Below are 57,671 nucleotides of genomic sequence, written 5' to 3' on the forward strand. Positions count from 1 at the left end.
TTGGCCACGCTGTAACCGTTGCACGCGTAGGCCGGGTCGGAGGCCGGCATCAGGACGGCCTGGCCCTGGGCGTTGATCGTGTAGTACTCCGGCTTCAGCACGCCGTTCTTGACCCGCCCGTCCGCATACTCGGCCGGGGCGCTGCAGGTCACCGAACCGGCCGGCCCGGGGTACAGCCACTCCTGCACCGCGATCGGCGTCGCGGCGGCGGCCGTGGCGGCAGCAGCCGGTGCGGCGGGCGGGCCGGAGGCCTGTGCGGAGACGGCCAGCACCGAGGCGGCGAGCAGTGCGGCGGTTCCTCCCGCGACCAGCACCTTGTGGCGGGCCAGCGCGGGCCGCAGGCCGGGGCCTGAGTGCCTCGCGTGACCGGATCGATTTCCCATGCGGCAGTTCTCCGTTCGCGTGCCCTCGGGGCCCGTACGGACGGGGCCTCACCTGGGACGACGGCCGGGGCCACCGCGGGGGTTCACCGGTTTGCCCGGAAATGCCGGACGGCCGGCGGGGGTCGCCCCGCCGGCCGTCCAGCCCACCTGTCCTGCCGGTCAGTTGCCGTGCCGGCCCTTGCGCCGGGCCGCGACCAGGACACCGCCGCCGACCAGCACCGCGCCGCCGCCGACCGCGGCGATCAGGCCGCCGCTGCTGCCGCCGCCGGTCTCGGCCAGCTTCGGCTTCTCGGGCGTGGCCGAGCCGCTCGGGGTCGGCGTGCTCGGGGTCGGCGTGGTCGGGGTCGGCGTGGTCGGGGCCGGGGCGCTGGACGACGGCGGGACGGACGTGCTGGGCTTCGGCGAGCCGCTCGGCGGCGCCGACGAACTCGGGGACACCGACGAACTCGGCGTCGGGGACGGGGACGGGGTGGTGCAGAGCGGCATGTCGGCGATCTTCTTGTCGATGTGGGTGTCCGCCAGCGTGTAGCGCCAGGTGTCGCCCTTGCCGGTGTAGCCGACGGTGAGCTTGACGGTGCCGGGCCGCGCCCGACGCGGGCGCGGCGAGCCACGCCTGGCTGATCACCAACAATCTGGCCGACTACCTCCGCTACCACCGTCACACCGACGAGCCGGTCGCCGCCCACACCATCGCCATCGAGGCCGCGCGGCGCTCCGGCGACCGGGACGCCGAGACCGCGAACCTGACCAACCTGGGGGTGGCGTACTGGGGGGGACCGGCTCGCGCTCGCCGTCGACTGCGGCCGGCGCGCCCTGCGGCTCGCCCGGGCCACCGGCGACCGCCGGTGCGAGGCGGACGCCCGGATCCGGGTGGCGATGTTCGGCCTGCACCTGGGCGACCACCGGGACTCGCTCGACCACCTCGACCGGGCGCTGGCGGCGGTTCGGGAGAGCGGCCGTCGGCGGGAGGAGTCGATCGCGCTCTGGCTGCGCGGGCAGGTCCAGGTGATGGCGGGCGACTACGAGGGGGCGCTCCACTCGACCGCGCTCTCCCTGGAGATCGACCACGAACTCGGTGAGCGCTACGGCAGGATGGTCGGCCTGATCACCATGGGGGCGGCCGGCTCGACGACCGGGCCGGCCAGGCGCACTCGCTGATCGAACTGGCCGAGCTGGACCGGGCGCGCGGCCGGCCGCAGGAGGCGCTCGCCCGGGTGGGCCGGGCGCTGGAGGTCCTGCTGGACATCAGCCGCCCCTCGCTCACCTGCGCCGCACACCGGGTCGCGGGCGACATCCGGCTCGACCTGGGCGACCCGCGGGCCGCGGCCGAGCACCACCGCACGGCGCTCGACCTCGCGGTACGGATCGGCCACCGCTTCCACGAGGCCCACGCGGCGGAGGGCCTCGGCCGGGCGTCCGGCGCGCTCGGACGCCCGGCCGAGGCAGCGGAGCACCGGCGCCGGTCGCTGGCCCTGTTCGATGCGATGGGGCTCCCGGAGGCCGTGCGCCGTCGAACCTCCGGTGCGGCCGAAGGGTGTTTCTGACACCGGGTGAACCGGGCTCGGACAGCAACGCCCGAGCCAACCGTGATGATTGTGTGATGCTCAGTATGCAGGCTTGTTATTGAGGTACTGATCCCTCTAATCTCCCGATCAGTTCGCTGCTGCGAGCTCCCGAAGCACGGCACGCCCAACCCTGCCCACCGCGCGACCGGGACGACCGAAAGACCCTGGGCAGGGGCGGGGGACCCAGTTTCTGCGCCGATCCCCCTTCGGCTTGGGGTGAAGCCGCGCCCTGCGCGGCCGGGCCACCTCCCGGTCCGAACCCGACAGCTCACCTCGCAGGCGTGCGGAGAGGGATTATCTGATGGTCTTTTCGGGCTCCGGTCGTCACCGCCGTCCCACCCAGACCGATCGCGCCGTCGCGGCCGCCGGAGTGGCAGGGGTGGGCCTCGCGCTGCCGCTGCTGACCGCGACCGGGGCGCACGCCGCCACGCCGGAGACCTGGCAGGCGGTCGCGCAGTGCGAGACCGGCGGCAACTGGACGGTCGACCCGGGCACCGGGCGCTACGGCGGCCTCGGGCTGACCCTGCGGACCTGGGTCGCGTACGGCGGCGACGAGTTCGCGGCGCAGCCCGACCACGCCACCCAGGCGGAGCAGATCACCGTCGCCGAGCGGCTGCTCGCCGGCCACGGCCCGAGCCTGTGGCCCAGCTGCGGCCCGGCCGCCGGCCTGCCCGCCGCGCCCACCCCGGCGCCCACGGCCACGCCCGAGCCGACCCCCGCGCCCAGCTCCGGCACCCCGGTCCGCGGCGACGGCGGTGTGGTCCCGCAGTTCGTGCTGCCGTACCTCACCCCGCAGCCCGCCGCGCCGACCGACGGCACGGGCTCGAGCACCGTCGGCGAGGTGCCGCCGGCCACCACGGACCAGCCCACCACCCAGCCCGGCACCCAGCCGACCGGCCAGCCGAGCACGCAGCCGACCGGCCGGCCCACCGGCGACCCCACGGCCACCCCGCCGGTCACCACCCCCGACCCGACCGCGACCACCCCGGTCACCCCCTCGCCGACCGGCTCGCCGACCACCGGCGACCTGCCCGTCCCGGGCGCCTCGGGCACCGCCACCCCCGACCCGACCGCGGCGCCGACCACGACGGCCACCACGGACCCGGCCGCCACCGTCCCCGTCGCCGCGACGACCCCGGCCCAGCCGGCGCCCGCGACCACCTACACGGTCGCCCCCGGGGACACCCTCTCCACGATCTCGGACAGCCTGACCCTGGGCGGCTGGCAGCACCTGTACCGGAGCAACTCCCCCACGGTCGGCGTCAACCCCGACCTGATCCACCCCGGCCAGGTCCTCACCCTGCCGTAACCGCCCGTACGGCGGGGCCGGCCGGTCGCCGGCCCCGCCCGGGAGCGTCCCGGGCCGCCGTGGCAGACTGCTGCCGGCGGCCCGTACCGGACGATCACGACCCGAGGTTCCATGCAGCACCTGCTCTCCGGCTTCACGCCGATCTGGGTGCTCACCGCGGTCGGCTACCTGGTCGCCCGCGCCGGGCTGCTCGGTCCGCAGGCGGAGGCGGTGCTCGGCCGGTTCGTGTTCCACGTGGCGATGCCGGCCGCCCTGTTCACGATGCTCGCCAAGGCCCGGCTGGACTCCTTCGCCAACACCGCGATGCTCGCCTTCGCGGCCGGCACCGCACTCGCCACCGGCCTGGGCGTGCTGGCCGCGCGCCGGCTGTTCGACCGCCGGCCGGCCGACCAAGCGATCAGCGGCATGGCGGCCGGCTACGTCAACTCGGCCAACCTGGGCATCCCGGTGGCCCTTCAGGTGCTCGGTGACGCCTCGTTCGTCGCGCAGATCCTGCTGTTCCAGGTGCTGCTGGTCACCCCGGTGATCCTCGCCCTGCTGGACGCGGGCACCGAGCGCGGCGCCCGGCGCGGCCGGCTGTTGATGCTGCCGCTGCGCAACCCGATCATCCTGGCCTCCGCCCTGGGCGCACTGCTCTCCGCCACCGGCTGGACACTGCCACCCACCCTCGCCCGCCCCGGCGAACTGCTCGGCGCGGCCGCGGTGCCGACCGCCCTGGTCACCCTCGGCATGTCGCTGCACGGCCGCCGCGACCGCGCCACCGCCGGCCGCCGCGCCGAGGTCGGCGTCACGGTCCTGCTGAAGACCCTGGTCCAGCCCCTGGCCGCACTCGCCGTCGGGGCCCTCCTCCTGCACCTGCCCCGGCCCCAACTCCTCGCGGTGGTCCTCTGCTCGGCCCTGCCCACCGCCCAGAACGCCTTCGTCTACGCCCGCGAGTACGGCCTCAGCACCGCCTTGGCCCGCGACAGCGTGCTCTCCTCCACCCTGGTCTCGATGGCCACCCTCTCCCTCGTCTACTGGACCCTCGGCCCCACCTGAAAGAGATACCGGCGCGCGCGACGGAGCAACCGTTCCCGATGCGGGTCGAGGACGTCTTCGCCCGCCCCCGGGGGAAGCCGGCACGGTGACGGTCCCTCGCGAACGGCCCGTAGCGCCCTTGGGCGGACGGCCTCGGCGGTGGGCGCTCGGGGAGGTCTTGACGTAAGCATGACATTGACGGACCATCATGCTGGCGCGCGCCGCAGTTCCTCCCCCGTTCCGTCCCCTACGGACCCCCACAGGAGGACAGTCATGCGACTGCCCCGCCGAGGGAAGCCCGCCGCGGCCACCGCCGTGCTGCTGGCCCTCGCTCTCGCGTCCCCCCTCAGTTCACAGGCCTCCGCCAGGGCGGCCGGCCCCGAGCGCGCCGCCGTCGCCGCGGACGGCGCCCGGCAGTACGTCGTCCAGGGCCCCCGGACGGTCGCCGAGCGCACCGCGATCGCCGCCACCGGCGCCTCCGTGGACGCCGTGCGCACCGACTCGGTGGTGGTCACCGCCGACGCCGCCGAGACCGCCCGGCTGCGGGCGCTCGGCTGGGCGCCCACACCGCTGCCCGGCCCCCAGGACGACGCGCCGCAGGCGCAGGAGGCACCGGGCGCGGTGACGGACTTCCCGTCCGCCGACTCCGGGTACCACAACTACGCCGAGGCCACCGCCGACATCGACGCCGTGGTCGCCGCGCACCCCGACATCATGAGCAAGCGGGTGATCGGCACCTCGTACGAGGGCCGGGCGATCGTCGCGATCAAGATCAGCGACAACGTCGGTACCGACGAGAACGAGCCCGAGGTGCTGTTCACCGCCCACCAGCACGCCCGCGAGCACCTCACCGTCGAGATGGCGCTCTACCTGCTGCACGAGTTCGGCGACAAGTACGCCACCGACAGCCGGATCGCGGGCGCCGTCAACAGCCGCGAGATCTGGGTGGTCCCGGACCTCAACCCGGACGGCGGCGAGTACGACATCGCCACCGGCCGCTACCGCAGCTGGCGCAAGGACCGCCAGCCCAACTCCGGCAGCAGCAGCGCCGGTACCGACCTCAACCGGAACTGGAACTACAAGTGGGGCTGCTGCGGCGGCTCCTCCGGCTCCACCTCCAGCGAGACCTACCGGGGCAGCGCGCCGGAGTCCGCCAAGGAGACCAAGGTGGTCGCCGACTTCGTCCGCAGCCGGGTGGTCGGCGGGAAGCAGCAGATCACCGCCGCGATCGACTTCCACACCTACAGCCAGCTGGTGCTCTGGCCGTTCGGCTGGACCACCGCCAACACCGCCACCGGGATGACCGCCGACGAGTACAACACCTTCGCCACCCTCGGCCGCAGCATGGCGGGCACCAACGGCTACACCCCCGAGCAGTCCAGCGACCTCTACATCACCGACGGGGCGATCGACGACTGGCTGTGGGGCGTGCACCGGGTCTTCGCCTACACCTTCGAGATGTACCCCGGCCCGAACGGCAGCAGCGGCTTCTACCCGCCCGACGAGGTGATCGGCCGGGAGACCAGCCGCAACCGCGAGGCGGTGCTGCGGCTGGTGGAGACCGCCGACTGCGTCTACCGGGTGATCGGCAAGCAGCAGCAGTACTGCGGCATCGCCACCTGACGGCCACCGCCCGGCGCCGGGGGCCCGTTCAGGACGGCACCCGGCGCCGGGGGTCCGGTTCGCGGCCGCCGAACAGCCGGCGGTAGGCGGCCCGGTGGCGCGGGTCGTCGAGCAGGAACGGCAGGTCGGTGGACACCATGTGCCGGATCACCAGCATCGGCAGCGGGCTGCGCAGCGGCCGGAACTCCGGGTTCCACAGGCCGGGTTGGTCCGGCGGCAGGTCGTGGAACTGGCCGAGCATCAGGCCGGCCTCGACGAACTCGCCCTTCAGCTCCAGCTGGGTCCGGTCGATCAGCCCGGGCGCCTCGGCGGTCGGGAGGTCCGGGAAGACGATCAGGACGGTGGTGAACTGGGCCCGGGGTGCGCCCGGCGCGGCCAGCCGTAGGAACCAGTCCCGGTACACCGCGACCGCCTCCGCCACCTCCCCGCGGTCGGCGGGCCGGCCGGGCCGCAGGGCCAGGTGGAAGCGCCCGTCCCGCAGCGAGGCCCCGACGAACGGGCAGACCGGGCCGTCGCGGCCGAGTTCGGGGTGCGGCTCGGTGAGGTACGTCCGGGCCCAGTCGAGCACCCGGCGCAGCGCGTCGGCATGGCCGCGGGCCGCCGGCGGCAGGCCCGCCGCGGGCGGCTCCAGGTCGGCGGCGGTGAACAGGACGTGCTCGGGTCTGGTGGGGTGGGTGAGCATCAGGATTCCCGCGGGTCGGCCGGGTGGGCGGCGGTGGCCGGATGGGCGGCGGTCGGCGGCCCGGAGTCCGGGATCGAGTCGTCGGCCTCGCGCAGCGGCCGGTACCAGTAGCCCGCCAGCGTCCAGGCCAGCGCCACCAGTCCGGTGAGGACGACCACGGCGGCCATCCCCCGGCCGGGGCCGGTGCCGAGCAGGGCGCCGAGCAGGCGGCCGGGCGGCGAGAGCGGGGCGCGGAGCAGGGGTTCGAAGACCCGGTCGGTGAGCGGGCCGGTGACCAGGTAGCCGAGCGGCATCACCAGCCGGGCGAGCATCAGGCAGGTGGCGAGTACCCGGCCCTGGAGGTCCAGGCCGACCTTGACCTGGACCAGGGCCAGCCAGTGCGCGTTGATCAGGGCCGCGCAGACCCCGATGCCGAACATCCCGAGGGTCGGGAAGGCGGCGCTGGGGCGCAGCCCGATCAGTACGGCGGAGGCGGCGAACAGGCCGACGAAGGCGATCATGCCGGCGGCGCGGCGCCGGGTGCCGCCCCAGACCGCCATCAGCGCGCTGCCGGCCAGCAGCCCGGCGCCTTGGGCGGCCAGCACCACGCCGAGCGCGGCGGGCGAGGCGAAGGCCAGCACCAGCGGGGTGACCAGGACGGTCACCACGCCGCCGAGCGCGTTGGCGACGGCGAAGAACACGGCGAGCGCGACCAGCCCGCGGCGCCGGGCGAGGAACCGCCAGCCGTCGGCGATCTCGCGCAGCAGCGGGCCGTCCCGGCGGACGAAGCCCAGCTCGGGGAAGCGGACCGCGAGCAGGGTGGCCAGCGAGACGGTGAAGGAGAGCACGTCCAGCCACACCACGGTGGCGAGGCCGAAGGCCACCGCCAAGGCGCCGCCGAGGAGTTGGGCGAACAGTGCGCCGGTGGCGGTGCCCAGGCCGACCACGCCGTTGGCCTGGCCGAGGTAGCGCTTGGGGGTGAGCTGGGTGACGGCGGCCAGGTAGGCGGGCTGCCGGAAGGCGGTGGCGACCGCTCCGACGATCACCACCGCGTACAGCTGCCAGAGCCGCAGCGCGTCCGCGGTGAGCAGCCCGGCGGCGGCCAGGCCGGCGCCGAGCGCGGCCAGGTCGCAGCCGATCATCACCCGCCTGCGGTCGTACCGGTCGGCGACCGCGCCCGCGAACGGGGCGGCCAGGATGGCCGGGAGCAGCGCGAAGGCCGCGATCGCGGCGAAGGCGGTGACGGTGCCGGTGGTCCGGTACGCCCACAGGCCGAGCGCGAAGGTGGACAGGCCGGTGCCGACCAGCGAGACCAGTTGGCCGAGGGTGACGGTCAGGAAGGCCGGCAGCCGGGACGGCGGGGGTACGGCGGGCGGGGCGAGCGGTGGTTCGGCGCGCTGCCAGCGGGCCACCCGCTCCCGCAGGATGCCGGCCAGTTGGGGTTCGCGCTGGAAGAAGTGCCCGGCGCCGGCGACCACGGCGGTGTCCACCGCTCCGCCGTAGCCGGACCACTCGTGGGCGCGTTCCTGGTGGAACTCGGTCACCTTGTCCCGCTCGCCGACCACCACCAGGACGGGGGTGGGGCCGGGTTCGGCCGGGGCGCCGTAGAAGCGTTCCGCCTCGGTGGCGTCGTGCCGGACGGCGGCGGCCAGCAGGCGCCGTTCGGCCTCGGGGAGCTCGTCGGCCAGGCCACCGAGTGCCCGCAGGCCGTCCGTCAGGGCCCGGTCGGACTGCCGGCGGCCGGGCGCGAGGCGGGCCAACCTGCCGAGGAGTCCGGGAAGTTCGGCGGTCGGGAAGGCCGCGCCGACCACCAGGCCGAGCACCGGGTGGCCGGCCGCGCGCAGCCGGGCCTCGATCGCGGTGGCGAGCGCGGCGCCGACGCAGTGGCCGTAGAGCACCACCGGTCCGGGCCGCTGCGCGAGGATCCGTTCGGTGCAGCGCCGGGCCAGCTCCTCGACCGGTACGGGCGGCTCGCCGGGGTGGGCCGGGTCGCGGCCGGGCGGCTGGACGGCGTACAGCGCCCAGCTGCCGGGCAGCCGGTCGGCGAGGTCGCGGTAGACGATGGCGCCGGCGCCGCCGAACGGGACGGCGACCACGGTGACCTCGGCGGTGGCGGCGGCGCGGCCGGTCATCCGGTGCAGCAGCTCGGCCGCCCGGCCGGGCCCGCCGAGCAGGGCGGCGAGGCCGCGGACGGTGGGGTGGGTGAACAGGTCGAGGACGGAGAGCGCCGGGTCGATCCGGCGGACCGCGCGGACCGCGCGCATCGAGTCGCCACCGGCCGCGAAGAAGTCCTCGTCCGGGCCCACCGGGCGCTCCAGGATGTCCTCGAACACCTCCGCGACCCGCGCCTCGGCCGCGGTGGCGGGGGCCCCGGTGCGCGGCCCGGCCGGGGGTCGGGCGGCGGGCGGTGCGGGCAGGGCGGCGCGGTCGAGCTTGCCGGCGGGGCTGAGCGGGAGGGCGTCGACGGTGACCAGCCGGGCCGGTACCAGGTGGGCGGGCAGGCGCCGGCGCAGCCGGTCGGCGATCGCGCCGAGCGGGGCGCCGTCGGCCGGACCGGCGAGCACCAGGTAGCCGATCAGCTGCGGCTCGCCGGCCCGGTCCGGGCGCACCACCACCGCCGCACGGGCCACCAGCGGGTCCTCGGCGAGGGCGGCCTCGATCTCGCCGGGCTCGATCCGGTAGCCGCGCAGTTTGAGCTGGCCGTCCGCCCGTCCGAGCAGCAGGAGTTGGCCGTCGGCGCGGTGCCGGGCGAGGTCGCCGGTGCGGTACAGCCGACCGGGCCCGTACGGGTTGGGCAGGAACGCGGCCGCGGTGAGCCCGGGCCGGCCGTGGTAGCCGTCGGCGAGGCCCGCGCCGCCGAGGTACAGCTCGCCGACGGCGCCGAGCGGCACCGGCCGCAGCCGGTCGTCGAGCACGTACGCGGTGGTGTTGGCGAGCGGGCGGCCGACGGTGATCCCGTCGTCGTCGGTGATCCGGCGGGCGGTGCTCCAGATGGTGGCCTCGGTCGGACCGTAGAGGTTCCACAGCGCGCGGACCTTCGGCCGCAGCGCGGCGGCCAGGTCGGCGGGGAGCGGTTCGCCGCCGCACAGGGCGGTCAGGCCGGGGCCGCCGGTCCAGCCGGCCTCCAGCAGCAGCCGCCAGGTGGCGGGGGTGGCCTGGAGGAAGGTCGCGCCGCCGGCGGTGATCCGCCGGGCGAGTGCGGCGCCGTCACGGACGGTGGCGCGGTCCGCGAGGTCGACCCGGGCGCCGTGCACCAGCGGCAGCCAGAGCTCCAGGCCGGCGATGTCGAAGGAGAGGGTGGTGACGGCCAGCACGGTGTCGTCCGGGCCGGGGCCGGGCAGTTCGGCGCCGATCGCGGCCAGCAGGTTGGCCAGTGCCCCCTGCGACACGGCGACGCCCTTGGGCCGTCCGGTGGAGCCGGAGGTGTAGATCAGGTAGGCCGTCCGCTCCGGGGCCGGGGCCGGCAGCGGGCGGGGGTCCGCCGCGCCGGCGTCGAGGGCCAGCACCGGCCCGGCGAAGGGGAGTCCGGGCGGCGCGGCGCCGTCGTCGGTGAGCAGCACGGCCGCGCCGGAGTCGGCGAGCATGTACGCCAGCCGCTCGGCCGGGTAGTCGGGGTCCAGCGGCAGGTAGCAGCCGCCGGCCCTGAGCACGCCGAGCAGGGCGGCCACCAGGTACGCGGTGCGGGCGGCCGCGACCCCGACCACGGTGCCGGGACGGACCCCGGCCGCCCGCAGGGCGCGGGCCAGGTCGTCGGCGTGGCGGTCGAGTTCGGCGTAGCTCAGGGTGCGGATGCCGTCACCGACGGCCGGCGCGTCGGGGGTGCGGGCGGCGTGCGCCGCGATCCGCTCGGGCACGGTGGCGGTGGGCAGGTCGGCGGTGGTGTCGTTCCACCGCTCCAGCACCAGCCGCCGTTCGGCCTCGCCGGCCAGCGGGAGGTCGGCCAGGGCGGTGTCCGGGTCGGCGGCGATCGCCCGCAGCAGGGTGGTGAACCACTCGGCCAGCCGCCGCGCGGTGCTCTCCGCCAGCACGTCCGCGCTGTACTCGAGCGCGCCGCCCAGCCCGTCCCCCCGCTCGGTGAGGATCAGCGAGAGGTCGAACTTGGCGACGCCGGTGGGCCCGTCCACCGGGGTGGCGGTCGAACCCGGCAGGTGCCAGGCGGGCGCCGGGGTGTTCTGCAGGGCGAACATGGTGGAGAACAGCGGGGTACGGCCGGGGTCGCGGACCGGGGCGAGCTGCTCGACCAGCCACTCGAACGGGACGTCGGCGTGCCCGAAGGCCGCCACGCAGGTGTCCCGGACCCGGCGCAGGTGCTCGCGGAAGCCGAGCCCGGGCTCCGGCCGGCCGCGCAGCGGCAGCATGTTGACGAAGAAGCCGACCAGGTCGTCGGCGTCGGGGTGGACCCGCCCGGCGACCGGGACACCGACCACCAGGTCGGCCACCCCGGCGTAGCGGGCGAGCAGCACCTGGTAGGCGGCGAACAGCGTCATGAACGCGGTCGCGCCCTCGGCCCGGCCGAGCGCCAGCAGCGGCCCGGCGACCTCGCCGGGCACCGTGACGGGCACGGCGCCGCCGGTGTGGCTGGGCCGGGCGGGCCGGGGCCGGTCGGCGGGCAGCTCCAGCCAGGGCGGGGCGCCGGCCAGCAGCTCGCGCCAGTGGCCCAGGCCCTCGGCGTGGTCGGCGGAGCGCTGCCAGGCGGCGTGGTCGGCGTACTGGAGGCCGGCGGCGGGCAGCGGCGTCCCGGCGTAGGCGGCACTCACCTCGGCGGCGAACAGCGCGTGCGACCAGCCGTCGAAGACGATGTGGTGGAAGGTCAGCAGCAGCAGGTGGGCGCGGTCCTCCACGCGCAGCAACCGGGCCCGCAGCAGCGGGCCGGCGGCCAGGTCGAAGCCGTGCCGGAACTCGGCGTCGAGCTCGGCCCGGACCTGCTCGGGAGTGGCGGCGCGCAGGTCGGTGACCGGCAGCGGCACCGGCGCGGGCGGCCGGATCGCGGGCACCGGGGCGCCGTCGACGGCGGGGAAGACCGTGCGCAGGCTGTCGTGCCGGGCGGTCACCGCGCTCAGCGCGGCCGCGAGGGCCGGCACGTCCAGGTCGCCGTCCAGGCGCAGCGCGTACGGCAGGTTGTAGGCGGGGTTGCCGGGCGTCACCTGGTCCAGGAACCACAGGCGCTGCTGGGCGTAGGAGACCGTGACCGGCGTGCCGGGGCGCAGCGGCGGGTAGCCGCTCGCGCCCTCGCGCAGGGCGGCCAGCTGCCGGGCGAGGCCGGCCACGGTCGGGTGGGCGAACAGGGTGGGCAGCGGCAGGGTGACGCCGAGGTCGCGGCGCAGCCGGGAGACCGCGCGGGTGGCCAGCAGGGAGTGGCCGCCGAGGGCGAAGAAGTCGGCGTCGGCGCGGTCCACCGGCAGGCCGAGGAGGTCGGCGAAGACGGCCGCGACGGCCCGCTCCAACCGGGTCCGCGGGGCGCACCCGGTGCCGGCGGGGGGCGGGGCGGCCGGGAGCGCGGCGCGGTCGACCTTGCCGTTGGCGGTCAGCGGGAGGGCGTCCAGCGGGATCAGGGCGGCGGGCACCAGGTGCCCGGGCAGCAGCGCGCCCAGCCGCTCGGCCAGCCCGTCGAGGGCGTCCGGCCGGGTGGCCACCAGGTAGCCGACCAGCCGGCCGTCGGTGGCCAGCACCGCGGCGTCGGCGATGCCCGGCTGGGCCCGCAGTGCGGCCTCCACCTCGCCGGGTTCGACCCGGTAGCCGCGGATCTTCACCTGGCGGTCGGCGCGGCCGAGGAACTCCACGGTGCCGTCGGGCCGCCAGCGCGCGCGGTCGCCGGTGCGGTAGCGGCGGCCGCCGGTGTCCGGATCGGTCCGGAACCGCTCGGCGGTCCGTTCGGGGTCGCCGAGGTAGCCGCGGGCGACGGCGGGGCCGCCGATCCACAGCTCGCCGGGGACGCCGACCGGCACCGGCTGCCCGTGCCCGTCCAGGATCCGGGCCGAGACGTGCGGCAGCGGGCGGCCGAGCGGCGGTACGGGCGGCCGCCCGACGGCCGGAGCGGTGAGCTCGGCGGTGAGCACGCCGACGGTGGTCTCGGTCGGCCCGTAGTGGTTGAGCACCCGTAGCGCCGGGCTCAACTCGCGGATCCGGTCCACCAGTTCCCAGCTCACCGCCTCGCCGCCGAGCACCAGGCAGCGGCGCGGCAGCAGGTCGGCGGGGCGGTCGGCGGTGAGCAGCGCGGCGAGCTGGGAGGGCACCAGCTTGAGCAGGTCGACGGGGTGCTCGGCGAGGTGTCCGGCGAGCGCGTCGGCGTCCGCGACCAGGTCGGCGGCGAGCAGCCGGACGGTGCCGCCCGCCCAGAGCGCCCCGAACAGCATGGTGTGGCCGAGGTCGGCGGCCAGCGTGGAGCAGACGGCGTACTGCTCCACCGCGCCGGCCGGCGCCGCGCCGAGCACCTCGGTGACGCTCGCCAGGTAGGCGGCGAGGCTGTCGTGGCCGACCGCGACGCCCTTGGGGCGGCCGGTGGAGCCGGAGGTGAACAGCACATAGGCGAGCGTTTCGTCCGGCGTGGCGTCCGGCGTGCCGTCGGCGCCGACCCGGCGCAGCTCGGGCTCCCCGGCCGCCCCGGACACCAGCAGGGCGGCGCCGGCCGAGGCCAGCAGCTCCTGCTGCCGGGCGGGCGGCAGGGCGGGGTCGATCGGGACGTACGCCGCGCCCGCCCGCCAGCAGGCCAGCACCGCGGCGAGGAAGCCGGTACCGGGCGCGGCGTGCACTCCGACCACCGTGCTGCCGCCCAGCCGATCGGCCAACGCACGTGCGACGCGGTCGAGTTCGGCGTAGCTCAGGGCGCCGTCGGGGGCGACGACGGCCGGGCGGTCGGGGGCGGTGCGCACCCAGCGGTCGAAGCGGTCGAGCAGCGTACCGGGCGCGGGGGCGGTGGCGGTGGCCGCCTCGGCGGTCAGCCGCAGTTCCTCGGGGCCGAGGATCGGCAGCCGGTCGACGGGGGCGTCCGGCGCGGCGGCCATGGCGGCGATCAGCCTGCCGTACTGCGCGGTGAAGCGGCGGACGGTGTCCGGGTCGAACAGCGCGGTGCGGTAGACCGCGGTGATCTCGACGGTCGGCCCGCCGAGGTCCTCGGCGGACAGGCTGAGGTCGACCTTGGCGGTCCGGGCCGCCACGTCCAGCCACTCGACCTCGACGCCCTCCAGCCGCAGCGCCACCCTCGGCACGTGGGTGGCCACCAACTGCACCTGGTACACCGGGTGGTGGCCGGCCTGCCGGGCGGCCCGGCCGACCAGCCGGTCGAACGGCAGGGCGCTGTGCGCGGTGTCGGCGAGCACCGACTCGCGCACCTCGCCCAGCAGTTGGCGGGTGGTTCGGCCGGGTGCGAAGGTGCCGCGCAGCACGATGGTGTCCAGGAAGCAGCCGAACACCTCGGGCACCTCGTCCCGCCCGGCCACCGGGGTGCCGACCAGGATGTCGTCGACCCCCGCGTGCCGGGCGCACAGCGCCTGGAAGGCCGCGAGCAGCACCATGAAGGTGGTGCAGCGCAGTTCGGCGGCCAGCCGGCGCAGCCCGGCGGTGGTCGGTTCGTCCAGGGTGTACCGGACGGCCGCGCCGGCGTCGTCGGCGACGGCCTGCCGGGGGCGGTCGGCGGGCAGCTCCAGCACGGTCGGCGCGCCGGCCAACCGCTGCTGCCAGTAGAGGAGTTCCTTCTCGTACCGGCGGCCGAGCCGGGCGTGGGTGACATCGGCGTAGGAGACCGCGGGCGGCAGTACGGCGCCCTCCCCGGCCCGGTACGCGGCGGCCAGGTCGGCCGCCAGCAGGCCGACCGACCAGCCGTCCGCCGCGATGTGGTGCAGGCAGACCAGCAGGACGTGGTCGTCCGCCGCGCGGCGCAGCAGCACGGCGCGCAGCGGCGCCTGCACCGCGAGGTCGAACGGCTCGGCCACGGCCCGGCGGACGGCCGCGTCCAGGCCGTCCGCCCCCACCTCGGCCCCCTCGCCGGCCACCTCGCCGGCCACCTCGCGGACCGGCAGCGGCACCGGCCCGGGGGCGTCGACGACCGCGGTCGGCTCACCGCCCTCGGCCGGGTACCGGGTGCGCAGGATCTCGTGCCGGGCGGCGACCGCGGTCAGCGCCGCGGCGAGCCGCTCCCGGTCGAGCTCACCGCGCAGCCGCCAGGCCACCGGGATGGTGTACGCGGCGCTGTCCGGCGCCCAGCGGTGCAGGAACCACAGCCGCCGCTGGGCGTCGGAGAGCGGGGTGGGCCCGGCGGGCCGCGGCGCGAAGCCGGGGGCGGCGGGCCGGCGGGCCTTGGCCCGGGCCACCCGTTCGGCCAGGCGCTGTTCCAGGGTGCTCATCCGAGGTCCTCGACGATCGCCTTCTCGACGGCTCCGGCGAGCGCGGCGACGGTCGGTTCGTCGAACAGGATCCGGACCGGGAACGGGATCTCGAAGCGGTCCCGGATCCGGGCGGCGACCGCGGCCGCCAGCAGGGACTGGCCCCCGATGGCGAAGAAGTCGTCGTCAACGCCGGGCTCCGCGCCGAGCACCTCGGTCCAGATCTCCACCAGGATCTCCTCGATCGGGCCGGACGGCGCCCGCCGCCCGCCGCCCGGCCCGGCCGCCTCCTGCGGGGCGGGCAGCGCCCGCCGGTCGACCTTCCCGGTGCCGGTGCGCGGCAACGCGGGCAGCGTGACGTAGGCGGTGGGCACGGCGTGCCCGGGCAGCCGGTCGGTGAGGAAGACCCGCAGCGCGGCGGTGCCCGGGAGCGGACCGGCGCCGACACCGCCCGGCCCCCCGGCCGCCACCAGGTAGCCCACCAGCCGCTCGCCCGCCACCGGGTGGCGCCGGACGGCCGCGGCCGCGTCGGCCACCGCCGGGTGGGCCCGCAGCGCGGCCTCGACGTCGCCGATCTCCACCCGGGCGCCGCGGACGTTCACCTGGTCGTCGTTGCGGCCGAGCAGGGCGATCCGCCCGTCCGGCAGCCAGCGCGCCAGGTCGCCGGTGCGGTACATCCGCGCCCCGCCTTCGCCCGGGGGCTCCCCCGCACCGGTGGCGAACGGGTCCGGCAGGAACCGCTCCGCGGTCAGCTCCGGCTGCCCGAGGTAGCCGCGGCCGACCCCGGCGCCGCCGACGTACAGCTCGCCGGGCACCCCGACCGGGACAGGCCGCTGCCGCTCGTCCAGCAGGTAGACCCGGGCGCCGGGGATCGGACCGCCGACCGTCGGCCGGCCGCCGCCGGGCACGCACACCCCGACGGCCGTCGCCGTGGTGGCCTCGGTCGGGCCGTAGGCGTTGACGAAGTGCCGGCCGGGCGCCCAGCGGTCGACCAGGGCCGCGCTGCACGCCTCGCCCCCGGCCGTGATCGCGCGCACCGACGGCAGGTCGGTGTCGGGCAGCGCGGCCAGCACCGAGGCGGGCAGCACCAGGTTGGTGACGGCGTGCCGGCGGATCAGCTCGGCCAGGTCCGCGCCGGCCAGTTCGGCGTCGCCGCGCACCACCAGGGTGGCCCCGGTGGTGAGGGTCATGTAGACGTCCGAGATCGAGACGCTGAAGCCGAAGGCGACGAACTGGAGCACCGTGCTGTCGGGCCGGACGTCGAACAGCTCGACCTTGGCGGCGACCAGGTTGGCCAGGCCGCCGTGGGTGAGCAGCACACCCTTGGGGCGGCCGGTGGAGCCGGAGGTGAACATGATGTCGGCGACCTGGTCCTCGCCGACCACCACCGCGGGCCGGTCGGCCCGGCCGGGCTGCCCGGGGTCGACCGGAGTGACCGGGGCGGCGCTCAACCCGGCCAGCCGGCGGCCGAGTTCGCCGGTGCAGACGGCCAGCGGCGGCGCGGTGTCCGTGAGCATCCCGCGCAGCCGCTCGTCCGGGAGGGCCGGGTCCATCGGCACGTACACCCCGCCCGCGCGGTGCACGGCGATCATCGCGACCACCGAGCCGACGGATCTCGGCAGGCAGACCGCGACCGGGGTGCCGGGTCTCAGGCCGCGCTCCAGCAGCGCGTGGGCCAGGCCGTTGACGGCCCGGTCGAGTTCGGCGTAGTCGAGCGACTCGCCCTCGCAGAGCACGGCGGGCCGCCCGGGCGGGCCGGCGATCCGGTCGTGCACGGGGCCCGGGCGGCGGGCGGGGGCGCCGCGGCCGAAGGCCAGTACCTGCCGCTCCTCGCCCGGGGCGAGCAGGTCGAGCGCGGCGAGCGCGGGCGCCGGCTCGGTGTCGGCCCGCTCCAGCACCCGCACCAGTTGCTCGGAGAGCCGGTGGGCGAAGGCCTCGTCGAACAGGTCGGTGGCGTACTCCACCGCCAGGGTGTCCCGGTCGACCACCACCGTGAGGTCGAACCGCCCTCGCTCGGCGGGGAGTTCGCCGTCGAACCGGACGGTGGCACCGGGCAGCCGGATTTCGGTCAGCTCCGGCTGCTGGAGCACCAGCATGACCTGGAACACCGGGTGGTGGGCCCGCCGCCCGGCCGGGGTCAGGGCCTCCACCAGCCGCTCGAAGGGCAGTTCCCGGTGGGCGAAGGCATCCGCGGCCACCGCGCCGACCCGGCCGACCAGTTCGGCGAAGTCCGGCCGGCCGGCCAGGTCCACCCGCAGCGGCAGGGTGTTGACGAAGCAGCCGACCGTGGACTCGAAGGCCGCCCGGGGCCGGTCGCCGACCGGCGTGCCGACCACCAGGTCGGTCCGTCCGGTGCGGCGGTGCAGGACGGTCAGCAGGCCGGCCAGCAGCACCGTGTACGGGGTGGCGCCGAGCCGGCGGGCGGCCCGGTCCAGGGTGGCGCGCAGCCCGGCCGGGAGCCGGCGGGTCACCGTGCCGCCCCGGAAGCTCGGCTGCGCCGGGCGGGTGTCGCCGGGCGACAGGTCGAGCAGCGGAGGGGCGTCCGCCAGCGTGCGGGTCCAGTACTCCAGCAGCCCGGGCCGGGCGGCCGTACGGCTCTCCTCCCAGCGCGCCAGCTCCGCCGTGCCGGGCCCCGGCGGCAGGGCCGGCGGCGTCCGGCCGGCGGCCAGCGCCGGGTGGACCACCGCCAGGTCGGCCAGCAGCAGCTCCACCGAGCGGCCGTCGATCGCGATGTGGTGGACGGTCAGGCCGAGCTGCCAGCGGTGCTCGGCGATCCGGGCCAGGGTGCCGCGCAGCAGCGGCGGCCGGGTCAGGTCGAAGGGCTCGGCGGTCTGCGCGGCGAACAGCGCGGCGGCGGCGCCAGGGTCCTGCCGCAGGTCCACCGACTCGACCACCGGCCCGGTCACCGCCTCGGCCGCCGGCAGCACCTGCTGGCGCGGGCCGTCCGCCGTCTCCACCACCGCGGTCCGCAGCGCCGGGTGGCGGCGCACCAGCTCGGTGACGCTCGCGGCGAGCGCGGCGGCGTCGAATCCGCCGTCCGGGTCGGCGTCCACGGTGAAGGAGACCGAGACGTTGGAGATCGCCGGGTTGGGGGCGAACTGGTCGAGGAACCAGTGCCTGGCCTGGGCGGAGGTGAGCGGGGCGGCCCCCTGCTCGGCCTCCTCGGGCAGCCGCTCCACCGGCCGGGCCGGGCCCGCCGCGTCGAGCGCACGGGCCAGCCGCTCGACCGTGCAGCCGCCGAACAGCCGGGCCGGCGCCAGGTCGGCGCCGTGCCGCTCGGCGATCCGGGCGACGATCCGCATGGCCCGCAGCGAGTGCCCGCCCAGCTCGTCGAACGGCTCGTCCACCCCCACCCGGAAGCCGAACACCTCCGACCAGATCTCCGCCAGCAGCGCCTCGGTGGCGGTGCGCGGCGGCGCGGCCGGCGGCCGCTCGGCGGCCGAGAGCGCGCGCAGCGCGGCCCGGTCGGTCTTGCCGTGGGCGGTCAGCGGCAGCGCTTCCAGGGCCCGCACCGCGGCGGGGACCAGGTGGGCGGGCAGCCGGTCGGCCAGCGCCCGGCGGACGGCGTCGGGGGCCGGGCCGTCCGGGCCGGGCACGTAGAAGGCGGTCAGGCAGGGCTCCCCGGCCGCGTCCGGCCCGGCCAGGACGGCGGCCGCCGCGACCCCGGGCAGCGCGCCGAGCGCGCCCTCCAGCTCGCCCGGCTCGACCCGGAAGCCGCGGATCTGCACCTGGTCGTCGGCCCGGCCGACGTACTCGAACTCGCCGTCGGTGCGGCGGCGCACCAGGTCCCCGGTGCGGTAGAGCCGCCCGTGGGTCCGGTCCTCGGTGAAGCGCTCGGCGGTGAGCTCGGGGCGCCCCAGGTAGCCGCGGGCAAGCCCCGCCCCGCCCAGGTACAGCTCGCCCACCTCGCCGTCCGGCACGGCCGCGCCCAGCGGGTCGCGGACCAGCGCCGTGACGCCGGGCAGCGGACGACCGACGGTGGGCGGGGTGCCACCCGGACGGACCGGGCCGGACAGCGCGACGACGGTGCACTCGGCCGGGCCGTAGTTGTCCACCAGGACGAACGGCAGGCCCGCCGGCGGCCGCGCGGTCAGCCGGTCACCCCCGGTGAGCAGGGTGCGCAGCGCGGTGTCGGCCGGCCAGGGCAGCGCGGTGAGCGCCTCGGCCAGCGGGGTCGCGGCGAAGGCGAGGGTGACCCCGGAGGCGACCAGGAAGTCGCGCAGCCGGACGGGGGTGCGCCGGTCCTGCTCGCCGGGGACGAGGACGGTGGCGCCCGCCGTCAGGTACGGCCAGAGCTCCAGCACCGAGGCGTCGAAGCCGACCGCGGACAGCAGCGGGGTCCGGTCGCCGGGGCCGGGCCGGAAGGTGCGGTGCACCCAGTCGACCAGGTCGAGCAGGCTCGCGTGCTCGACCGCCACCCCCTTGGGCCGCCCGGTCGACCCGGAGGTGTACACCACGTACGCGAGGTCGCCGGGCGCCGGGGAGCCGGCCACCGGAGAGTCGGGCGCCGGTGCCCCGCCCGGCCGCCGGCCGGGCGCGGCCGGGCGGGCGGCCGTCACGGCCGCCCGGTCCAGCACCTCCCGCACCCCGGCGTCGGCGAGCATCAGCTCCCGGCGCGCGGCCGGGTAGGCCGGGTCCACCGGCAGGTAGCCGGCGCCCGCCCGGAGCACCCCGAGCGCGGCGACCACGTACTCGATCGAGCGTTCGCACAGCACCCCGACCCGGTCCCCGGTCGCCGCGCCCCGGGCCAGCAGCCCTTCGGCGACGGCATCGGCCCAGTCCAGCAGGCCGCCGTAGGTCAGTTCGCGGGCGCCCTGCACCAGGGCGGTACGGTCCGGATCGGCGGCCGCGCGGGCGGCCACGAGCTCGGGCACAGTCGGCACGGCACGTCCTTCTCCCGGCTCCGGGCACGCCGGCCCGCAGCCCTCCCCCACCGACCCCAACGGCGGTGGCCGTCACTGGCGCCGCGGGGCGGCTGTCAGCCCCCCGGCCCGGTCGAACAGGCACCGATAATCCACGCCGGACCGGGGTCAGTCAATGAACTTCGTTGGCCCAAAATGGAGATGACGCATGGTCAGCGCCCCGGCGCGGCACCCCGGCGGGGGCCGGACGCCCGCTCCGACCTCGCCGTTTTCAGCTGACGGCGGTGCCACACTCATCCATCCAGGTTCACGGAATTTCTTCCGCCCCACCACCCCCGGGGGCCACTGACCCATGTGCACGCACTGCACAGGAAACGCCCCGCCCCCGGGCGTACGCTGAGGTGGTTCAACCCCGTCGGTCCCTCCGTTCGAGATCAAGGGGGTGGGAAGATGCCTGGTCCCCCCGGACGCAACACTCCGCCTCCGCCCGCCGCGCCCAGCGTGGTCGGCTCGGGAGCCGGCGAGAAAGGCCTGAAGACCGGTGCCCTCGGCCTGGTCTCCTCGGTGGCCATCGGCCTGGCCTCCACCGCGCCGGCGTACAGCCTGGCCGCCACCCTCGGCATCATCGTGGTCGGGGTCGGGCTGCAGGCGCCGATCATCACCATCCTGGCGTTCATCCCGATGCTGCTGATCGCGTACGCCTACAAGGAGCTGAACGCGGCCGACCCCGACTGCGGCACCACCTTCACCTGGGCGGCCCGGGCCTTCGGCCCGCGCACCGGGTGGATGGGCGGCTGGGGCATCGTGGTCGCCGACATCATCGTGATGGCCAACCTGGCCCAGATCGCCGGTGTCTACGGCTTCCAGCTGTTCGGCTTCGACGGGCTGGCCCAGAGCACCGTCTGGACCACCGTCGCCGGGGTGATCTGGATCATCGTGATGACGGCGATCTGCTACGTCGGCATCGAGATCTCCGCCGCCCTCCAGCGCTGGCTGCTGTGCATCGAGGTCGTGATGCTGGTGCTGCTGTCGGTCACCGCGCTGGTGAAGGTCTACGGCGACCACCCGCCGGAGACCGCGCTCCACATCAGCGGCTCATGGTTCAACCCCTTCGAGGTGCCCTCGGCGAGCGCCTTCACGGCCGGCGTGCTGGCCGCCGTGTTCATCTACTGGGGCTGGGACACCGCGGTCTCGGTCAACGAGGAGACCGCCGACGCGGCCCGCACCCCCGGCCGCGCCGCCGTCATCTCCACCGTGCTGCTGCTGCTGATCTACGCCCTGGTGTCGACCTCCGCACAGGCCTTCGCCGGCATCGGCACCGACGGGATCGGACTCGGCAACGAGGACAACTCCGGGGACGTGCTGTCCTCGCTCGGCGGAGCCGTGTTCGGCAGCGCCGGGCTCGGCTGGTTCCTCACCAAGCTGCTGATCTTCATGGTGCTGACCTCCTCCGCCGCCTCCACCCAGACCACCATCCTGCCGACCGCCCGGACCACCTTCTCGATGGCGGCGCACAAGGCCATCCCGCGCCAGTTCGCCCGGGTCCACCACCGGCACCTCACCCCGACCTGGTCGACCATCGCCATGGGCCTGGCCTCGATCGCCTTCTACGTCCTGCTCACCGCGATCAGCGGCAACGTGCTGGCCGACTCGATCGCCTCGGTCGGCCTGGCGATCGCGTTCTACTACGGCCTGACCGGCTTCGCCTGCGTCTGGTACTACCGCCGGGTGCTGACCCGCAGCGTGCGCGACTTCGTCTTCAAGGGCCTGGCACCCCTGCTCGGCGGCCTGATCCTGCTGTACTTCTTCTGCTACGCCGCCTTCGACGTCTACGCCGACCCCGACTACGGCTCCACCTCCATCAACCTGCCGGGCATCGGCGACGTCGGCGGGGTGACCGTGATCGGCATCGGCGCGCTGCTGCTCGGCGTGATCCTGATGCTGATCCAGTGGGCGGTCGACAACTCCTGGTTCCGGCACCCGGACGTCCCGGTGGGCACCGCGGACCCGGCCGACGCCGACCCCGCCGTCAAGAGCTGAGGCAGCCATGAGGATCCTGCTGGTCGGTGCCGGCGGCGTGGGCGGCGCGGCCGCCCGGATCGCGGTCCGGCGGCCGTTCTTCGAACGCTTCGTGGTCGCCGACTTCGACCCCGCGCGGGCCGCGGCGGTGGTCGCCTCGCTGGCCGGCCAGGCCGGCGCGGAGCGCTTCCGCCCGGCCACCGTCGACGCCTCCGACCCGGCCGGCGTCCGCGCGCTGCTCGCCGAGCACCGGTGCGACGTGCTGTTCAACGCCACCGACCCGAGGTTCGTCCCACCGCTGTTCGAGGCCGCCCGGGCCGCCGGCGCGCACTACCTCGACATGGCGATGTCACTCTCCCGGCCGCACCCGGAGCGCCCGTACCAGGAGACCGGCGTCAAGCTCGGCGACGGCCAGTTCGCGCAGGCCGAGGCCTGGGAGGAGGCCGGGCTGCTGGCGCTGTGCGGGATGGGCGTCGAGCCGGGCCTGTCCGACGTGTTCGCCCGGCACGCCGCCGACGAGCTGTTCGATCGGATCGACGAGATCGGGATCCGGGACGGCGCCGATCTCACCGTCGAGGGCTACGAGTTCGCCCCCTCGTTCAGCATCTGGACCACCATCGAGGAGTGCCTCAACCCACCGGTGGTCTTCGAGCGCGGGCGCGGCTGGTACACCACCGAGCCGTTCAGCGAGCCCGAGGTGTTCGACTTCCCGGAGGGCATCGGCCCGGTCGAGTGCGTCAACGTGGAGCACGAGGAGGTGCTGCTGGTCCCGCGCTGGATCGACGCCCGCCGGGTCACCTTCAAGTACGGCCTGGGGCGGGAGTTCATCGAGGTGCTCAAGACCCTGCACCTGCTCGGCCTCGACGCCACCGACCCGGTCACCGTCCGCAGCCCGGACGGCCCGGTCCAGGTCTCCCCGCGCGACGTGGTGGCCGCCTGCCTGCCCGACCCGGCCACCCTCGGTGACCGGATGCACGGCAAGACCTGCGCCGGCACCTGGGTCCGCGGCACCAAGGACGGCCGCCCGCGCCAGGTGTACCTCTACCACGTGGTCGACAACGCCTGGTCGATGCGCGAGTACGGCTCGCAGGCGGTGGTCTGGCAGACCGCCATCAACCCGGTCGTCGCGCTCGAACTCCTGGCCACCGGCGCCTGGTCCGGCACCGGTGTGCTCGGCCCCGAGGCCTTCCCGGCCCGCCCCTTCCTCGACCTGCTGACCGCCTACGGCTCGCCCTGGGCGCTCCGCGAGGAGACCCCGGCTCCGGCCTGAGGCCCGCCGGGGCGCCCGCGCCGCCGCCCGGCTGCGCCGGGGTGCGCCCAATTGGTCACGGACGTTCGCCTGTACGAAAGATCCCCTTGGTCAGCCGCACGCTCCGGCCGGACACAACGTTGGCATGCGAGTCGCCATCGTCACCGAGTCCTTCCCTCCTGAGGTCAACGGCGTCGCCCACAGCGTGCTGAGGACCGCGGAGCACCTGGTCAGGCGCGGCCATGAGCCGCTGGTCATCACCCCGGCCCCGGCCCGGGGCGCCCACTGCCCGCCGCACTCCTTCGGCCCGGACTCGACCCCGCTGCCGGTGGTGCGGGTGCCCTCCGTCCCGCTGCCGGGCTACCCGCAGGTCCGGGTGGCCCTGCCCAGCCGGCAGCTGGCCGCCGCGGTGGCCGCGCACCGGCCCGACCTGGTCCACCTGGCCAGCCCGTTCGTGCTCGGCGCCCGCGGGGCGCGGGTGGCCGAGCGGCTGGGGCTGCCCACCGTGGCCGTCTACCAGACCGACCTGGCCGGGTACGCGCAGGCGTACCGGGTCGGCCGCGGGATCGGCTCGGCGCTCGCCTGGGCGCGGATCCGGTCGGTGCACGCGGCCGCGGACCGCACCCTCGCGCCGTCCACGCCCGCCGCCCAGGACCTCACCGCGCACGGCGTGCCGCGGGTCCGGCTGTGGCCGCGCGGGGTGGACTCGGTCCGCTTCCACCCGGCGCACCGCGACGAGGCGCTGCACCGCACGCTGGCCCCGAACGGCGAGCTGCTGGTCGGCTACGTCGGCCGGCTGGCCCCCGAGAAGCGGGTGGACCTGCTGGCCGGGGCCTGCGGGCTGCCCGGGGTGCGGGTGGTGGTGATCGGCGACGGCCCGAGCGCCCCGGCGCTGAAGGCCGCGATGCCGAAGGCGCTGTTCCTGGGCCGGCGCACCGGCGCCGAGCTGGCCCGCTGCTTCGCCACCCTGGACCTCTTCGTGCACACCGGTCCGCTGGAGACCTTCTGCCAGACCATCCAGGAGGCGATGGCCAGCGGCGTCCCGGTGGTCGCGCCCGCCGTCGGCGGCCCGCTCGACCTGGTCGGGCACCACCGCACCGGGCTGCTGGTGCCGCCGCGGGACACCGGCGCCGTCACCCGGGCGGTCGCCGAGCTGGCCGCGGCCGGGCCCGAGCTGCGGATCGGCTACGGGCAGGCCGGCCGGGCCGACGTCACCGCGCGGACCTGGGAGGCGGTCGGCGACCTGCTGCTGCGGCACTACGCCGATGTGCTGGCCGAGCACCACGGCGCGCCCGTGCAGGCGCTGCACCCTGCGGTGGACCAGGCGCTCGACCCGACCGGCCCGGCCGGCCCCGGCCCGGTGCTCCCCGCCCCCGCGATCCCCGGCCAGCCGGTGCCCGCGGAGCTGCCCGAGGAGCTGCCGGCATGAGCGAGGCCCCGGACGGCCTGCGGATCGTGCGGGTGGCCAACTTCGTCACCCCGGTCTCCGGCGGCCTGCGCACCGCCCTGCGGCACCTCGGCGAGGGGTACCTGGCGGCCGGCCACCAGCCGGTGCTGGTGGTGCCGGGGCCGCGGGCGGCCGACGAGTGGACCTCCCAGGGCCGGGTGGTCACCCTGCCCGGCCGGCCGGTCCCGGGCAGCGGCGGCTACCGGGTGCTCACCGACCGGCGGGCCGTCGCCCGCACCCTGGCCGCGCTCGCCCCCGACCGGCTGGAGGTCTCCGACCGCACCACCCTGCGCTGGACCGGCGCCTGGGCCCGGGCCAACGGCGTGCGCTCGGCGATGGTCTCGCACGAGAGCGCGACCGGCCTGCTCGGCACCTGGGGCGTGCCGGCCGGCACCGCCCGCTCGCTGGCCGACCGGCTGAACGCGCGGACCGCGGCCGCCTACGACACGGTGCTGTGCACCACCGCCTGGGCCGCCGCCGAGTTCGAGCGGATCGGCGCCACGAACCTGGCCCGGGCGCCGCTCGGGGTCGACCTGGAGCAGCTGCACCCGGACCGGCACGACCCGGCGGTGCGGGCCCGCCACGCCGAGCCCGGCCAGCTGCTGCTGGTGCTCTGCTCCCGGCTGTCGCCGGAGAAGAAGCCGGAGCGGGCCCTGGAGGCGCTGGCCGTGCTGCGCCGCCGGGACCGCCTCCCGGCCGTGCTGGCGGTCGCCGGGGCCGGGCCGCTGCGCCGCCGGCTGGAGGCGCGGGCGGCCGAGCTGCGGCTGCCGGTGCGCTTCCTCGGGCACCTCGGCGGGCGCTCGGAGGTGGCGGCGCTGCTGGCCGCCGCGGACGTCGCGATCGCCCCCGGGCCGGTGGAGACCTTCGGGCTGGCGGCCCTGGAGGCACTCGCCTGCGGGACCCCGGTGGCGGTGAGCCGCTCCTCCGCGCTGCCCCCGATCGTCGGCCCGGCCGGCGCGGCGGCGGCCGACTCCGGGGTCGGGTTCGCGGACGCCGTACGGGAGTTGCTCGGCCGGCCGGCCGCCGAGCGGCGGGCCGCGGCACGCAGCCGGGCGGAGGGCTTCGGCTGGGATGCCGCGGTCGCGGGCTTCCTGACCGCGCAACGGGTGCCGCTGCCGGCCGGCCGGCGCAGGGCCGCGCCGTGACGACCGGCCGGGCAGAGCCGCCGGAGCGCGCCGTGACGGCGGTACGCTTCGCCGCCCTCGGCGACTCGATCACCGAAGGCGTGGGCGACCCGGTGCCGGCGGGCTGGCGCGGCTGGGCGGCGGTGCTCGCGCCGAGCCTGGCCGACGGCCCGGTGGAGTTCCGCAACCTGGCGAACAGCGGGGCGCTCAGCAACGACCTGATCGGCGTTCAGCTGCCGGCCGCGCTCGCCCTGCGCCCGGCCTACGCCGCCGTGCTGATCGGCGGCAACGACACCCTGCGGGCCGGGTTCGACATCGCCCGGACGGCCGGCCACCTGGACACCGCGCTGGCCGCCCTCACCGCCCACGGCAGCACCGTGCTCACCGCCTGCCTGCCCGACCCGGGCCTGCTGCTGCGGCTGCCGCGGCCGCTGGCCCGCCCGCTGGCCCGCCGGATGCGCTCGGTGAACACGGCCGTGCACACCCTCTCCGCCCGGTACGGGGCGGCCCACCTGCACCTCGCCGAGCTGCCCTGGCTGACCGAGCGCGCCCTGCTGAGCGTGGACCGGCTGCACCCGAGCGCGGTCGGGCACCACCGGATCGCCGGGGACTTCCACGCCCTGCTGAGCGCCTCGGGCCACCGGCTCGGCCCGGCCCCCGCCCCGGCCGCGGCCACCGCCGCCCCGGGCTTCGTCGCGGACCTGCGCTGGATGGCCACCCAGGGCACCCGCTGGGTGGCCGCCCGCTGCACCGACCTGCTGCCCGGCCTGCTGGCGCTGGCCGCCACCGAGACCGCCCATCTGCTGGCCGGCACCGCCGACCGGCTGGACGCCCGCGCGGCACGGGCGACCGCCACCGCTCTGGCAGCCCTCGGGCCGGGCGGGGCGCGGCGACCGGCGGGTGTACGGACCGTCGCCGCGGTCCGCCGCGCCGGAGGGCCGAAACGTTTCGCCTGATTGCACCGGTGTTGCACTCTGCGGCGCTTGGAGTGCAAGGAGTGAAAGGTCACACCGTTTCGCTGTACAGCCCCACGTGAACGGGCTCTAACCTTCCCTCATGACGGTCTCGCCCGAAGGGCTCTCCCTGGCCGCCGAGTTCCCGGATGCAAGCCGTGAGCAGTGGCAGCGCCTGGTCGAAGGTGTGTTGCGCAAGTCCGGCAAGCAGGACGTGGCCGGCGCACAGGCCGAGGACGCCCTCGCCACCAAGCTGGAGGACGGCCTCACGGCTCGTCCGCTGTACACCGCCGAGGACGCACCGGACGGGGCCGGCTACCCGGGCTTCCCGCCGTTCGTCCGCGGCGGGCGGCCACAGGGCTCGGCCGTCGCCGGCTGGGACGTGCGCCAGCGCCACGCCCACCCGGACCCGCAGGCCGCCAACGAGGCGGTGCTCGCCGATCTTGAGCACGGGGTGAGCTCGCTCTGGCTGGAGCTCGGGCGCACCGGTGCGCCCGTCGAGGCGCTGCCCGAGCTGCTCCGGGGCGTGTACCTGGACCTGGCCGCCGTGGTGCTGGACGCCGGGGCGGACTTCCCGGCGGCCGCCGAGCGGCTGCTCGCGCTGTACCAGGAGCGCGGCGTGCCCGCCGAGGCCGCCACCGGCAGCCTCGGCGCCGACCCGCTGGGCCTGCTGGCCAGGACCGGGGACGACACCGCCACCACCGAGCGGCTGGCCGCCGCCGCCGCGCTCGCCGCCCGGCTGCACGACGGCTGGCCGGGGCTGCGCGCGATCACCGTCGACGCCCTGCCGTACCACGAGGCCGGTGCCTCGCCCGCCCAGGAGCTGGGTTGCGCGCTGGCCACCGGCGTCGCCTACCTGCGGGAGCTGACGGCCGCCGGGCTGAGCGTGGACGCGGCCGCCGCGCAGCTGGAGTTCCGGCTCGCCGCCGGCGCCGACCAGTTCCTCACCATCGCGGTCTTCCGGGCCGCCCGCCGGCTGTGGTCGCGGGTCGCCGAGGCCTGCGGGGTATCGCCGCAGGCCGCCGCCCAGCGCCAGCACGCCGTCACCTCGACGGTGATGATGACCGAGCGCGACCCCTGGGTGAACATGCTGCGCACCACCGTCGCCTGCCTCGCCGCGGGCGTCGGCGGCGCGGACGCGGTGACGGTGCTGCCCTTCGACAGCGCGCTCGGCCTGCCCGACGCCTTCGCCCGCCGGATCGCCCGCAACACCCAGGCGATCCTGCTGGAGGAGTCGCACCTGGCCCGGGTGATCGACCCGGCAGGCGGCTCCTGGTACGTCGAGCGGCTGACCGACGAGCTGGCCCGGGCCGCCTGGAGCTGGTTCCAGGAGATCGAGCGGGCCGGCGGCCAGCGCGCCGCGCTCACCTCAGGACTGGTCGCGGACCGGATCGGCGACACCTGGGCCCGGCGCTCCACCGCGCTGGCCCGCCGCCGCGAACCGATCACCGGCGTCAGCGAGTTCCCCAACCTGGGCGAGCAGCCGCTGGTCCGCGCCGCCGCCCCGGCCCGGCCCACCGGCGGCCTGCCCCGGGTCCGCCGCGCCGAGGCGTACGAGGCCCTGCGCACCCGCTCCGACCGCCACCTGGCGGCCACCGGCGCCCGGCCGCGGGTGTTCCTGGCCGCGCTCGGCCCCGCGGCCGCGCACACCGCCCGGCTGACCTTCACCGCCAACCTGCTCCAGGCCGGCGGCATCGAGACCGTGGTCGGCCAGGGCACCGACCCGGCCGCGCTGGCCGAGGCCTTCACCGCGAGCGGCGCCGGGCCGGCCGCGCTCTGCTCCGCCGACGCGCTGTACGAGGAGCACGCCGAGCCGGTGGCCGCGGCGCTCAAGGCCGCCGGCGCCACCCGGCTGCTGCTCGCCGGCCGTCCGGCCGCCGACCGCGAGCCGGGCTACCGGCAGGCCGGCGTGGACGAGTTCGTCTCCGCGGGCGGCGACGCGGTCGCGCTCCTCACCTCCCTGCTCGACCTGATCGGAGTGGCCCGATGATCCCCGACTTCACGGAGATCGGACTCGACCCGCAGGCCGCCCCCGCGGCCTCCGGCGAGCAGTGGCGGGCGGCCTGGCAGCAGGCCACCGGCAAGGACGTCGAGGAGTTGCTCTGGGAGACCCCGGAGGGGATCGGCGTCAAGCCGCTGTACGCCGCCGAGGACCTGACCGGGCTGGACTTCCTGGGCACCTACCCGGGCGTCGCCCCGTTCCTGCGCGGGCCCTACCCGACCATGTACGTCAACCAGCCGTGGACGGTCCGCCAGTACGCGGGCTTCTCCACCGCCGAGGAATCCAACGCCTTCTACCGCCGCAACCTGGCGGCCGGCCAGAAGGGCCTGTCGGTCGCCTTCGACCTGCCGACCCACCGCGGCTACGACAGCGACCACCCCCGGGTGACCGGCGACGTCGGCATGGCGGGCGTGGCGATCGACTCGATCTACGACATGCGCCAGCTGTTCGACGGCATCCCGCTGGACAAGATGTCGGTGTCGATGACCATGAACGGCGCGGTGCTGCCGATCCTGGCGCTCTACATCGTGGCGGCCGAGGAGCAGGGGGTGGCGCCCGAGAAGCTCGCGGGGACCATCCAGAACGACATCCTCAAGGAGTTCATGGTCCGCAACACCTACATCTACCCGCCGCTGCCCTCGATGCGGATCATCTCCGACATCTTCGCGTACACCTCGCAGAAGATGCCCCGGTACAACTCGATCTCCATCTCGGGCTACCACATCCAGGAGGCCGGGGCCACGGCCGACCTGGAGCTGGCCTACACCCTGGCCGACGGCGTGGAGTACCTGCGGGCGGGCCTGGGTGCCGGGCTGGACGTGGACGCCTTCGCGCCCCGGCTGTCGTTCTTCTGGGCCATCGGCATGAACTTCTTCATGGAGGTCGCCAAGCTGCGCGCGGCCCGGCTGCTGTGGGCCAAGCTGGTGAAGCAGTTCGACCCCCAGAACGCCAAGTCGCTGTCGCTGCGCACCCATTCGCAGACCTCCGGCTGGTCGCTGACCGCCCAGGACGTGTTCAACAACGTCACCCGCACCTGCGTGGAGGCGATGGCCGCCACCCAGGGCCACACCCAGTCGCTGCACACCAACGCGCTGGACGAGGCGCTGGCGCTGCCGACCGACTTCTCGGCCCGGATCGCCCGCAACACCCAGCTGATGCTCCAGCAGGAGTCGGGCACCTGCCGGGTGATCGACCCCTGGGGCGGCAGCGCCTACGTCGAGAAGCTGACCCACGACCTGGCGGCCCGCGCCTGGCAGCACATCCAGGAGGTCGAGGCGGCCGGCGGCATGGCCAAGGCGATCGACGCGGGCATCCCCAAGCTCCGGGTGGAGGAGGCCGCGGCCCGTACCCAGGCCCGGATCGACTCCGGCCGCCAGCCGGTGATCGGCGTCAACAAGTACCGGGTCGCCAACGACGAGCAGATCGACGTGCTCAAGGTCGACAACTCCTCGGTGCGCGCCCAGCAGATCGACAAGCTCCGCCGGCTGCGCGCCGAGCGCGACGAGGAGGTCTGCCAGGCCGCCCTGCGGGCGCTGACCCACTCGGCCGAGGCCGGCGCCAAGGGCGGCGGCTCGCTGGAGGGCAACCTGCTGGCGCTGGCCGTGGACGCCGCCCGGGCCAAGGCCACCGTCGGCGAGATCTCGGACGCCCTGGAGAAGGTCTACGGACGCCACTCCGGCCAGATCCGTACCATCTCCGGTGTGTACCGCGACGAGGCAGGACCGTCCACCGGGGTCGAGCGCACCCGGGCGCTGGTCGAGAGGTTCGAGGAGGCCGAGGGCCGCCGCCCGCGCATCCTGGTCGCCAAGATGGGCCAGGACGGCCACGACCGCGGCCAGAAGGTGATCGCCACCGCCTTCGCGGACCTGGGCTTCACGGTCGACGTCGGCCCGCTGTTCCAGACCCCCGCCGAGGTCGCCCGGCAGGCCGTGGAGGCGGACGTGCACATCGTCGGCGTCTCCTCGCTGGCCGCCGGCCACCTCACCCTGGTGCCCGCGCTGCGCGCCGAACTCGCCGCCGCCGGACGGGAGGACATCACCATCGTGGTCGGCGGCGTGATCCCCCCGCAGGACTTCGACGCCCTGTACGAGGCCGGCGCGGCCGCGGTCTTCCCGCCCGGCACGGTCATCCCGGACGCGGCCTACGACCTGCTGAAGGCACTGGCCGCCGACCTCGGCCACGAGCTGTGAGCCGCTGACGAGATGCCGCCGCGGACGATCGACCTCGACGCCTACGTCAAGGGTGTGCTGGACGGCTCGCGCGCCTACATCGCGCGGGCCATCACGCTGGTGGAGTCCACCCGCCCGGACCACCGGGTGCTCGCCCAGCGGCTGCTGGTCGAGTTGCTGCCGCACGCCGGCAAGGCGGTGCGGATCGGCATCACCGGGGTCCCGGGGGTGGGCAAGTCCACCTTCATCGAGGCCTTCGGCACCATGCTGACCGGCACCGGACACCGGGTCGCGGTGCTCGCCGTCGACCCGACCTCCAGCCGCACCGGCGGCTCCATCCTGGGCGACAAGACCCGGATGGAGCGGCTCGCGGTCGACCCGAACGCCTTCGTCCGGCCGTCCCCCACCTCGGGGACGCTGGGCGGGGTGGCCCGGGCCACCCGGGAGTCCATGGTGGTGATGGAGGCGGCCGGCTACGACGTGGTGCTGATCGAGACGGTCGGGGTGGGGCAGTCGGAGACCACCGTGGCCAACATGGTGGACTCCTTCCTGCTGCTCACCCTGGCCCGGACGGGCGACCAGCTGCAGGGCATCAAGAAGGGCGTGCTGGAGCTGGCCGACCTGGTCGCCGTCAACAAGGCGGACGGCCCGCACGAGCGCGACGCCAAGGCCGCCGCCCGCGAACTCGCCGGTGCGCTACGCCTGTTGCAGGCCCCGGACGCCGTCTGGACACCGCCGGTGCTGACCTGCAGCGGGCGCGACGGCAGCGGCCTGGAGGAGCTCTGGGAGCGCCTGCGGCAGCACCGGACCCTGCTGGAGGCCGCCGGCGAGCTGGCGGCCAAGCGGCGCGCCCAGCAGGTGGACTGGACCTGGTCGATGGTCCACGACCAGCTGCTCTCCGCCCTGCACGAGCACCCCGAGGTCCGGCGACTCACCCCGGGTCTGGAGCAGCAGGTCCGCGAGGGCACGCTGACCGCGACGCTCGCCGCGGAGGCGATCCTGGCGGCCTTCCGCGCGACACCGCCGCGGTAGCGCGCCGCCGCCCGGCGGCGTTTGCGGACTCCCGGCGGCGACGGCCGGCGCGGGGCATCCTGGGGGGAGTGCCCCGTACGCGCCCGGCAGAAGGAGCGCCCATGCCCATGCCCACGCCCCGCCCCGTACCGTCCTGGCTGTCCGACGCCGTCCTGTACCAGGTCTACCCGCAGAGCTTCGCCGACTCCGGCGGTGACGGGATCGGGGACTTCGCCGGCCTCGCCGCGCGCCTGGAGTACCTGGCCTGGCTCGGGGTGGACGCGATCTGGCTCAACCCCTGCTTCGCCTCGCCGTTCCGCGACGCCGGCTACGACGTCAGCGACTACCTGGCCACCGCACCGCGGTACGGCGACGCCGGAGCGCTCGCCGAACTCACCGAGCAGGCCGGCCGGTTGGGCATCCGGGTGCTGCTCGACCTGGTCGCCGGACACACCTCGGACCGGCACCCGTGGTTCCTGGCCGCCGCCGAGGACCCGGCCGACCACCGGTACATCTGGGCCGACCACCCCGCCGAGCGGTTCGTCGCCTCCCCGGGCGGGCGCCCCGGCTGGTACCTGCCGAACTTCTTCGACTTCCAGCCCGCGCTCAACTTCGGCTACGCCCGCACCGATCCGGCCGAGCCCTGGCGCCAACCGGTGGACGCCGAGGGCCCGCGCGCCAACCGGGCGGCGCTGCGCGCGATCATGGCGCACTGGCTGGGGCTGGGCGTGGCCGGCTTCCGCGTCGACATGGCCTCCTCCCTGGTCAAGGACGACCCCGGCACGGTGGAGACCGGCCGGCTGTGGACCGAGCTGCGCGGCTGGCTGGACCAGCGGCACCCGGACGCGGCACTGCTGGCCGAGTGGGGCGACCCGGCGCGGTCCGTCCCGGCCGGGTTCCACGCCGACTTCTTCCTCCAGTTCGGCGGGGACACCGACGGGCGCCCGCTGCGCTCGCTCTGGCAGAACGGCGCCGGCACCGACCAGGACGGCTGGCCGGCCGAACCCTGCTACTTCGACGCCGACGGCAAGGGCGACTTCGGCGTCTTCCTGGACGCCTGGCGCGCCGCCGACCGGGCCGTCGGCAGCGCCGGCCGGATCTCGCTGCCCACCTCCAACCACGACTTCTCCCGGCTGGCCTGCGGCCCGCGCACCCGCGACCAGCTCGCCCCCGCCTTCGCCTTCCAGCTCACCTGGCCGACCCTGCCCGCCATCTACTACGGCGACGAGATCGGCATGCGGTACGTCCCCGGGCTCCCCGACACCGAGGGCAGCACCCTCGGCCCGCGCTACAACCGGGCCGGCTCGCGCACCCCGATGCAGTGGGACGCCGGCCCGGGCGCCGGCTTCTCCACCGCCACCGACCTCTACCTCCCGCTCGACCCCGCCGCCGACCGCCCCGACGTCGCCACCCAGCGCGCCGACGAATCCTCCCTGCTGCACCAGGTCCGCCACCTGATCGCACTGCGCCGCACCCACCCCGAACTCGGCACCCACGGCGAGGTCGAGGTCCTGCACACCGGCTACCCCCTCGCCTACACCCGCGGCGACCGCTTCCTGATCGTCGTCAACCCCCGCCGCGCCCCGGCCACCCTCCCCCTCCCCACCCCGACCCCCCGCCGCGAACTCACCACCCACGGCATCCACCTCACCGACACCCACCTGCACGCCACCGGCTTCTCGTACGGCATCTTCGAACTCTGACCCGGGCCACCACACGGTCAGAGCTGGGCAGGGCCCTCGCCATCCGCTGGTGCGGTCTGCGCGCCGGCCGACCCCGATGACACGGCTCCCCCTCGCAGAACCGCAGCAAGATCGCGGCTCAGGTGAGCACGCTGGGCCGAGCTGCACCCCGCCATGAGCCGTTCGACCTGACGCATGATCAGGATGTCGCGAGCCAGCTTGGCCAGCCCGGCCAAGGTCGTCGAGGAAGCAAACACCGCGGCCACCACGTCAAGGTTCATCGCCGGTACTCCTCGCGGATCTGCCTGTCCAACTCCTGTTCGCTGATCAGGTTGTGCGGGATGGTGCAGGAGGGCTGGCGCCTGAGATATACGCGCCCCTGCCCCAGGTCGATCGTTCCCGGGAACTCCGCGGTGGAGCGAAGCCGATCGAGTCCTTGCGGAGTCGCTGCTACGCCGCTACGCCTCAGCCAGCGTTCGTACTGGTCCAACTCCCCACCGCAGCACCATTCGATGACGAGATCGCTCGTGCCGTGGCTGTAGGTGTTGGCCCAGCCGTGAGCGCCCGCGGCCGAGTTCACGATCCGGGGCCGCCGTAGCAGCCGGCTGAGCAGGAAGTCACGAGCCTCGACATCCTCGTCCGACCACCTCCTGTCCTCCCAGAGGGCGAGATCCTCCCGCTCACCGGGATCGAGGCTCCTCGGGCTGGACTTCCAGAGCGGGCGGTCACGCTCATGGTCAGCAGGAACGGCGAACGTGGATCCATTCGACTTCGCGAGCGTGACGCAGGCGCCGGTGGACAGGTCGTGCACGAGCGCCGTGGCGCCCTGAACCTTCGCGCGAAGGCCCGGCACGCCACGAAGTCCCCCGTAGTCGAGATCGAAGCGCGGCAACAGCTCGGCGAGCACCCGGTCGGCCATGTCCGAATCGAGCAGGAGCGTGAGGGCTTCGGCTGCGGGGACGGCCGTTGCCACACCGAAGAGCGCACCGTTGAGCTGATGGTCGCGCAAGGCGTTGGCAAGTACGTTCACCATGTACGCCTCGAAGCTGCGCTGTGCTCCGGACCATCCATCGGGAACCGGCTGGAAGCGGGAGATCAGCCCCTGCGCAGCCCAATCCCCGCAAGCCGTCAGCCGCGCACCGGTGGCCTTGGCACACTCACGCGCCGTGCGCACACGGTTGTTCCTGGTTACGGACATACGACACCCTCTATGCCGCCCCGGCTGCGGCGATAGGAGGCAGGTCGGTACATCCTGCTGACGACAGACTGAGCGGTGGACTCGTGAGAGTTCCTTCCCTCGCCACGGGAAAGCCGGGATCCCGAGGATGTCGAGGTGCGCCTCCGCACTGACGGAGGAAAACTATAACGCGACCCCGGCGCACGTGACGACCGGTCACCGCCCGCCGGTGGGTGCCACGGATCGGCCGACCCCTGCGCGACAAGCCGACCACACCGACGGATCAGCCGGTTGCCGCAACCATCGCATGATCGACTCGTTGGATGATCTGCAACGCACCACGCCGGGCGCGCTGCCCCTGCGAGCCGCCCCACCGGGAGCCGATCCGATGGACCGTCAGATACTGCGCCGCGCCGTCGAGTCCTCGGCCCGGGCCTTCGGCCGGGGTGCGGGTGGCCGGGGTGCGGGTGGGCTCGGTGACGCCGAGGCTTCGCTGGTGCGCCACTACGGGCGGCTGACCAGGATCGCGTACCTGATCCTGCCGGCCGGGCCCGACCGCAGGCGGCGGCTGCTGACCGCGCACGGGGTGGTCCAGCGGGCGCTGCCGGGCCGGGGCGCGGTGCGGGCCGAGGACCCGGAGGCGCTGTACGCCGCGCTGCGGGTGCGGGTGGTGCGCCGGGCGTTGGCCGCGGCCCGGCGGCCGAGGATCGGGCTGCTGCCCCGGGTCTGGGGGCTGCGGCTGTTCACCGCCGACGGGACGGCCGCCGAGCTGGCGGTGGACCGGGCCCTGGCGGCGCTCTCCCCCGCCGGCCGGGCCGCGTACGCGCTGCGCCGGGCCGAACAGCTGTCGCCCGACGCGACCGCCCGGCTGCTCACCGCCGCCGGGGTGCCGGAAGCGGGCGGCGCACTCCGCCAGGCGGACCGGCTGAACCTCGAATCCCCGCTGCTGCCGGAGGAGTTGGCCTCTTCGACCCGGTTCGACCCGTGCACCGTCCGGGTCCGCCCCGGCGATCTGCTGCGACGCCGGCGGACGGCCCGGCTGACGGTGGGCGGCGCGCTGGTGCTGGCGGCCTGCACCGCCTGGGCGCTGCCACTGCCGACCCCGCCCGCTCCCGCCCGCGGCGGCCGGCCGACCTCCGACGACCAGGTCCCGGCCGCGGGCGGCACCGCTCCGACCAGGGCGCTGCGGGCCGCGCCCGACCTCTGGCAGCGCACCGCCCGCCTCGACCTCTCCGCCTGGCCGGCCCGGGGCGACCTGCTCGGCGACGAGGAGCTGGTCGCCCGAGCCGTGGACGCCTGGCGGACCGGACACCTCCAGCTGGAGCCCGGCACCCCGCCCGGCCCGCCGATCAGCGCCCCGCACCTGCTGTTCGCCGGCCGCGTCGGCGGGGCGGCCGTGGTGCTGCTGTACGACGGCGGCCGGATCGCCCGCTACACGGACGGCCCGGCGGGCGGCCTGCTGCTGGCCCGGGCGGACGACTCCGACGTGGTCACCGGCGCCGCCGTGGTGCTGCGCCGCGAGGGGGTCAACTCCCGCTTCCTGCTGGCCCCCTGGGTGGAGAGCGCGGAGACCAGACTGCTGCGCGAGCCGAACTCCCCCGCCCGGGCCGTGGACCGCACCGACGGGCTGACCGTCCCCGTCCCGACCGGCACGCCCGGTGGCTGCCTGGACGGCGCGGTGCTCCAGCTCCGCTCCTCCCGGACGGTCGCCGAGAACCACGCCTTCCTGCTCGCCGACGTCGGCGGCCTGCTGCCCGCCCACCTGACCTACACCCCGCCGCCCCAGCAGGGCGAGGCCCGCTCCCCACGCGAGGCCACCGGCACCGACGCCCTGCTCACCTGGGCCCGCACCGCCTGCACCGTCCCCGAGCGGGCACCCGGCGTGAAGTCCCTGAACGCCTGGGCGTTCGCCCAGCAGCCGCTGCCGCGCCAGGCCGGCACCGCCACCTGGGTCTGCCTGCGCACCGACCGCTGGAACGGCACCGGCTCGGCCGCCACCGACCTGCTGCTCCCCGCCTCCCGACCGGACGACCCGGCCCGCCGCACCGCCCTCGCCGAGGGGCGCGGTTGCAGCCGCTTCGACCAGCACACCGTCGGCTGGACCAGGTGGCGTTCTCCCGACGGCCACGACTACCTGCTGGCCGCCGGCAGCCGCCGGGTCACCCGGTTCACCGTCACCGGCCCGCTCGGCGGCTCCGAACACCCGGCCCCCGACCACACCCTGGCCCTCGAACACCCACCCGCCGACCCGACCACCGTGACGGCCACCCTGGACGACGACACCCGGATCGGCCCGCTCTCACCCACGCCGTAGGACCGCGCCGCAGGACCGCGCCGCAGCGCCTCGCCCCGGGACCGGGGCCGGGCGCCTCAGCGTGCCGCGCGGGCGAGCCGCTTCACCCCCGCCCGGATCCGCTCCGCGCCGAGCTCCGGCAGCAGCGCGGCGACGTGCTCACCGGCGACGGCCGCGAGCAGGGCGTGCGCGGTGTGGTCGGGATCCGGGGAGCCCGCGAGCAGGATCGCCAGGTGGCGGTGCCAGAACCGGTAGGCGCCGATCCGGTAGCGGGCGCCGGGGGAGGCGGTCTCCGACATCCGGACCAGGGGCAGGTGCTCCAGCAGGTAGTCCAGATAGGCGTCGAGGAAGGCGTCGACCCGCAGGTCGGCCGGGGCGCCGGGCCCGAGCGGGGGCGGCCCGTGCAGGACGGCCTCCTGGAGCACCCGCTCGCGGGCGTCCAGCAGCGCGGCGGCCAGCCCGGCCTTGTCGCCGAAGCGGCGGAACAGGGTGCCCTTGCCGACGCCGGCGGCCGCCGCGACCTGGTCCATCGAGACCGCCTCCACCCCTTGCTCCGCGAAGAGGCGGGCAGCCGCCTCCAGCACCGCGGCCCGGTTGCGGGCGGCGTCGGCACGCTCCTTGGGCGGCGGCGTGCGCAGGAGTTCCAGCGGCATTGCGGAACCGGACTGCAGTCCGTTACTGTCGTGAGTCACAAGAGGACTGTAGTCCGATTCCTTTGGAGGCACTGCCATGACCGCACTCATATCCCGTGACGAACTGGCCTCGGCGATCGCGGCCGGCGCCGTGACCGTGCTGGACACGCTCGGCGGCGAGTACTACGCCCAGCAGCACCTGCCCGGCGCCGTCGCCCTGGTCCGCGCCGACGTGGACGCCCAGGCGCCCGCCCTGCTCCCGGACCGCGACGCCGCGATCGTCACCTACTGCTCCAACCCGGCCTGCCCCAACAGCGGCCAGGTGGCCGACCGGCTGACCGCGCTCGGCTACACCGACGTCCGCAAGTACCGCGAGGGCATCCAGGACTGGGTGGAGGCCGGGCTGCCCGTCGAGACGGCCTGATCCGGGCGGGCCGACCGGCCAGGGCCCGGCCGGTTGGCCCCTTCGGCGGACTTCCAGGAGGCTGGGAGGCGGGACACACCCACCGGGGACGCACACCCACCAGGACCGCGCACCCACCGGGCGACCGCAGACCCCACCGAGTCCTCCACCCCACGGGGAGCGCAGATGACCGACGAGCCCACCGGACGCCCGCTCTGCCTGGTCACCGGCGCCACCGGCTACCTCGGCGGCCGGCTGGTGCCCGGCCTGCTGGCCGAGGGGTACCGGGTGCGCTGCCTGGTCCGCGACCCGGGCCGGCTCCGCGACCAGCCGTGGCGCCAAGCCGTACGGACCGCCACCGCCGACGTCACCCGGCCCGAGACCCTGGACGGCGTGTTCGACGGTGTCGAGGTGGCGTACTACCTGGTGCACTCGCTCGGCACCGGCCCCTCCTTCGAGCAGCGTGACCGGGACGCGGCCCGGGCCTTCGGGGCGGCCGCCGCCCGGGCCGGGGTCCGACGGATCGTCTACCTCGGCGGCCTGGTGCCGCCCGGCGTACCGGAGCACGAGCTCTCCCCCCACCTGCGTTCCCGGGCCGAGGTCGGCCGGGTGCTGCGGGAGAGCGGCGTCCCCACCGCCGAACTGCGCGCGGCGGTGATCATCGGCTCCGGCTCGGCCTCGTTCGAGATGCTGCGCCACCTGACCGAGCGGCTGCCGGTGATGGTGACGCCGAACTGGGTGGACACCCGGATCCAGCCGATCGCCGTCCGGGACGTGCTGCGCTACCTGGTCGGGGCCGCCGGCCTGCCGGCGGAGGTCAACCGGAGCTTCGACCTCGGCGGCCCCGAGGTGCTGACGTACCGGCAGATGATGCTGCGCTACGCCGAGGTCTCCGGGCTGCCGCGCCGGGTGATCGTCCCCGTCCCGGTGCTCACCCCGCGCCTGTCCAGCCACTGGGTCGGGCTGGTCACGCCGGTGCCCAACGCGATCGCCCGGCCGCTGGTGGAGTCGCTGCGGCACGAAGTGGTCTGCCGGGAGCACGACATCGCGGCGTACGTGCCGGATCCGCCCGACGGCCTGATCGGCTTCGAGCAGGCCGTCCGGCTGGCCCTCAAGCGGATCCAGGACGCCGACGTGACCACCCGCTGGTCCTCCGCCTCGCTGCCCGGCGCGCCCAGCGACCCGCTGCCGACCGACCCGGACTGGGCCGGCGGCAGCCTCTACCAGGACCTGAAGGAGCGCGAGGTGTCCGCCTCCCCGCAGGCGGTCTGGCGGGTGGTCGAGAGCATCGGCGGCGAGAACGGCTGGTACTCCTTCCCGCTCGCCTGGGCCGTCCGCGGCCTGCTCGACCGGATGGTCGGCGGCGTGGGCCTGCGCCGGGGCCGGCGCGACCCGGCCCGGCTGCGGGTCGGCGACTCGCTGGACTTCTGGCGGGTCGAGGAGATCGAGCCCGGCAGCCTGCTGCGACTGCGCGCCGAGATGCGGCTGCCCGGCCTGGCCTGGCTGGAGCTGCGGGTCGACGACAACGGGTGGGGCGGCACCATCTACCGCCAGCGCGCGCTGTTCCATCCGCACGGACTGGCCGGGCACGCCTACTGGTGGTCCGTCGCCCCGTTCCACTCCTTCGTCTTCGGCGGCATGGCCCGCAACATCACCGAGCGGGCCCGGGTCCTGCCCTGACCCCGAACCCGGCTCGCGCGGCGGCAGGTTGACCCACGACCACGCCAACCAGGCACGCGGCAGGGCGTGTTCACCCGCAGGGGTGAGTTTCGCATCCGGACCCATCCGGCGGGGCCACCGCACCGAATCCAGGACGTGAGCCACCAGAGCACCACCGAGCCGGCGCCCGCCCGAGGCCTTCGCCGACGCCTGCTGCGCGCGGCCGGCGCCGCGGCGACCGGGCTGGCGGCGGCCGCGGCCGCGGTCGGGGCGGGCGAACTGGTGGCCGCCCTCACCGGCCCGGACAGCGCGCCGGTGATCGCCGTCGGCTCCGCCGCGATCGATCTGACGCCGACCCCGCTCAAGGAGTACGCCGTCCGGACCTTCGGCACCAACGACAAACCGGTGCTGCTCGGCGGGATCTACCTGACCATGGCCGCGCTCGCCGCCCTCGCCGGGCTGCTCGCGGCCCGCCGGCCGGCGGCCGGCGCGGCGGTCTTCGCGCTCTTCGGCGCGCTCGGTGTATGGGCGGCGCTGTCCCGCTCGACCTCGACCGCGGCCGACGCGCTGCCCTCGGTCGTGGCGGGGGTCGTCGGTGCGGTCGCGCTGGTACGGCTGGCCGTGCTGCTGCGGGCGGCGACCACCATACCCACCCCCGCGCCGGTCGGACCGAGCCGGCGCGCGGTCCTGGTGGCCACCGGAGGTACGGTCGCGTTCGCCGCGCTCGCGGGCTTCGGCGGCCGCGCCTTCTCCGACAGCCGCACCGACGTGACCGCCGCCCGGGAGGCGGTCCGGCTGCCGCCCCCGGCCGAGCCGCTCCCCCCGCTCCCGGTGGCGACCCATCCCGGGGTGCCGGGGCTGGCCGGCTTCTCCACCCCCAACCCCGACTTCTACCGCGTCGACACCGCCCTGACCGTGCCGAAGATCGATCCGCGGCGCTGGAGCCTGCGGCTGCACGGCCTGGTCGACCACCCCGTCACGATCAGCTTCGACGAGCTGCTCAAGCGCCCGCTGCACGAGCTGGACCACACCCTGTCCTGCGTCTCCAACGAGGTCGGCGGCCCGTACGTGTCGACCGCCCGCTGGCTCGGCGTCTCGCTGCCCGACCTGCTCCGGCAGGCCGGCGTCCGGTCCGGCGCCGATCAGCTGGTCGGCCGCTCCCAGGACGGCATGACCATCGGCACCCCGCTGGAGGCCCTGCTGGACGGGCGCAGCGCCCTGCTGGCGATCGCGATGAACGGTGAGGTGCTGCCCGTCGCGCACGGTTTCCCGTGCCGCTCGGTGGTGCCCGGCCTGTACGGCTACACCTCGGCCACCAAATGGCTGGTCGACCTGGAGGTGACCACCTTCGCCCGGTACGACCCGTACTGGGTCAGGCGCGGCTGGGACCGCACCGGCACCGTACGCACCGCCTCCCGGATCGAGGTCCCGGCCGCCTTCGCCAAGGTCCCCGCCGGGGACGTGACGCTCGCCGGCACCGCCTGGGCCACCCACCGCGGCATCGCGGCGGTGGAGGTCCGGGTGGACGGCGGCCCGTGGGCCGAGGCCCGGCTGGCCGCGGACGCCGGCCCCGACCTGTGGCGGCAGTGGAGCTACGACTGGACGGGGGCCGAGCCCGGCACCCATCGGATCGAGGTCCGCGCCACCGACGCGACCGGCGCCGTCCAACCGCAGGCCAGAGCCACGCCCTTCCCCTCCGGAGCCACCGGCTGGCACTCGACGGTGGTCACCGTCACCTGACTCCCCCGCACCGCCCGAGGTCCGCGCGACGGCACCGCCGTGCCCGGACCGCCCGCCACCACCCGACGTTCACCCGACCGATCTTCACCCGACCGATCTTCACCCGACCCGAGGAGCACCTCCCATGTCCGTCACCCGCACCCAGTCCCTCGCCGCCGTCCTGGCCGCCGGTGCGCTCGCCTTCGGCCTCACCGCCTGCAGCAGCGACAGCGGCACCTCCTCCAACAGCGCTCCCGCCGCCTCGTCGGCCGCGCCGTCGTCGGCGGCGGCGCCCGCCTCCGCCGCCGCGATGGACGCCCCCTTCGGCTCCGCCTGTGCGGCCGTGCCGAAGGACGGCTCGGGCAGCTTCGCCGGGATGGCCCAGGACCCGGTCGCCACCGCCGCCTCGCACAACCCGCTGCTGTCCACCCTGGTCACCGCCGTCAACGCGGCCGGGCTCGCCGACACCCTCAACTCGGCGCAGAACATCACCGTGTTCGCCCCGACCAACGACGCCTTCGCCAAGGTCCCCGCCGACCAGCTGAAGGCGCTGCTGGCCGACAAGGACAAGCTGACCAAGGTGCTCACCTACCACGTCACGCCGAACCGCATCGCGCCGAGCTCGCTGGCCGGCACCCACAAGACCCTGGAGGGCGCCGACCTGACGGCGGCCGGCTCCGCCGGCGCCTACACCGTCAACTCCAACTCCAAGGTGCTGTGCGGGAACGTCCAGACCGCCAACGCGACGGTCTACATCGTGGACACCGTGCTGATGCCGGCCTCCTGACCGGTCGTGGTCGCCCGTGGCGCCGACCTGCTCCCGACCCTCAGGTCAGGGCGGCGCCACGGGCCAGCAGCAACGCCACGTCGATCCCCGCCACGCCCAGCGCCGCGAGGAACGGCCAGCGGGTGCGCGGGAGCAGCAGCGCGGGCAGCACCAGCAGCGCCGTCGCCGCCAGCGCGCCCCGACCGGCCGCCCCGACCGGGCCGGGCGGGGCGGTGACCAGGACGGCCGAGGCCGCCCCCAGCAGCACCGCGGCCGCGGCGCCGGCCCGGGCCCGCCCGAGCCGCTGCGGCAGGCCGCGCACCCCGGCCGCCAGGTCGTCGTCCAGATCCGGCAGGACGTTGGCGAAGTGCGCCCCGGTGCCGAGCAGGGCCGCCGCGAGGATCACCCACGGGTGCGGCCAGGGTGCCCCGGGCAGGCCGAGGGTGACGAAGGCCGGCAACAGGCCGAACGCCAGCGCGTACGGCGCCCAGGACAGCACCGTCCGCTTCAGCCCCAGGTTGTAGGCCCAGGCCGCGGCCACCCCGGCCAGGTGCGCCGCCCCGGCCGCCGGGCCGCTCGCCAGCGACAGCGGTACGCATCCGGACAGCGCCCAGCCGGCCGCCCCGCGCACCGTCCACGCGGTCAACTCCCCTGCGGCGAGCGGCTTGTCGCGGCGCCCGGCCGCGCGATCGCGCCGGCGGTCGACCAGGTCGTTGCTCCAGCCCACCGACAGCTGGCCGGCCGCCACCGCCCCGCCCACCAGCGCGCAGCCGGCCGGCCCACGCCCGCAGGCCGCGGCGAGCGCGGTCGCGAACAGCGTCACCGCGGCGGCCGGGGCCGGGTGGCAGGCGCGCAGCAGCGCACCGGACAGCCGCACGCCGGCGGGGCGCTCGGCCGCGGGCAGCACGGGCTCGTTGGACACCGTTCGATGCTAGGGACTGCCGGACGGAGTCCGGGGCGGGACGCGCCCGGTTGCACCGATTGATGCGGGTATGTCCGACAACTTCCCTATGCTGAGCCGGTGAACCGAATCGTGGCAGTGACGGGCGTGGTGCCCCCGCACCGGTACCGGCAGTCGGAGGTGGCCGACGCGCTAGCCACCGCGCTGCGGTTACCTCCTGACGGCAGCCGGGCGGTCCTCGACCGGGTGCACGCCTCTGCCGGGGTGGACACCCGCCACCTGGTCCTCCCGCTCGCCGACTACGCCGGGTTGAGCGGTTTCGGGCAGGCCAACGACGCCTTCATCGCCGCCGCCCTGGACCTGGGCGAGCAGGCGGTGCGGGCCGCGCTGGCGCAGTCCGCACTGGCTCCGGACTCGATCGACCTGGTGATCTCCACCTCGGTCACCGGGATCGCCGCACCGTCGCTGGAGGCCCGGCTGGCCGGGCGGTTGGGGCTGCGGCCGGACATCCGGCGCCTCCCGGTCTTCGGCCTGGGCTGCGCGGCGGGCGCCGCCGGGCTCGCCCGGCTGGACGACTTCCTGGCCGGCCGGCCGGACGGGGTGGCGCTGCTGCTCTCCACCGAGCTGTGCTCGCTCACCCTCCAGCGCTCGGACGGCTCCCCGGCCAACCTGGTGGCCGGCGCCCTGTTCGGCGACGGCGCCGGGGCGCTGCTCGCGGTCGGCCCGGAGCACCCGGCCCACGGGCGGTCGGCCGGACCGTCGGTGGTGGCCGCCCGCAGCCGGCTCTACCCGGGCACCGAGCACCAGCTCGGCTGGGACATCGTCGACAGCGGCTTCCGGATCGTCCTCGGCGGCGAACTGCCCTCGCTGGTCGGGCTGCACGTGGGCGAGGAGGTCGAGGGCTTCCTCGCCGCGCACGACCTCAAGCCCGCCGACATCGGCGCCTGGATCTGCCACCCGGGCGGCCCCAAGGTGCTGGACGCGATCGGCGAGGCTCTCGGACTCCCGCCCTCCGCCCTGGAGTTGAGCCGCCGCTCGCTGGCCTCGGTCGGCAACCTGTCCTCCGCCTCGGTGCTGCACATCCTGCGCGACACCCTCGCGCTGCGCCCGCCGCCGGCCGGCTCGTACGGGCTGATGCTGGCGCTCGGCCCGGGCTTCGCCTCCGAACTCGTCCTCCTGCGCTGGTAGTCGCCGATGACCGCGTACACCGTCCTGATCCTGCTGGTCGCCCTGGAGCGGCTGGCCGAACTGGTGGTCGCCCGCCGGAACGCCGCCTGGAGCCTGGCGCTCGGCGGCACCGAGTACGGGCGCGGCCACTACCCGCCGATGGTGCTGCTGCACTCCGCGCTGCTGCTCGGCTGCCTGCTCGAACCGGCGCTCGCCGACCGGCCGTTCCTGCCCGCGCTGGGCTGGCCGATGCTGGCACTGGCGCTCGCCGCGCAGGGGCTGCGGTGGTGGTGCATCGGCACCCTCGGCACCCGGTGGAACACCCGGGTGATCGTGGTCCCCGGCCTGCCGCTGGTGACCGCGGGGCCGTACCGGTGGCTGAGCCACCCCAACTACCTGGCGGTGGTGGTCGAGGGCTTCGCGCTGCCGCTGGCGCACACCGCCTGGGTGACGGCACTCTGCTTCACCGTGCTCGACCTCGCGCTGCTGCGGGTGCGGATCCGCTGCGAGGACCGGGCGCTGACGGGTGGCCGGGTGGTGGCGGCGACGTGATCGACCTGCTGGTGGCGGGGGGCGGTCCGGCCGGGCTGGCCACCGCGATCCGGGCCGCCCAGGCCGGGCTGGAGGCGGTGGTCGCCGAGCCCCGCCCGGCGCCCGTGGACAAGGCCTGCGGGGAGGGGCTGATGCCCTCCGCCGTCCGCGCCCTCGGGGAGCTCGGGGTGAGCGTGCCCGGGCGGCCGTTCCACGGCATCCGCTATCTGGACGCGGCCGGGCCCGGCCCGGGCGCCGCCGCCGAGTTCCGCGCCGGGCCCGGACTCGGGGTGCGGCGCACCGTGCTGCACGCGGCGCTCGCCCGGCGGGCCGAGGAGCTCGGGGTGCGGGTACTGCCGGTCCGGGTCCGGGAGTTCCGGCAGAGCCGGTTCACCGTGACGGCGGCGGGACTGACCTGCCGCCACCTGGTCGCGGCGGACGGCCTGCACTCGGCCACCCGCCACGCGCTCGGCCTGCACCGCCCGCCCGATCCGGCCATCGAGCCCCGGTACGGGCTGCGCCGGCACTACGCGGTGGCGCCGTGGAGCGAGCTGGTCGAGGTGTACTGGTCGGCGCGCGCCGAGGCCTATGTGACACCGCTCGGCGCCGGGCTGGTCGGGGTGGCGGTGCTGACCTGCGACCGGGCACCGTTCGAGGAGCAGCTCGGCCGCTTCCCGGCGCTGGCGGCCCGGCTGGCCGGGGCCGCCGCCTGCACGGCCGTCCGCGGCGCCGGGCCGCTGCGGCAGGGCGCCCGGGCGCGGGTGCGGGGCCGGGTGCTGCTGGTCGGCGACGCGGCGGGCTACCTGGACGCGCTCACCGGGGAGGGCGTCTCGGTCGCGCTGGCCTCGGCCGAGGCGCTGGTGCGGTGCGTGGCGGCGGGCCGGCCGGAGCAGTACGAACGGGCCTGGCGGCGGGCCTCCCGCAGCTACCGGCTGCTGACCGGCACCTTGCTGTGGGCCCGCCGGCAGCCGCTGCTGGCACCGCGGATCGTCCCCGCCGCGGCCGGCCTGCCGGGGGTGTTCCGGGCGGGGGTCAACCTGCTGGCCTGAGGGCGGGGCGGTCCTGAGAGCGGGGCGGCCTACGGCGTACGGGCCGTCGACCGACCGCTCACCGCCGCACCGCTCACCGCCCCACCGCTCACCGGTCCACCGCTCACCAGTCCACCGGGAGCGCCCGCAGACCGTGCACCACCGACTCGGTGCGCCGCTCCACCTGGTCGAACGGCACCGCCAGCCGCAGGTTCGGCAGTCGCCGCAGCAAGGTCGCCAGGGCGATCTGCAGCTCGGCCCGGGCCAGCGGCTGCCCGAGGCACTGGTGGATCCCGAAGCCGAAGGCCAGGTGCCGCCGGGCGTCCCGGGTGACGTCGAGCGCGTCGCCGTCCTCGAACTGCTCCGAGTCCCGGTTGGCGGTGGACACCATGCACAGCACGCCTTCGCCCGCCCGGATCACCGTGCCGTCCAGCTCCACGTCCTCCAGCGCCACCCGCGGGATGCCGAGATGGACGATGGTCAGGTAGCGCAGCAGCTCCTCGACCGCACCCTTCATCAACTCGGGCTGCGCCCGCAGGCGTTCGAGCTGCGCGGGATTGCTCAGCAGCGCCAGCGTGCCGAGCGCGGTCATGTTGGCGGTGGTCTCGTGCCCGGCGATGAGCAGCAGCAGGCCCATCGACGCAGCCTCCGCCCGGCTGAGCTCGCCGCGGGCGACCAGCCGGCTGAGCACGCCGTCGTCGGGCTCGCGGAGCTTGCGGTCGGCGAGCTCGCCCAGGTAGTCGGTCAGCGCCCGCTGGGAGGCCTCGACCCGCTCGGTCTCGGCACTGATGTCCAGCAGGATGCGGCTGTGCTCCTGGAAGAACTCGTGGTCCTCGTAGGGCACTCCGAGCAGCAGGCAGATCACCAGCGACGGCACCGGCAGGGCGAACTCCTGCACCAGGTCGGCGGGCCCGCCCTTGGCGATCATGCGGTCGAACGCCTCGTCGACGATCTGCTGGATCTGCGGGCGCAGTGCCTCCACCCGCTTGATGATGAAGTCGCCGGTGAGCATGCGGCGTTGCCGGGCGTGCTCCGGGTCGTCCAAGCGCAGGAAGGTCGGGGTGGTGCGGGCCACCAGCTCGCGGCGGCCGGGCGTGATGAACGGGAAGCCGGGCAGCCGGGCGTCGGCGCTGAACCGGTTGTCGGCGAGGACGGCGCGGGAGTGGCGGTAGCCGGTCAGCAGCCAGCACGGGGCGCCGTCCCAGAGGGCGATCCTGGTGATCGGACCGGCCTGGTGGGCCTCCCGGTAGGCCGGCGGCGGATCGAACGGGCAACTCCCGTGCGCGGAGGGCACGGTGACGCTCGCGACAGCGGCGGCATCGGGGTCGACGCCGCCCGGGCGGGCGGTCGGGGTGTCGGTGGTCATGCGGCTGTGCTCCTTCCAGACGTGGTGGAGTCCGGCCGGTCCGGGATCAGCCGCCTTCGCCGTGCGCGGTGATGGCACCGCCGGGGCAGAGTGCGGCCGCGAGCCTGACGTCGGCGTCGAGTTCCGGCCCGGGGCGGACCTGGAGCAGCCGGACGAGTCCGTCCTCCTCGCCCTGGTCGAACACGGCGGGGACGGTCAGCACGCACTGGCCGGATCCGCAGCAGCGGTCCTGATCGACGGTCACCTGCATGGTGGGCACCTCGGTCCGGTGGGTGAATCGGTTTCGCAAGGCAACTAATTCACCGTAACCCAGCCAGCTCCGCATACGAAGGTCCGTGCGCGCAGCGACACGAGTTGGCCGGAAAGCGCCGCCGCTCGATCCCCTCCGACCGGGGACGACTCTGCCGAGGGCGGGTCAGTTCGTCGGTGCCGTACCGCCGCCGCGCGGTTCCTCGGCGAGCAGTTCCAGCACCGGCAGAGCCGCGAGCAGCGCGTCCCGCTGCTCGGCGGTGAGCTGCCCGGCCCGCTCGGCGAGCAACTGGGAGCGTTCCAGCCGGATCCTGGCGATGGTCTCGCGGCCGTGCGCGGTCACGCTGATCAGGGCCGAGCGGCGGTCCTGCGGGTCGGGCTCCTTGGCGATCAGGCCGTCGGCGTGCAGCGGGGCGAGGGTACGGATCATGGAAGGCGCCGCGACCCGCTCCCGGGCCGCCAGGTCGACCAGCCGGATCGGAGCGTGCGCCTCGATCCGGGCCAGCGCCGAGAGCTGGGCGAAGGTCAGGTCGAGCCGGCTGGAGGCCTGCACCATCTGCCGGTGCAGGCGCGACACGGCGAGGCGGAGCCGGGCCAGTTCGGCCGCGGGCAAGGTCGGGTCGGTCGCCATGGGCCGGACGTACTCCTCAGGGTCGCGTAGTGGTCCCCGGCGCCGACTTCGTCGCCTGCGCCGCTTGCGTCGCCTGCGTCGTCCGCTCCGCCTGCGCCGGGTCGCCGGGAGCCTTCACGGTACCGGCCGCACCCGCCGCCGCGGCAGCGGTGGCCGCGCGGTCCCGCACCAGCGAGGCGAGCGCGCCCAGCAGGGAGAGCGCGATGGCGAACCAGAAGACCACGACCAGGCCGTCGTGGAACGGCCCGGCGATGAGCTGGGGGAAGAACTCCCGGCCGGTGAGGGTCTGGGCATGGCCGGCCGGCAGCTGGGCGAGCAGGTCGGGGCCGAGGAGCTGGCGGACCGGGTTGTAGCCCAGGAAGGCGGCGAACAGCGTGCCGACCGGTGGCAGCGAGGCGATCGAGTGGGCGGCCGGGGCCGGCACCCCCTGGGCGGTCAGCCCGCTGCTCAGGCCCGCCGGCAGCGAGCCGGCCAGGCCGGCGACCATCAGCGAGAAGAACACCCCGATGGAGAGCACCATGCCGGCGTTCTGGAAGGTGGCCCGCATCCCGGAGGCCGCACCGCGGGCGTCGGCCGGGACGCTGGACATGATCAGCGAGGTGTTGGGGGCCGCGAACAGCCCGCCGCCCAGCCCGTTGAGGAAGATCAGGAAGGCGAACCAGCCGTAGTCGAAGTCGGTCGGCAGGAGCAGCAGCCCGCCGAACGAGACCGCCATCACCGCCAGCCCGCCGGCCGCGAACAGCCGGGCGCCGTACTTGTCGGAGAGGTGTCCGGCCACCGGTCCGGCGACCAGGAAGCCGATGGTCAGCGGGATCATGTAGATGCCGGCCCAGAGCGGGGTGGACTCGTACTGGTAGCCGTGCAGCGGCAGCCAGATGCCCTGGAGCCAGATGATCAGCATGAACTGCAGCCCGCCGCGGGCGATCGAGCCCAGCAGGGTCGCGGCGTTGCCGCTGGTGAAGGTGGGATCCCGGAACAGCCGCAGCGGGAACATCGGTTCCGCCACCCGCCGCTCGATCAGGCAGAACAGCGCCAGCACGGCCGTGCCGCCGATCAGGCCGGCCAGCACCCAGGGGCTGGTCCAGCCCATGGTGTGGCCGCCGTAGGGCTGGATGCCGTAGGTGATCCCGGCCAGCAGGGCGGTCAGCCCGACGGCGAAGGTGAGATTGCCCCACCAGTCGATCCTGGCCGGCCGGCGCAGGCCGGTGTCGCGCAGCGAGCGGTAGGCCCAGAGGGTGCCGAGCAGACCGATCGGCACGTTGACCCAGAAGATCGAGCGCCAGTTCCACTCGGCGAGCACGCCGCCGAGGACCAGGCCGACGAAGGAGCCGGCGATGGCGGCCACGATGTTGACCCCGAGGGCCATGCCGCGCTGCCGGGCGGGGAAGGCGTCGGTGATGATCGCCGTCGAGTTGGCCATCAGCATCGAACCGCCGACGGCCTGGGCCACCCGCCAGGCGATCAGCCAGAGCGCACCGCCCCCGCCGGACAGCGGGTCGAGCGAGAGGGCCACCGAGGTCAGGGTGAAGATCAGGAACCCGGCGTTGTAGATCCGCACCCGCCCGTAGATGTCGCCGAGCCGACCGAGCGTCACCACCAGAACGGCGGTGACCAGCATGTAGCCCATCAGCATCCAGAGCAGGTAGCTGACGTTGCCGGGCTCCAGCGGGTTCAGGCCGATGCCGTTGAAGATCGCCGGGAGCGAGATCAGCACGATCGAGCTGTTGATCGTCGCCACCAGCGTCCCGAGCGTGGTGTTCGACAGCGCCACCCACTTGTACCGCGGATGCTCGTGCGCCATCGCGCCCATGCCGGCCTCCCGAAGTCGTTAGTTGTTCTAAGCTAACTATCTTCCCGCTGGGCCCGCTCCCGCAAGGGCCCGGCACGGCTCGACCCGGCCCAGGCCCGCGTCAGGCCCGGCCCGCGCGCCAGCGGTAGCAGAGTTCCGGCCGGCCGACCTGGCCGTACTGGGGCTCGCGGACGGCCAGGCCGACGTCCACCAGGTGTTCGAGGTAGCGCCGCGCGGTGATCCGGGAGACGCCGGCCGCCGCGCCGGCCGCGGCGGCGGACAGCCCGGCCGACGCCTCGCGGAGCACCCCCGCGACGGTCTCCAGGGTGGGGGCGCTGAGCCCCTTGGGGAGGGCGGCGCGCTCGGGGGTGCGCAGCAGGGCCAAGGCCTGGTCGACCTCGTCCTGCCCGGCGGCCTCGCCGGTGCGGCCGAGGGTGCGGCGGTAGCGGGCGTACCCGTCCAGCCGGTCGGTCAGGGCCGCGGCGCCGAACGGCTTGAGCAGGTACTGCACCACCCCGGCCGAGACCGCCTGGCGGACCATCGTCAGGTCGCGGGCCGAGGTGACCGCGATGACGTCGGTGCCGTGGCCGGCCGCCCGCAGGGTGCGGCACAGCCGCAGGCCGTGGCCGTCCGGGAGGTAGAGGTCGAGCAGGATGAGGTCGACCGGGTTGCCCTCCGCCCGGGCCCGGTCGAGCCGGCGAAGCGCGTCGGCACAGGTGTGCACGGTGTCCGCGACCCGGAAGCCCGGGGTGCGCTGCACGTACAGCGAGTGCGCGGCGGCGGCCACCGGGTCGTCCTCGACCACCAGGACCGAGATCACCGGGTCACCTCCGCCGCCGCCCCGGCCGGTACGGCCGGTACGGCGGACCTCGGTACGGGCTTCGCCGCCGGAGCCGAGCGCCGCAGCGGCAGCCGTACGGTGAGCACCGCGCCGCGCTCGCGGCCGAGTTCGACGGTGCCGCCGTTGCGGCGGGCGGCCTGGGCGACCAGGGCGAGCCCGAGGCCACGGCCGTGCTGCTTGGTGGTCCAGCCGCGCCGGAAGACCTCCTCGGCGGCCTGCGGGTCGATGCCCGCACCGGTGTCGGCGACCCTGAGCAGCAGCTCCGCCCCGTCCGCGCGCGCGGTGACGGTGACGGTGACCTCGGGCGGGCCCGGCCGGTGGGCGGCGTTCTCGATGGCGGCGTCCACGGCGTTGTCGATCAGATTGCCGAGCAGGGTGACCAGGTCGCGCGGGGCCAGCTCGGTGGGCAGCACGCCGTCGTCGATCCGGCTGTCCTCGGTGAGCACGAGTTCGACCCCGCGCTCGGCCGCCTGGGCCGCCTTGCCGAGCAGCAGCGCGGCGAGCACCGGCTCGCCGACGGCGGCCACCACCCGGTCGGTGAGCTGCTGGGCGAGGGCGAGCTCCGCCGTGGCGAACTCCACCGCCTCGCGGTGGCGGCCGAGTTCGATCAGCGAGACCACGGCGTGCAGCCGGTTGGCGGCCTCGTGCGCCTGCGCTCCGAGCGCCTCGGCGAAGCCGCGGACGGAGTCCAACTCGCCGGTGAGGCCCTGGAGTTCGGTGTGATCGCGGAGGGTCACCACGGTACCGAGCCCCGGCCCGATGGCCGAGGTGTTGAGCAGCACCACCCGGTCGACGGTGAGGTGGACCTCGTCCCGGACCTCGGTGGGCGCCAGCAGCGCCCGGACCAGCGAGTCGGGCAGCCCCAGGGCGTCCACCACGGCCCCTTCCGACTCCCCCGACAGGCCGAGCAGTTCGCGGGCCGCGTCGTTGCAGAGCAGCACCCGGTGCGCGCCGTCCATCAGCACCAGGCCCTCGCGCACCGAGTGCAGGGTGGCCTGGTGGTAGTCGTAGAGGTGGCTGAGTTCGGCGGCGCCCATGCCGTGGGTGTGCCGGCGCAGCCGGGCGCCGACCAGGTAGGTGCCCAGACCGCCGAAGGCGAGGGCGCCGACCGCGACCGCGGTCAGGGCGAGGATCGGCCCGCGCAGCTGGTCGCTGATCGCCTCGACCGTGATGCCCGCGCTGACCAGTGCCACCACCCGCCGCTGTTCGTCGAAGACCGGCGTGACCACCCGGACGGAGGGGCCGAGCGTGCCGGTGTAGGTCTCGGGGAAGGTCCGCCCGGCGAGCGCCTGGTCGATGTGACCGAGGAAGGGCTTGCCGATCTGGGCGGGATCCCGGTGCGCCCAGCGGATGCCGTGGGTGTCCATCACGGTGACGAAGTCCACCCCGGTGTCCTGCCGGACCTGTTCGGCGTAGGGCTGGAGGACCGCCGAGGGGTCCGGTCCGACCGCGGCCGCCCGGACGGTCGGCGAGTCGGCCACGGCGACCGCCGCGGCGCGGACCTGGCGCAGTGCGGCGCTCTCCGCCCGGTCGGCCGTGAACAGGTACGCCAGCACCGCGCCGCCGGCCACCACGGCGGTCACGATCACGATCTGCACCGCGAAGAGCTGACCGGCCAGGCTGCGCAGCCGGCGGCGCGAGGGGCGGCTCGGGTGCGGGGTCATGCGGACAGTCTGCCCTGACCGGGCCGTGGGGCAAGGGGGTCGGCCGCGTGAACTCTATGAACGCAAACGTGACGACCGTCACGCCGGCGCCCATAGTCGGATCGGCCGGTCGGCCCGGCCCACCACCCGGGCGCGGCGCCGCCACCCCCGCCCGCGCGCCACCCGCGCCACCAGCACAACCAGCACCGCCAGCACCGCCACCAGGACATCAGGGCAAAGGAGCCGCAGGATGACGACGACCACCGCAGGGGTCCGGACCAGACGGTCCGACCGGACCCACTTCCTCTACCTGGCCGTGATCGCGGCCGTCCTCGGCGGCATCGCGGTCGGGCTGCTCGCCCCCGGCTTCGCGGTCGAGCTCAAGCCGGTCGGTACGGGCTTCGTCAACCTGATCAAGATGATGATCAGCCCGGTGATCTTCTGCACCATCGTGCTCGGCGTCGGCTCGGTGACCAAGGCCGCCAAGGTCGGCCGGGTCGGTGGCCTGGCCCTCGGCTACTTCCTGGTGATGTCGACGGCCGCGCTCGGCATCGGCCTGGTGGTCGGCAACCTGATCGACCCGGGCTCCGGCCTGCACCTCACGGCGGCGCTCGCCAAGTCCGGCCACGCCCAGGCCGCCACGGCCGGTGCCACCGGGACCGCCGACTTCCTGCTCGGGATCATCCCCACCACGATGTTCTCGGCCCTCACCGAGGGCAAGGTGCTGCAGACCCTGCTGGTCGCGCTGCTCGCGGGCTTCGCCCTGCAGGCGATGGGGAGCGTCGGCGCCCCGGTGCTGCGCGGTGTCGAGCACCTGCAGCGACTGGTGTTCCGGATCATGTCGATGATCATGTGGCTGGCTCCGGTCGGCGCGTTCGGCGCGATGGCCGCGGTGGTGGGAGCGACCGGCACCGCCGCCCTGAAGAGTCTCGCGATGATCATGATCGGCTTCTACACCACCTGTGCGATCTTCGTGGTCGTGGTGCTCGGGCTGCTGCTGCGCCTGGTGGCCGGGGTCAACGTCTTCGCCCTGCTGCGCTACCTCGGCCGGGAGTTCCTGCTGATCCTGTCCACCTCCTCCTCGGAGAGCGCGCTGCCCCGGCTGATCGCCAAGATGGAGCACGTCGGCGTGAGCCGCCCGGTGGTCGGCATCACCGTGCCGACCGGCTACAGCTTCAACCTGGACGGCACCGCGATCTACCTGACAATGGCGTCGATCTTCATCTCCGAGGCGCTGGACAAGCCGATGCCGCTCGGCCAGCAGCTCTCCCTGCTCGTCTTCATGGTGATCGCCAGCAAGGGCGCGGCCGGCGTCACCGGGGCCGGCCTGGCCACCCTCGCCGGCGGTCTGCAGTCGCACCGGCCCGAGCTGGTGGACGGCGTCGGGCTGATCGTCGGCATCGACCGCTTCATGTCGGAGGCCCGCGCGCTCACCAACTTCGCGGGCAACGCGGTCGCCACCGTCCTGATCGGTCACTGGACCAAGGAGCTGGACCACGACCGGATGCGCGAGGTGCTGGCCGGCCGGCTCCCGTTCGACGAGACGACCCTGGTGGACACCGGCCACACCACCGAGCTGCCCGCCCAGCAGGAGGCGCCCGGCCTGGAGAAGACCGCAGCCTGACAGCCCCCGCCCCCCGGCCCCCAGGTCCGGCGACCCGCTCCCCCGGGCCGCCGGACCGCCCGCACCGCCCCGCGCTGCCCGGCCCCGCCAAGCCGTCGGCACCGCCCGGCCCCGCTGCCAACTCCCTTGAGACCAACGCCACCTGTGGTCGATGTCACAGGCCCCCCGCCCAGGTCCGCCGGCACCGCGCCCACCAGCGGTTTTAGGCAGGTGTACGACCTGATCGCACCCGAAGGGCCGTTCGGTCGAGCTTGCGCGGCGGCGGTCGCGTCCCGCAGGCTCCTCGACTGAACGGCCCACCGCCTCCCCTGCCGGGGCGTGGTCCGGTCCTGTCCGAGGGGGGAAACGAAAGGCTCCCCCCACAGCATGCCCAGACACTCGAAGCACCGCCGCCCCGCGCCGGCCGTCCGCCGACGGCTGGTCGCCATCGGCCTCGCGGTCGCCGCCGTCGGCGCCGGAAGCGCCGCGTGGGCGGCCCCGGCCCGCAACGCCGAGCCGGTGGTGGTGGACTCGCTCACCATCACGCCCGCCGCCCCTGGCAGCACCTCGCAGGTCACCGCGACGGCCAAGCTGCACTCCGCCCGCACCCTGTCGGTCCAGTCGCTGACCATCGCGGTCCGCGACGCCGCGGGCGCCAACTACGACTTCCGGGGCGCGGTTTCGGGCACCCTCGGGACCGCCCAGCAGACCTTCCAGCCGGAGGCCCGGACCTTCCCGGCCGGCACGTACAAGTACTTCGTGGCGTACAAGGCCAACAACACCTGGCACAACCTCACGCCGACCGCCACCTTCACGTCCAACGGCTCGACGGTCACCCCGACGCCGAGCCCGACGCCGACGCCGGCCCCGAGCGCCACGCCCACCAAGGCACCCAGCGCGACGGCCACCCCGAAGCCCTCGTCGACGCCGTCGACCACACCGTCGACCACTCCGTCGCCGACCGGCAAGCCGACCCTCGCGCCGAGCCCGACGGCCACGCCGACCACCCCGGCGCCGAGCCTCAGCCCGACCGCCAAGCCGACGCTCGGCCCGACCGCGACGCCGACCCCCACGGCCACGCCGACGGTCACCCCCACGCCCACCGGCAGCCCGACCGCCACCCCCGCCCCCGGTGGCGGACCGGCCGGCATCGCCGGCAGCTGGCGCTCGGTGTTCGCCGACGAGTTCAACGGCTCGACGGTCGACTCCGCCAAGTGGACCCCCAACTGGCTGGGCTGCGCGACCTGCACCACCCCTCCGGTGAACACCTCCGAGCAGGCCGCGTACGCGCCCTCCCAGGCCACCGTCAGCGGCGGCAGCCTGCACCTGACGGCCGTCCAGCAGGACACCACGGCCGGCGGCAAGACCTACCCGTACCGCTCCGGCATGGTGCAGAGCAACGGCAAGGCGCAGTTCACCTACGGCGCCTTCGAGGCCCGGATCTACCTGCCCGCCGCCGGCTCGAAGGTCGCGAACTGGCCCGCGTTCTGGACCGACGGTCAGAACTGGCCCGCCGACGGTGAGAACGACATCATGGAGGGCCTGGGCGGCAGCGCCTGCTACCACTACCACTCGCCGTCCGGCGGCCCGGGCTCCTGCGCCCCCGGCAACTTCACCGGCTGGCACACCTACGGTGCCGAGTGGGCGCCCGGCTCGGTCACGTACTACTACGACGGCGTGAAGGTCGGCCAGATCACCACCGGCATCAGCTCCTCGCCGCAGTACCTGATCCTCAACAACGCGGTCGAGAGCACCAGCGGCAACACCGTCGCCCCTGCCGACATGCAGGTCGACTACGTGCGCGTCTGGCAGCACTGACCGCACCCGCGGCGCCGTTCACACCGAGCGGCCGCGGCCCCGGGCCGACCCGTCGCCCCGCCCCACAGCAGGGGGCCGACGGGTCGGCCTTCGGCGTTCCCGGGCGACCGCGCGCCGATCCGAACCCCGGGGACGCCCCTGGGACGCCCCCGGGACGACCTCGGGTCGAGCGATGGCAGGAAAGGTGGGAAGGACGACCTTGCTGCCGTCGGACCCGCACTGCCAGGCTGGGCCCATGCCCACCCGGAACGTCCTCATCGTCCTGTTCGACGAGGTCCAGAGCCTCGACGTCACCGGCCCGCTGGAGGTGTTCAGCGCGGCCCGGACCAGAGGCGCCGTGTCGGGCGGCTACCAGGTGCGTACGGCGAGCCCGGGCGGCCGGCCGATCCGCTCGTCCAGCGGTCTGACGGTGGTGCCCGACGAGGACCTGGACCTGGCCCCGACGCCACACACCCTGCTGGTGCCCGGCGGGCGGGGCACCCGCGGTCCGGCCTCGCCCGACCTGGTCCGGCGGATCGCCGAACTCGGCGCCGGGGCCGAGCGGGTGGTGTCCGTCTGCACCGGCGCCTTCCTGCTCGCCGAGGCCGGACTGCTCGACGGGCACCGGGCGACCACCCACTGGGCGTACTGCGACACCTTCGCCCGCCGCTTCCCCGCCGTCCGGCTCGACCCGGAGCCGATCTTCGTCCGGGACGGCCGGGTCTCCACCTCGGCGGGCGTCACCGCGGGGATCGACCTGGCCCTCGCCCTGGTGGAGGAGGACTTCGGCCGGGCACCGGCCCTCGCCATCGCCCGGCACCTGGTGATGTACCTGCGCCGGCCGGGCGGCCAGGCCCAGTTCAGTACGCACCTCGCCGGACAGCTCGCCGAACGGCACCCGCTGCGCGAGGTCCAGCGGTGGATCGGCGAGAACCCGGCCGCCGACCTCTCGGTGAACGCGCTGGCCACGCGGGCGGCGCTGTCACCGCGGCAGTTCGCCCGGGCGTTCACCGCCGAGGTCGGGGTGCCGCCGGGGCGGTACGTGGACGGGGTGCGGCTGGAGACGGCCCGCCGGCTGCTGGAGGAGACCGGGCAGGGGGTCGAGGAGATCGGGCGGGCCGCCGGGTACGGCTCCACCGAGGCGATGCGGCGCGCGTTCGTCCGCGGGCTCGGGATCCCGCCTTCCGAGTACCGGCGGCGCTTCCGACCGCCGACGCCGCTGAGGCTGGTCGGCTGAGGCTGGTCCGCTGAGCCTGGGCATGAACGTTCACGCCCTCGTGAATGCTTGCTATCCAGCGATCATTCACCTCTCCAAAACTATTCACCAATTCGTGAATGCTCTGCCGCCCCCACACGTTCACGCAGACGTGAACATTCATGACTTCGCACATGTCAACCACTACGCGAACGGTCACGCCCATGAAGATCGCGATCCTGCTCTACGACGGCTTCACCGCTCTCGACGCCGTCGGCCCGTACGAGGTGCTGTCCCGCCTGCCCGGCGCGGAGCTGACGTTCACCGCCGCCCGTAGCGGGCCGGTCCGGTCCGACACCGGCTTCCTCTCCCTGGTAGCCGAGGCCCCGCTCGCCGAGGTCCGCGCGGCCGACATCCTGCTCCTGCCGGGTGGCCCCGGCCAGGCCGCGCTGATGGCGGACGAGCCCCTGCTCGACTGGATCCGCACCCTCGACGCGACAACCACCTGGACCACCTCGGTGTGCACCGGGTCCCTCCTGCTGGCCGCCGCCGGCCTGCTGAAGGGCAGGACCGCCGCCTCGCACTGGCTGGCGCTCGACCAACTTCCCACGTTCGGAGCAACCCCCTCCAGCGATCGCGTGGTCATCGACGGCAAGTACGCGACCTCCGCCGGGGTGTCCGCCGGGATCGACCTCGCCCTGTCGCTGGCCGGCCGGATCGCCGGCGACCAGACCGCGCAGGCGATCCAGCTGCTCACCGAGTACGCCCCCGAACCGCCCTACCGCGCGGGCACCCCGGCGACGGCGCCCGCCGAACTGGTCGCGGCCCTGCGCAGGCGGGCACCGGAGTTCCTCACCTCCTGACCCCACCCCTCGCCACTCTCCCCCG

The 57,671-nt window shown here is 75.4% G+C and carries 41 protein-coding genes, 1 pseudogene and 1 riboswitch; of the genes and pseudogenes, 27 read left to right on the forward strand and 15 right to left on the reverse strand.

The window, feature by feature from the left end:
- Positions 1–383 (reverse strand): annotated as a pseudogene (locus AB0K43_RS08420) (hypothetical protein); the annotation flags it as partial.
- Positions 384–561: 178 nt separating this feature from the next.
- Between AB0K43_RS08420 and AB0K43_RS08425 the strand changes: the two are divergent.
- The 6 genes from AB0K43_RS08425 (at position 562) to AB0K43_RS08450 (ending at position 5,897) form a co-directional block, all read left to right on the forward strand.
- The gene (locus tag AB0K43_RS08425) at positions 562–912 is read left to right on the forward strand and encodes a hypothetical protein (RefSeq protein WP_363637165.1); all 351 of its coding nucleotides are present in this window, start codon (positions 562–564) and stop codon (positions 910–912) included.
- A gap of 341 nt (positions 913–1,253) precedes the next feature.
- The gene (locus AB0K43_RS08430; protein ID WP_363637167.1) at positions 1,254–1,541 is read left to right on the forward strand and encodes a tetratricopeptide repeat protein; all 288 of its coding nucleotides are present in this window, start codon (positions 1,254–1,256) and stop codon (positions 1,539–1,541) included.
- A 56-nt stretch (positions 1,542–1,597) separates the two neighbouring features.
- Entirely contained in the window at positions 1,598–1,927 is a 330-nt protein-coding gene (locus tag AB0K43_RS08435) for a tetratricopeptide repeat protein (RefSeq protein WP_363637169.1), read from the forward strand.
- Positions 1,928–2,090: 163 nt separating this feature from the next.
- Positions 2,091–2,246: riboswitch (cyclic di-AMP (ydaO/yuaA leader) on the forward strand.
- A gap of 81 nt (positions 2,247–2,327) precedes the next feature.
- A complete protein-coding gene (locus tag AB0K43_RS08440; RefSeq protein WP_363637171.1) occupies positions 2,328–3,257 on the forward strand; it encodes a transglycosylase family protein in 930 nt (309 codons plus the stop codon).
- A 111-nt stretch (positions 3,258–3,368) separates the two neighbouring features.
- Entirely contained in the window at positions 3,369–4,295 is a 927-nt protein-coding gene (locus AB0K43_RS08445) for an AEC family transporter (RefSeq protein WP_363637173.1), read from the forward strand.
- A gap of 252 nt (positions 4,296–4,547) precedes the next feature.
- Positions 4,548–5,897, forward strand: coding sequence for a M14 family zinc carboxypeptidase (locus AB0K43_RS08450; RefSeq protein ID WP_363637175.1), 1,350 nt, complete (start codon positions 4,548–4,550; stop codon positions 5,895–5,897).
- 28 nt (positions 5,898–5,925) lie between these two features.
- Here AB0K43_RS08450 and AB0K43_RS08455 read toward each other — a convergent pair whose 3' ends face one another.
- From AB0K43_RS08455 to AB0K43_RS08465, 3 genes are read right to left on the reverse strand one after another with little or no spacing between them, the layout of a single operon-like run.
- Positions 5,926–6,579, reverse strand: coding sequence for a DUF6875 domain-containing protein (locus tag AB0K43_RS08455; protein WP_363637177.1), 654 nt, complete (start codon positions 6,577–6,579; stop codon positions 5,926–5,928).
- Complete coding sequence (locus AB0K43_RS08460; protein ID WP_363637179.1) at positions 6,579–14,897, reverse strand: amino acid adenylation domain-containing protein; 8,319 nt, start codon at positions 14,895–14,897, stop codon at positions 6,579–6,581. Before AB0K43_RS08460 ends, AB0K43_RS08455 begins: the two co-directional genes overlap by 1 nt.
- Positions 14,894–19,759 (reverse strand): amino acid adenylation domain-containing protein, encoded by a 4,866-nt coding sequence (locus tag AB0K43_RS08465; RefSeq protein ID WP_363637181.1) that lies wholly within the window; start codon positions 19,757–19,759, stop codon positions 14,894–14,896. The genes AB0K43_RS08460 and AB0K43_RS08465 overlap by 4 nt, the downstream gene beginning before the upstream one ends.
- A 429-nt stretch (positions 19,760–20,188) precedes the next feature.
- Between AB0K43_RS08465 and AB0K43_RS08470 the strand changes: the two genes are divergently transcribed.
- The 9 genes from AB0K43_RS08470 (at position 20,189) to AB0K43_RS08510 (ending at position 33,414) form a co-directional block, all read left to right on the forward strand.
- On the forward strand, positions 20,189–21,778 hold the full coding sequence (locus AB0K43_RS08470) for an APC family permease (RefSeq protein WP_363637183.1): 1,590 nt from the start codon (positions 20,189–20,191) through the stop codon (positions 21,776–21,778).
- A 7-nt stretch (positions 21,779–21,785) separates the two neighbouring features.
- Positions 21,786–23,027, forward strand: coding sequence for a saccharopine dehydrogenase C-terminal domain-containing protein (locus AB0K43_RS08475; protein WP_363637185.1), 1,242 nt, complete (start codon positions 21,786–21,788; stop codon positions 23,025–23,027).
- 124 nt (positions 23,028–23,151) lie between these two features.
- The gene (locus tag AB0K43_RS08480; protein WP_363637187.1) at positions 23,152–24,435 is read left to right on the forward strand and encodes a glycosyltransferase family 1 protein; all 1,284 of its coding nucleotides are present in this window, start codon (positions 23,152–23,154) and stop codon (positions 24,433–24,435) included.
- Complete coding sequence (locus tag AB0K43_RS08485; protein WP_363637189.1) at positions 24,432–25,598, forward strand: glycosyltransferase; 1,167 nt, start codon at positions 24,432–24,434, stop codon at positions 25,596–25,598. Before AB0K43_RS08480 ends, AB0K43_RS08485 begins: the two co-directional genes overlap by 4 nt.
- A gap of 32 nt (positions 25,599–25,630) precedes the next feature.
- Positions 25,631–26,533, forward strand: coding sequence for an SGNH/GDSL hydrolase family protein (locus tag AB0K43_RS08490; protein ID WP_363637191.1), 903 nt, complete (start codon positions 25,631–25,633; stop codon positions 26,531–26,533).
- 100 nt (positions 26,534–26,633) lie between these two features.
- Positions 26,634–28,520 carry a methylmalonyl-CoA mutase small subunit gene (mutA, locus tag AB0K43_RS08495; protein WP_363637193.1) on the forward strand — a complete coding sequence of 629 codons (1,887 nt, stop codon included), beginning with the start codon at positions 26,634–26,636 and terminating at the stop codon, positions 28,518–28,520.
- Positions 28,517–30,721, forward strand: coding sequence for a methylmalonyl-CoA mutase (gene scpA / locus AB0K43_RS08500; protein ID WP_363637195.1), 2,205 nt, complete (start codon positions 28,517–28,519; stop codon positions 30,719–30,721). The genes mutA and scpA overlap by 4 nt, the downstream gene beginning before the upstream one ends.
- Positions 30,722–30,733: 12 nt before the next feature.
- Positions 30,734–31,732, forward strand: coding sequence for a methylmalonyl Co-A mutase-associated GTPase MeaB (meaB, locus tag AB0K43_RS08505; RefSeq protein WP_363637197.1), 999 nt, complete (start codon positions 30,734–30,736; stop codon positions 31,730–31,732).
- A gap of 107 nt (positions 31,733–31,839) precedes the next feature.
- Entirely contained in the window at positions 31,840–33,414 is a 1,575-nt protein-coding gene (locus AB0K43_RS08510) for an alpha-amylase family glycosyl hydrolase (RefSeq protein ID WP_363637524.1), read from the forward strand.
- Between the two features lie 17 nt (positions 33,415–33,431).
- On the opposite strand, the gene AB0K43_RS08515 is transcribed toward AB0K43_RS08510, so the two are convergent.
- Positions 33,432–33,674 carry a hypothetical protein gene (locus AB0K43_RS08515; RefSeq protein ID WP_363637199.1) on the reverse strand — a complete coding sequence of 81 codons (243 nt, stop codon included), beginning with the start codon at positions 33,672–33,674 and terminating at the stop codon, positions 33,432–33,434.
- Positions 33,671–34,567 (reverse strand): hypothetical protein, encoded by an 897-nt coding sequence (locus tag AB0K43_RS08520; RefSeq protein ID WP_363637201.1) that lies wholly within the window; start codon positions 34,565–34,567, stop codon positions 33,671–33,673. The genes AB0K43_RS08515 and AB0K43_RS08520 overlap by 4 nt, the downstream gene beginning before the upstream one ends.
- Before the next feature lie 391 nt (positions 34,568–34,958).
- Here AB0K43_RS08520 and AB0K43_RS08525 point away from each other — a divergent pair, with 391 nt between their 5' ends.
- Positions 34,959–36,884, forward strand: a complete 1,926-nt coding sequence (locus tag AB0K43_RS08525) for a hypothetical protein (protein WP_363637203.1) — start codon at positions 34,959–34,961, stop codon at positions 36,882–36,884.
- A gap of 56 nt (positions 36,885–36,940) precedes the next feature.
- Here the strand turns inward: AB0K43_RS08525 and AB0K43_RS08530 are convergent, their stop codons facing one another.
- Positions 36,941–37,555 (reverse strand): helix-turn-helix domain-containing protein, encoded by a 615-nt coding sequence (locus AB0K43_RS08530; protein ID WP_363637205.1) that lies wholly within the window; start codon positions 37,553–37,555, stop codon positions 36,941–36,943.
- A 37-nt stretch (positions 37,556–37,592) separates the two neighbouring features.
- Here AB0K43_RS08530 and AB0K43_RS08535 point away from each other — a divergent pair, with 37 nt between their 5' ends.
- The 4 genes from AB0K43_RS08535 (at position 37,593) to AB0K43_RS08550 (ending at position 42,063) form a co-directional block, all read left to right on the forward strand.
- Positions 37,593–37,919 (forward strand): rhodanese-like domain-containing protein, encoded by a 327-nt coding sequence (locus AB0K43_RS08535; protein WP_363637207.1) that lies wholly within the window; start codon positions 37,593–37,595, stop codon positions 37,917–37,919.
- A gap of 165 nt (positions 37,920–38,084) precedes the next feature.
- Positions 38,085–39,578: an SDR family oxidoreductase gene (locus AB0K43_RS08540; protein ID WP_363637209.1), complete on the forward strand. Its 1,494-nt coding sequence runs from the start codon at positions 38,085–38,087 to the stop codon at positions 39,576–39,578.
- A gap of 135 nt (positions 39,579–39,713) precedes the next feature.
- Positions 39,714–41,297 carry a molybdopterin-dependent oxidoreductase gene (locus tag AB0K43_RS08545; protein WP_363637211.1) on the forward strand — a complete coding sequence of 528 codons (1,584 nt, stop codon included), beginning with the start codon at positions 39,714–39,716 and terminating at the stop codon, positions 41,295–41,297.
- A 124-nt stretch (positions 41,298–41,421) separates the two neighbouring features.
- The gene (locus AB0K43_RS08550) at positions 41,422–42,063 is read left to right on the forward strand and encodes a fasciclin domain-containing protein (RefSeq protein ID WP_363637213.1); all 642 of its coding nucleotides are present in this window, start codon (positions 41,422–41,424) and stop codon (positions 42,061–42,063) included.
- A 40-nt stretch (positions 42,064–42,103) separates the two neighbouring features.
- Here the strand turns inward: AB0K43_RS08550 and AB0K43_RS08555 are convergent, their stop codons facing one another.
- Positions 42,104–42,964 (reverse strand): UbiA family prenyltransferase, encoded by an 861-nt coding sequence (locus AB0K43_RS08555; protein ID WP_363637215.1) that lies wholly within the window; start codon positions 42,962–42,964, stop codon positions 42,104–42,106.
- A 99-nt stretch (positions 42,965–43,063) separates the two neighbouring features.
- Between AB0K43_RS08555 and AB0K43_RS08560 the strand changes: the two genes are divergently transcribed.
- The 3 genes from AB0K43_RS08560 to AB0K43_RS08570 are packed head-to-tail and all read left to right on the forward strand — an operon-like array spanning position 43,064 to position 45,690.
- Complete coding sequence (locus AB0K43_RS08560) at positions 43,064–44,131, forward strand: 3-oxoacyl-[acyl-carrier-protein] synthase III C-terminal domain-containing protein (RefSeq protein WP_363637217.1); 1,068 nt, start codon at positions 43,064–43,066, stop codon at positions 44,129–44,131.
- A gap of 6 nt (positions 44,132–44,137) precedes the next feature.
- Positions 44,138–44,662, forward strand: coding sequence for an isoprenylcysteine carboxylmethyltransferase family protein (locus AB0K43_RS08565; RefSeq protein ID WP_363637219.1), 525 nt, complete (start codon positions 44,138–44,140; stop codon positions 44,660–44,662).
- On the forward strand, positions 44,659–45,690 hold the full coding sequence (locus AB0K43_RS08570; RefSeq protein ID WP_363637221.1) for an NAD(P)/FAD-dependent oxidoreductase: 1,032 nt from the start codon (positions 44,659–44,661) through the stop codon (positions 45,688–45,690). Before AB0K43_RS08565 ends, AB0K43_RS08570 begins: the two co-directional genes overlap by 4 nt.
- A gap of 103 nt (positions 45,691–45,793) precedes the next feature.
- On the opposite strand, the gene AB0K43_RS08575 is transcribed toward AB0K43_RS08570, so the two are convergent.
- From AB0K43_RS08575 to AB0K43_RS08605, 7 genes are all read right to left on the reverse strand, one after another.
- Positions 45,794–47,035, reverse strand: coding sequence for a cytochrome P450 (locus AB0K43_RS08575; RefSeq protein ID WP_363637223.1), 1,242 nt, complete (start codon positions 47,033–47,035; stop codon positions 45,794–45,796).
- Positions 47,036–47,081: 46 nt separating this feature from the next.
- A complete protein-coding gene (locus AB0K43_RS08580; RefSeq protein ID WP_363637225.1) occupies positions 47,082–47,285 on the reverse strand; it encodes a ferredoxin in 204 nt (67 codons plus the stop codon).
- Between the two features lie 165 nt (positions 47,286–47,450).
- Positions 47,451–47,915: a MarR family transcriptional regulator gene (locus AB0K43_RS08585; protein ID WP_363637227.1), complete on the reverse strand. Its 465-nt coding sequence runs from the start codon at positions 47,913–47,915 to the stop codon at positions 47,451–47,453.
- Between the two features lie 16 nt (positions 47,916–47,931).
- Complete coding sequence (locus tag AB0K43_RS08590; RefSeq protein WP_363637229.1) at positions 47,932–49,725, reverse strand: MFS transporter; 1,794 nt, start codon at positions 49,723–49,725, stop codon at positions 47,932–47,934.
- A 100-nt stretch (positions 49,726–49,825) separates the two neighbouring features.
- A complete protein-coding gene (locus AB0K43_RS08595; RefSeq protein ID WP_363637231.1) occupies positions 49,826–50,524 on the reverse strand; it encodes a response regulator in 699 nt (232 codons plus the stop codon).
- Positions 50,521–52,209, reverse strand: coding sequence for a sensor histidine kinase (locus AB0K43_RS08600; RefSeq protein ID WP_363637233.1), 1,689 nt, complete (start codon positions 52,207–52,209; stop codon positions 50,521–50,523). Before AB0K43_RS08600 ends, AB0K43_RS08595 begins: the two co-directional genes overlap by 4 nt.
- 78 nt (positions 52,210–52,287) lie before the next feature.
- Positions 52,288–52,452, reverse strand: a complete 165-nt coding sequence (locus tag AB0K43_RS08605; protein ID WP_363637235.1) for a hypothetical protein — start codon at positions 52,450–52,452, stop codon at positions 52,288–52,290.
- On the opposite strand from AB0K43_RS08605, the gene AB0K43_RS08610 reads away from it, so the two are divergent.
- The 4 genes from AB0K43_RS08610 (at position 52,439) to AB0K43_RS08625 (ending at position 57,646) form a co-directional block, all read left to right on the forward strand.
- A complete protein-coding gene (locus AB0K43_RS08610; protein WP_363637237.1) occupies positions 52,439–53,812 on the forward strand; it encodes a cation:dicarboxylase symporter family transporter in 1,374 nt (457 codons plus the stop codon). The genes AB0K43_RS08605 and AB0K43_RS08610 overlap by 14 nt on opposite strands.
- Positions 53,813–54,178: 366 nt before the next feature.
- Positions 54,179–55,609: a glycoside hydrolase family 16 protein gene (locus AB0K43_RS08615; protein WP_363637239.1), complete on the forward strand. Its 1,431-nt coding sequence runs from the start codon at positions 54,179–54,181 to the stop codon at positions 55,607–55,609.
- A gap of 235 nt (positions 55,610–55,844) precedes the next feature.
- On the forward strand, positions 55,845–56,825 hold the full coding sequence (locus AB0K43_RS08620; protein ID WP_363637241.1) for a GlxA family transcriptional regulator: 981 nt from the start codon (positions 55,845–55,847) through the stop codon (positions 56,823–56,825).
- 182 nt (positions 56,826–57,007) lie between these two features.
- Positions 57,008–57,646: a DJ-1/PfpI family protein gene (locus AB0K43_RS08625; protein WP_363637243.1), complete on the forward strand. Its 639-nt coding sequence runs from the start codon at positions 57,008–57,010 to the stop codon at positions 57,644–57,646.
- Positions 57,647–57,671 lie beyond the last annotated feature (25 nt).

It is taken from the genome of Kitasatospora sp. NPDC049258, assembly GCF_040678895.1.
In the GTDB taxonomy this organism is placed as follows: Bacteria; Actinomycetota; Actinomycetes; order Streptomycetales; family Streptomycetaceae; genus Kitasatospora.

Bases quoted from the DNA above. Each gene is read 5' to 3' on its own strand.
- AB0K43_RS08585 (WP_363637227.1), bottom strand. From the start codon at position 47,915: ATGGCGACCGACCCGACCTTGCCCGCGGCCGAACTGGCCCGGCTCCGC.
- AB0K43_RS08470 (WP_363637183.1), top strand. From the start codon at position 20,189: ATGCCTGGTCCCCCCGGACGCAACACTCCGCCTCCGCCCGCCGCGCCC.
- AB0K43_RS08580 (WP_363637225.1), bottom strand. From the start codon at position 47,285: ATGCAGGTGACCGTCGATCAGGACCGCTGCTGCGGATCCGGCCAGTGC.
- AB0K43_RS08455 (WP_363637177.1), bottom strand. From the start codon at position 6,579: ATGCTCACCCACCCCACCAGACCCGAGCACGTCCTGTTCACCGCCGCC.
- AB0K43_RS08615 (WP_363637239.1), top strand. From the start codon at position 54,179: ATGCCCAGACACTCGAAGCACCGCCGCCCCGCGCCGGCCGTCCGCCGA.
- AB0K43_RS08550 (WP_363637213.1), top strand. From the start codon at position 41,422: ATGTCCGTCACCCGCACCCAGTCCCTCGCCGCCGTCCTGGCCGCCGGT.
- AB0K43_RS08625 (WP_363637243.1), top strand. From the start codon at position 57,008: ATGAAGATCGCGATCCTGCTCTACGACGGCTTCACCGCTCTCGACGCC.
- AB0K43_RS08610 (WP_363637237.1), top strand. From the start codon at position 52,439: ATGACGACGACCACCGCAGGGGTCCGGACCAGACGGTCCGACCGGACC.
- AB0K43_RS08475 (WP_363637185.1), top strand. From the start codon at position 21,786: ATGAGGATCCTGCTGGTCGGTGCCGGCGGCGTGGGCGGCGCGGCCGCC.
- AB0K43_RS08515 (WP_363637199.1), bottom strand. From the start codon at position 33,674: ATGAACCTTGACGTGGTGGCCGCGGTGTTTGCTTCCTCGACGACCTTG.
- AB0K43_RS08525 (WP_363637203.1), top strand. From the start codon at position 34,959: ATGGACCGTCAGATACTGCGCCGCGCCGTCGAGTCCTCGGCCCGGGCC.
- AB0K43_RS08535 (WP_363637207.1), top strand. From the start codon at position 37,593: ATGACCGCACTCATATCCCGTGACGAACTGGCCTCGGCGATCGCGGCC.
- mutA (WP_363637193.1), top strand. From the start codon at position 26,634: ATGACGGTCTCGCCCGAAGGGCTCTCCCTGGCCGCCGAGTTCCCGGAT.
- AB0K43_RS08540 (WP_363637209.1), top strand. From the start codon at position 38,085: ATGACCGACGAGCCCACCGGACGCCCGCTCTGCCTGGTCACCGGCGCC.
- scpA (WP_363637195.1), top strand. From the start codon at position 28,517: ATGATCCCCGACTTCACGGAGATCGGACTCGACCCGCAGGCCGCCCCC.
- meaB (WP_363637197.1), top strand. From the start codon at position 30,734: ATGCCGCCGCGGACGATCGACCTCGACGCCTACGTCAAGGGTGTGCTG.
- AB0K43_RS08480 (WP_363637187.1), top strand. From the start codon at position 23,152: ATGCGAGTCGCCATCGTCACCGAGTCCTTCCCTCCTGAGGTCAACGGC.
- AB0K43_RS08575 (WP_363637223.1), bottom strand. From the start codon at position 47,035: ATGACCACCGACACCCCGACCGCCCGCCCGGGCGGCGTCGACCCCGAT.
- AB0K43_RS08600 (WP_363637233.1), bottom strand. From the start codon at position 52,209: ATGACCCCGCACCCGAGCCGCCCCTCGCGCCGCCGGCTGCGCAGCCTG.
- AB0K43_RS08450 (WP_363637175.1), top strand. From the start codon at position 4,548: ATGCGACTGCCCCGCCGAGGGAAGCCCGCCGCGGCCACCGCCGTGCTG.
- AB0K43_RS08590 (WP_363637229.1), bottom strand. From the start codon at position 49,725: ATGGGCGCGATGGCGCACGAGCATCCGCGGTACAAGTGGGTGGCGCTG.
- AB0K43_RS08445 (WP_363637173.1), top strand. From the start codon at position 3,369: ATGCAGCACCTGCTCTCCGGCTTCACGCCGATCTGGGTGCTCACCGCG.
- AB0K43_RS08485 (WP_363637189.1), top strand. From the start codon at position 24,432: ATGAGCGAGGCCCCGGACGGCCTGCGGATCGTGCGGGTGGCCAACTTC.
- AB0K43_RS08565 (WP_363637219.1), top strand. From the start codon at position 44,138: ATGACCGCGTACACCGTCCTGATCCTGCTGGTCGCCCTGGAGCGGCTG.
- AB0K43_RS08620 (WP_363637241.1), top strand. From the start codon at position 55,845: ATGCCCACCCGGAACGTCCTCATCGTCCTGTTCGACGAGGTCCAGAGC.
- AB0K43_RS08510 (WP_363637524.1), top strand. From the start codon at position 31,840: ATGCCCACGCCCCGCCCCGTACCGTCCTGGCTGTCCGACGCCGTCCTG.
- AB0K43_RS08460 (WP_363637179.1), bottom strand. From the start codon at position 14,897: ATGAGCACCCTGGAACAGCGCCTGGCCGAACGGGTGGCCCGGGCCAAG.